66 protein-coding genes, 1 riboswitch and 1 other annotated feature (1 of these 68 running past the window's edge) are annotated in these 57,671 nt (G+C 28.6%); of the genes, 54 read left to right on the forward strand and 12 right to left on the reverse strand.

Annotated elements, in window-relative coordinates; all coding sequences use genetic code 11:
* Positions 1-239 precede the first annotated feature (239 nt).
* Positions 240-1,070 (forward strand): flagellin N-terminal helical domain-containing protein, encoded by an 831-nt coding sequence (locus Tmeso_RS01760; RefSeq protein ID WP_242967819.1) that lies wholly within the window; start codon positions 240-242, stop codon positions 1,068-1,070.
* A 114-nt stretch (positions 1,071-1,184) separates the two neighbouring features.
* On the opposite strand, the gene Tmeso_RS01765 is transcribed toward Tmeso_RS01760, so the two are convergent.
* Positions 1,185-2,228, reverse strand: a complete 1,044-nt coding sequence (locus tag Tmeso_RS01765) for a DNA polymerase IV (protein WP_099187646.1) — start codon at positions 2,226-2,228, stop codon at positions 1,185-1,187.
* Positions 2,229-2,384: 156 nt separating this feature from the next.
* Between Tmeso_RS01765 and Tmeso_RS01770 the strand changes: the two genes are divergently transcribed.
* Positions 2,385-3,461 carry a M24 family metallopeptidase gene (locus Tmeso_RS01770; RefSeq protein ID WP_099187648.1) on the forward strand — a complete coding sequence of 359 codons (1,077 nt, stop codon included), beginning with the start codon at positions 2,385-2,387 and terminating at the stop codon, positions 3,459-3,461.
* A 74-nt stretch (positions 3,462-3,535) separates the two neighbouring features.
* On the opposite strand, the gene Tmeso_RS01775 is transcribed toward Tmeso_RS01770, so the two are convergent.
* The 3 genes from Tmeso_RS01775 to Tmeso_RS16900 form a co-directional block, all read right to left on the reverse strand.
* Positions 3,536-4,111, reverse strand: coding sequence for a glycoside hydrolase family 73 protein (locus Tmeso_RS01775; protein ID WP_099187650.1), 576 nt, complete (start codon positions 4,109-4,111; stop codon positions 3,536-3,538).
* Positions 4,112-4,186: 75 nt separating this feature from the next.
* Positions 4,187-5,164 (reverse strand): YbgA family protein, encoded by a 978-nt coding sequence (locus tag Tmeso_RS01780; RefSeq protein WP_099187652.1) that lies wholly within the window; start codon positions 5,162-5,164, stop codon positions 4,187-4,189.
* Positions 5,165-5,233: 69 nt separating this feature from the next.
* Entirely contained in the window at positions 5,234-5,362 is a 129-nt protein-coding gene (locus Tmeso_RS16900) for a hypothetical protein (protein WP_278281313.1), read from the reverse strand.
* A 248-nt stretch (positions 5,363-5,610) separates the two neighbouring features.
* Between Tmeso_RS16900 and Tmeso_RS01785 the strand changes: the two genes are divergently transcribed.
* The 3 genes from Tmeso_RS01785 to Tmeso_RS01795 all read left to right on the forward strand — a co-directional run bounded on the left by Tmeso_RS01785 (position 5,611) and on the right by Tmeso_RS01795 (position 10,031).
* Positions 5,611-6,720 (forward strand): endonuclease/exonuclease/phosphatase family protein, encoded by a 1,110-nt coding sequence (locus Tmeso_RS01785; protein WP_187296184.1) that lies wholly within the window; start codon positions 5,611-5,613, stop codon positions 6,718-6,720.
* Positions 6,721-6,798: 78 nt separating this feature from the next.
* Positions 6,799-7,719 carry an alpha/beta fold hydrolase gene (locus Tmeso_RS01790; RefSeq protein ID WP_099187654.1) on the forward strand — a complete coding sequence of 307 codons (921 nt, stop codon included), beginning with the start codon at positions 6,799-6,801 and terminating at the stop codon, positions 7,717-7,719.
* Positions 7,720-7,784: 65 nt separating this feature from the next.
* Positions 7,785-10,031, forward strand: coding sequence for an ATP-dependent Clp protease ATP-binding subunit (locus tag Tmeso_RS01795; RefSeq protein ID WP_099187656.1), 2,247 nt, complete (start codon positions 7,785-7,787; stop codon positions 10,029-10,031).
* Between the two features lie 32 nt (positions 10,032-10,063).
* Here Tmeso_RS01795 and Tmeso_RS01800 read toward each other — a convergent pair whose 3' ends face one another.
* A complete protein-coding gene (locus Tmeso_RS01800) occupies positions 10,064-10,543 on the reverse strand; it encodes a hypothetical protein (protein WP_099187658.1) in 480 nt (159 codons plus the stop codon).
* Between the two features lie 352 nt (positions 10,544-10,895).
* Between Tmeso_RS01800 and Tmeso_RS01805 the strand changes: the two genes are divergently transcribed.
* Genes Tmeso_RS01805 through murI form a run of 3 tightly spaced genes read left to right on the forward strand, consistent with a single transcriptional unit; the run spans position 10,896 to position 13,272 of the window.
* Positions 10,896-11,804, forward strand: coding sequence for a DMT family transporter (locus Tmeso_RS01805; RefSeq protein WP_278281315.1), 909 nt, complete (start codon positions 10,896-10,898; stop codon positions 11,802-11,804).
* A 26-nt stretch (positions 11,805-11,830) separates the two neighbouring features.
* Positions 11,831-12,454, forward strand: coding sequence for a TrkA C-terminal domain-containing protein (locus Tmeso_RS01810; protein ID WP_099187662.1), 624 nt, complete (start codon positions 11,831-11,833; stop codon positions 12,452-12,454).
* 53 nt (positions 12,455-12,507) lie between these two features.
* Positions 12,508-13,272: a glutamate racemase gene (gene murI, locus Tmeso_RS01815; RefSeq protein ID WP_099187664.1), complete on the forward strand. Its 765-nt coding sequence runs from the start codon at positions 12,508-12,510 to the stop codon at positions 13,270-13,272.
* A 38-nt stretch (positions 13,273-13,310) separates the two neighbouring features.
* Here murI and Tmeso_RS01820 read toward each other — a convergent pair whose 3' ends face one another.
* Together Tmeso_RS01820 and Tmeso_RS01825 are read right to left on the reverse strand one after the other, a co-directional pair.
* Positions 13,311-14,735 (reverse strand): alanine/glycine:cation symporter family protein, encoded by a 1,425-nt coding sequence (locus Tmeso_RS01820; RefSeq protein ID WP_099187666.1) that lies wholly within the window; start codon positions 14,733-14,735, stop codon positions 13,311-13,313.
* 401 nt (positions 14,736-15,136) lie between these two features.
* Complete coding sequence (locus Tmeso_RS01825) at positions 15,137-15,934, reverse strand: rhomboid family intramembrane serine protease (protein WP_099187669.1); 798 nt, start codon at positions 15,932-15,934, stop codon at positions 15,137-15,139.
* 314 nt (positions 15,935-16,248) lie between these two features.
* On the opposite strand from Tmeso_RS01825, the gene Tmeso_RS01830 reads away from it, so the two are divergent.
* The 15 genes from Tmeso_RS01830 to Tmeso_RS01895 all read left to right on the forward strand — a co-directional run bounded on the left by Tmeso_RS01830 (position 16,249) and on the right by Tmeso_RS01895 (position 27,431).
* A complete protein-coding gene (locus Tmeso_RS01830) occupies positions 16,249-18,246 on the forward strand; it encodes a sigma-54-dependent Fis family transcriptional regulator (protein WP_099187671.1) in 1,998 nt (665 codons plus the stop codon).
* A gap of 292 nt (positions 18,247-18,538) precedes the next feature.
* The gene (locus Tmeso_RS16275; protein WP_187296185.1) at positions 18,539-18,685 is read left to right on the forward strand and encodes a hypothetical protein; all 147 of its coding nucleotides are present in this window, start codon (positions 18,539-18,541) and stop codon (positions 18,683-18,685) included.
* A 12-nt stretch (positions 18,686-18,697) separates the two neighbouring features.
* Entirely contained in the window at positions 18,698-19,015 is a 318-nt protein-coding gene (locus Tmeso_RS01835) for a Na+/H+ antiporter subunit E (RefSeq protein WP_187296186.1), read from the forward strand.
* A gap of 5 nt (positions 19,016-19,020) precedes the next feature.
* Positions 19,021-19,272 carry a monovalent cation/H+ antiporter complex subunit F gene (locus Tmeso_RS01840; RefSeq protein WP_099187675.1) on the forward strand — a complete coding sequence of 84 codons (252 nt, stop codon included), beginning with the start codon at positions 19,021-19,023 and terminating at the stop codon, positions 19,270-19,272.
* Positions 19,273-19,282: 10 nt separating this feature from the next.
* Positions 19,283-19,561 carry a monovalent cation/H(+) antiporter subunit G gene (mnhG, locus tag Tmeso_RS01845; RefSeq protein ID WP_099187677.1) on the forward strand — a complete coding sequence of 93 codons (279 nt, stop codon included), beginning with the start codon at positions 19,283-19,285 and terminating at the stop codon, positions 19,559-19,561.
* A gap of 19 nt (positions 19,562-19,580) precedes the next feature.
* A complete protein-coding gene (locus Tmeso_RS01850) occupies positions 19,581-19,820 on the forward strand; it encodes a hydrogenase subunit MbhD domain-containing protein (RefSeq protein ID WP_099187679.1) in 240 nt (79 codons plus the stop codon).
* The gene (mbhE, locus tag Tmeso_RS01855) at positions 19,817-20,101 is read left to right on the forward strand and encodes a hydrogen gas-evolving membrane-bound hydrogenase subunit E (RefSeq protein ID WP_099187681.1); all 285 of its coding nucleotides are present in this window, start codon (positions 19,817-19,819) and stop codon (positions 20,099-20,101) included. Before Tmeso_RS01850 ends, mbhE begins: the two co-directional genes overlap by 4 nt.
* The gene (locus Tmeso_RS01860; protein WP_187296187.1) at positions 20,094-20,513 is read left to right on the forward strand and encodes an MnhB domain-containing protein; all 420 of its coding nucleotides are present in this window, start codon (positions 20,094-20,096) and stop codon (positions 20,511-20,513) included. The genes mbhE and Tmeso_RS01860 overlap by 8 nt, the downstream gene beginning before the upstream one ends.
* 1 nt (position 20,514) lies before the next feature.
* Positions 20,515-20,877 (forward strand): sodium:proton antiporter, encoded by a 363-nt coding sequence (locus tag Tmeso_RS01865; protein ID WP_099187684.1) that lies wholly within the window; start codon positions 20,515-20,517, stop codon positions 20,875-20,877.
* A 2-nt stretch (positions 20,878-20,879) separates the two neighbouring features.
* The gene (locus tag Tmeso_RS01870) at positions 20,880-22,355 is read left to right on the forward strand and encodes a complex I subunit 5 family protein (protein WP_099187686.1); all 1,476 of its coding nucleotides are present in this window, start codon (positions 20,880-20,882) and stop codon (positions 22,353-22,355) included.
* A 74-nt stretch (positions 22,356-22,429) separates the two neighbouring features.
* The gene (locus Tmeso_RS01875; RefSeq protein WP_099187688.1) at positions 22,430-23,884 is read left to right on the forward strand and encodes a complex I subunit 5 family protein; all 1,455 of its coding nucleotides are present in this window, start codon (positions 22,430-22,432) and stop codon (positions 23,882-23,884) included.
* A gap of 12 nt (positions 23,885-23,896) precedes the next feature.
* Positions 23,897-25,816 carry a complex I subunit 5 family protein gene (locus Tmeso_RS01880; protein WP_099187690.1) on the forward strand — a complete coding sequence of 640 codons (1,920 nt, stop codon included), beginning with the start codon at positions 23,897-23,899 and terminating at the stop codon, positions 25,814-25,816.
* Positions 25,817-25,932: 116 nt separating this feature from the next.
* Entirely contained in the window at positions 25,933-26,835 is a 903-nt protein-coding gene (locus Tmeso_RS01885; RefSeq protein ID WP_099187692.1) for a chemotaxis protein, read from the forward strand.
* 117 nt (positions 26,836-26,952) lie between these two features.
* On the forward strand, positions 26,953-27,234 hold the full coding sequence (locus tag Tmeso_RS01890; protein ID WP_099187694.1) for a DUF2325 domain-containing protein: 282 nt from the start codon (positions 26,953-26,955) through the stop codon (positions 27,232-27,234).
* Positions 27,235-27,287: 53 nt separating this feature from the next.
* Positions 27,288-27,431: a FeoB-associated Cys-rich membrane protein gene (locus tag Tmeso_RS01895; RefSeq protein ID WP_099187696.1), complete on the forward strand. Its 144-nt coding sequence runs from the start codon at positions 27,288-27,290 to the stop codon at positions 27,429-27,431.
* Between the two features lie 90 nt (positions 27,432-27,521).
* On the opposite strand, the gene Tmeso_RS01900 is transcribed toward Tmeso_RS01895, so the two are convergent.
* Positions 27,522-27,788: a cysteine-rich small domain-containing protein gene (locus tag Tmeso_RS01900; RefSeq protein WP_099187698.1), complete on the reverse strand. Its 267-nt coding sequence runs from the start codon at positions 27,786-27,788 to the stop codon at positions 27,522-27,524.
* Positions 27,789-27,998: 210 nt separating this feature from the next.
* On the opposite strand from Tmeso_RS01900, the gene Tmeso_RS01905 reads away from it, so the two are divergent.
* The 12 genes from Tmeso_RS01905 to Tmeso_RS01960 all read left to right on the forward strand — a co-directional run bounded on the left by Tmeso_RS01905 (position 27,999) and on the right by Tmeso_RS01960 (position 39,635).
* Positions 27,999-28,481, forward strand: a complete 483-nt coding sequence (locus Tmeso_RS01905) for a hypothetical protein (RefSeq protein ID WP_099187700.1) — start codon at positions 27,999-28,001, stop codon at positions 28,479-28,481.
* Positions 28,482-28,652: 171 nt separating this feature from the next.
* Entirely contained in the window at positions 28,653-29,933 is a 1,281-nt protein-coding gene (gene hflX, locus Tmeso_RS01910; RefSeq protein WP_099187702.1) for a GTPase HflX, read from the forward strand.
* Between the two features lie 19 nt (positions 29,934-29,952).
* Entirely contained in the window at positions 29,953-30,606 is a 654-nt protein-coding gene (locus Tmeso_RS01915; protein WP_099187704.1) for a HEAT repeat domain-containing protein, read from the forward strand.
* Positions 30,607-30,737: 131 nt separating this feature from the next.
* Positions 30,738-31,160 carry an NUDIX hydrolase gene (locus Tmeso_RS01920; protein ID WP_099187706.1) on the forward strand — a complete coding sequence of 141 codons (423 nt, stop codon included), beginning with the start codon at positions 30,738-30,740 and terminating at the stop codon, positions 31,158-31,160.
* A 71-nt stretch (positions 31,161-31,231) separates the two neighbouring features.
* Positions 31,232-31,417, forward strand: a complete 186-nt coding sequence (locus Tmeso_RS01925) for a hypothetical protein (RefSeq protein ID WP_099187708.1) — start codon at positions 31,232-31,234, stop codon at positions 31,415-31,417.
* A gap of 210 nt (positions 31,418-31,627) precedes the next feature.
* Positions 31,628-31,828 (forward strand) — a binding site (T-box leader).
* Between the two features lie 63 nt (positions 31,829-31,891).
* Complete coding sequence (locus tag Tmeso_RS01930) at positions 31,892-32,971, forward strand: pyridoxal-phosphate-dependent aminotransferase family protein (protein WP_242967824.1); 1,080 nt, start codon at positions 31,892-31,894, stop codon at positions 32,969-32,971.
* 50 nt (positions 32,972-33,021) lie between these two features.
* Positions 33,022-34,608, forward strand: coding sequence for a phosphoglycerate dehydrogenase (gene serA / locus Tmeso_RS01935; protein ID WP_242967825.1), 1,587 nt, complete (start codon positions 33,022-33,024; stop codon positions 34,606-34,608).
* 11 nt (positions 34,609-34,619) lie between these two features.
* Positions 34,620-35,414: a sugar phosphate isomerase/epimerase family protein gene (locus tag Tmeso_RS01940; RefSeq protein WP_099187710.1), complete on the forward strand. Its 795-nt coding sequence runs from the start codon at positions 34,620-34,622 to the stop codon at positions 35,412-35,414.
* A 60-nt stretch (positions 35,415-35,474) separates the two neighbouring features.
* Positions 35,475-35,653, forward strand: a riboswitch (Lysine riboswitch).
* Between the two features lie 146 nt (positions 35,654-35,799).
* Complete coding sequence (locus tag Tmeso_RS01945) at positions 35,800-37,545, forward strand: Na+/H+ antiporter NhaC family protein (RefSeq protein ID WP_099187712.1); 1,746 nt, start codon at positions 35,800-35,802, stop codon at positions 37,543-37,545.
* A gap of 213 nt (positions 37,546-37,758) precedes the next feature.
* Complete coding sequence (locus Tmeso_RS01950) at positions 37,759-38,505, forward strand: YwaF family protein (protein WP_099187714.1); 747 nt, start codon at positions 37,759-37,761, stop codon at positions 38,503-38,505.
* A gap of 52 nt (positions 38,506-38,557) precedes the next feature.
* The gene (locus tag Tmeso_RS01955) at positions 38,558-39,205 is read left to right on the forward strand and encodes a YigZ family protein (protein WP_099188192.1); all 648 of its coding nucleotides are present in this window, start codon (positions 38,558-38,560) and stop codon (positions 39,203-39,205) included.
* Between the two features lie 40 nt (positions 39,206-39,245).
* Positions 39,246-39,635: a CoA-binding protein gene (locus tag Tmeso_RS01960; RefSeq protein ID WP_099187716.1), complete on the forward strand. Its 390-nt coding sequence runs from the start codon at positions 39,246-39,248 to the stop codon at positions 39,633-39,635.
* 52 nt (positions 39,636-39,687) lie between these two features.
* Here Tmeso_RS01960 and Tmeso_RS01965 read toward each other — a convergent pair whose 3' ends face one another.
* Entirely contained in the window at positions 39,688-40,056 is a 369-nt protein-coding gene (locus Tmeso_RS01965) for a sulfite exporter TauE/SafE family protein (RefSeq protein ID WP_099187718.1), read from the reverse strand.
* Positions 40,056-40,403, reverse strand: coding sequence for a TSUP family transporter (locus tag Tmeso_RS01970; protein ID WP_099187720.1), 348 nt, complete (start codon positions 40,401-40,403; stop codon positions 40,056-40,058). Before Tmeso_RS01970 ends, Tmeso_RS01965 begins: the two co-directional genes overlap by 1 nt.
* Before the next feature lie 130 nt (positions 40,404-40,533).
* Between Tmeso_RS01970 and nadE the strand changes: the two genes are divergently transcribed.
* The 6 genes from nadE to Tmeso_RS01995 all read left to right on the forward strand — a co-directional run bounded on the left by nadE (position 40,534) and on the right by Tmeso_RS01995 (position 45,100).
* Entirely contained in the window at positions 40,534-41,283 is a 750-nt protein-coding gene (nadE, locus tag Tmeso_RS01975; RefSeq protein ID WP_099187722.1) for an NAD(+) synthase, read from the forward strand.
* 70 nt (positions 41,284-41,353) lie between these two features.
* A complete protein-coding gene (locus Tmeso_RS01980) occupies positions 41,354-42,073 on the forward strand; it encodes a YebC/PmpR family DNA-binding transcriptional regulator (RefSeq protein WP_099187724.1) in 720 nt (239 codons plus the stop codon).
* A gap of 223 nt (positions 42,074-42,296) precedes the next feature.
* Positions 42,297-42,491 carry a hypothetical protein gene (locus Tmeso_RS01985; protein ID WP_099187726.1) on the forward strand — a complete coding sequence of 65 codons (195 nt, stop codon included), beginning with the start codon at positions 42,297-42,299 and terminating at the stop codon, positions 42,489-42,491.
* 260 nt (positions 42,492-42,751) lie between these two features.
* The gene (locus tag Tmeso_RS01990) at positions 42,752-44,077 is read left to right on the forward strand and encodes an APC family permease (protein WP_099187728.1); all 1,326 of its coding nucleotides are present in this window, start codon (positions 42,752-42,754) and stop codon (positions 44,075-44,077) included.
* Positions 44,078-44,375: 298 nt separating this feature from the next.
* Positions 44,376-44,543, forward strand: a complete 168-nt coding sequence (locus Tmeso_RS16280) for a hypothetical protein (RefSeq protein ID WP_187296189.1) — start codon at positions 44,376-44,378, stop codon at positions 44,541-44,543.
* A gap of 146 nt (positions 44,544-44,689) precedes the next feature.
* Positions 44,690-45,100, forward strand: a complete 411-nt coding sequence (locus Tmeso_RS01995; protein ID WP_099187730.1) for a hypothetical protein — start codon at positions 44,690-44,692, stop codon at positions 45,098-45,100.
* A gap of 4 nt (positions 45,101-45,104) precedes the next feature.
* Here Tmeso_RS01995 and Tmeso_RS02000 read toward each other — a convergent pair whose 3' ends face one another.
* The gene (locus Tmeso_RS02000; RefSeq protein WP_099187732.1) at positions 45,105-45,788 is read right to left on the reverse strand and encodes an SIMPL domain-containing protein; all 684 of its coding nucleotides are present in this window, start codon (positions 45,786-45,788) and stop codon (positions 45,105-45,107) included.
* A 219-nt stretch (positions 45,789-46,007) separates the two neighbouring features.
* On the opposite strand from Tmeso_RS02000, the gene Tmeso_RS02005 reads away from it, so the two are divergent.
* The 3 genes from Tmeso_RS02005 (at position 46,008) to Tmeso_RS02015 (ending at position 48,817) form a co-directional block, all read left to right on the forward strand.
* Complete coding sequence (locus Tmeso_RS02005; RefSeq protein WP_099187734.1) at positions 46,008-46,577, forward strand: RNA polymerase sigma factor; 570 nt, start codon at positions 46,008-46,010, stop codon at positions 46,575-46,577.
* A 17-nt stretch (positions 46,578-46,594) separates the two neighbouring features.
* Positions 46,595-47,551 carry an anti-sigma factor family protein gene (locus Tmeso_RS02010; protein WP_099187736.1) on the forward strand — a complete coding sequence of 319 codons (957 nt, stop codon included), beginning with the start codon at positions 46,595-46,597 and terminating at the stop codon, positions 47,549-47,551.
* A 162-nt stretch (positions 47,552-47,713) separates the two neighbouring features.
* On the forward strand, positions 47,714-48,817 hold the full coding sequence (locus Tmeso_RS02015; protein WP_099187738.1) for an S-layer homology domain-containing protein: 1,104 nt from the start codon (positions 47,714-47,716) through the stop codon (positions 48,815-48,817).
* Between the two features lie 131 nt (positions 48,818-48,948).
* Here Tmeso_RS02015 and Tmeso_RS02020 read toward each other — a convergent pair whose 3' ends face one another.
* Positions 48,949-49,434 (reverse strand): 4Fe-4S binding protein, encoded by a 486-nt coding sequence (locus tag Tmeso_RS02020; RefSeq protein ID WP_099187740.1) that lies wholly within the window; start codon positions 49,432-49,434, stop codon positions 48,949-48,951.
* A gap of 160 nt (positions 49,435-49,594) precedes the next feature.
* On the opposite strand from Tmeso_RS02020, the gene Tmeso_RS02025 reads away from it, so the two are divergent.
* The 10 genes from Tmeso_RS02025 to queA form a co-directional block, all read left to right on the forward strand.
* Positions 49,595-50,275 carry a superoxide dismutase gene (locus tag Tmeso_RS02025; protein WP_099187742.1) on the forward strand — a complete coding sequence of 227 codons (681 nt, stop codon included), beginning with the start codon at positions 49,595-49,597 and terminating at the stop codon, positions 50,273-50,275.
* A gap of 244 nt (positions 50,276-50,519) precedes the next feature.
* The gene (locus Tmeso_RS02030; protein WP_099187744.1) at positions 50,520-51,878 is read left to right on the forward strand and encodes an MATE family efflux transporter; all 1,359 of its coding nucleotides are present in this window, start codon (positions 50,520-50,522) and stop codon (positions 51,876-51,878) included.
* Between the two features lie 107 nt (positions 51,879-51,985).
* Positions 51,986-52,645 carry a nitrite/sulfite reductase domain-containing protein gene (locus Tmeso_RS02035; RefSeq protein ID WP_099187746.1) on the forward strand — a complete coding sequence of 220 codons (660 nt, stop codon included), beginning with the start codon at positions 51,986-51,988 and terminating at the stop codon, positions 52,643-52,645.
* A 46-nt stretch (positions 52,646-52,691) separates the two neighbouring features.
* A complete protein-coding gene (locus tag Tmeso_RS02040) occupies positions 52,692-52,886 on the forward strand; it encodes a DUF1858 domain-containing protein (RefSeq protein ID WP_099187748.1) in 195 nt (64 codons plus the stop codon).
* A 74-nt stretch (positions 52,887-52,960) separates the two neighbouring features.
* Positions 52,961-53,557, forward strand: coding sequence for a hypothetical protein (locus Tmeso_RS02045; protein WP_099187750.1), 597 nt, complete (start codon positions 52,961-52,963; stop codon positions 53,555-53,557).
* Between the two features lie 97 nt (positions 53,558-53,654).
* Positions 53,655-54,143 (forward strand): crossover junction endodeoxyribonuclease RuvC, encoded by a 489-nt coding sequence (gene ruvC, locus Tmeso_RS02050; protein WP_099187752.1) that lies wholly within the window; start codon positions 53,655-53,657, stop codon positions 54,141-54,143.
* A 13-nt stretch (positions 54,144-54,156) separates the two neighbouring features.
* Positions 54,157-54,750 carry a Holliday junction branch migration protein RuvA gene (gene ruvA / locus Tmeso_RS02055; RefSeq protein ID WP_099187755.1) on the forward strand — a complete coding sequence of 198 codons (594 nt, stop codon included), beginning with the start codon at positions 54,157-54,159 and terminating at the stop codon, positions 54,748-54,750.
* A 15-nt stretch (positions 54,751-54,765) separates the two neighbouring features.
* Positions 54,766-55,773, forward strand: coding sequence for a Holliday junction branch migration DNA helicase RuvB (ruvB, locus tag Tmeso_RS02060; protein WP_187296190.1), 1,008 nt, complete (start codon positions 54,766-54,768; stop codon positions 55,771-55,773).
* A 41-nt stretch (positions 55,774-55,814) separates the two neighbouring features.
* A complete protein-coding gene (locus Tmeso_RS02065; protein WP_099187759.1) occupies positions 55,815-57,389 on the forward strand; it encodes a SpoIID/LytB domain-containing protein in 1,575 nt (524 codons plus the stop codon).
* A gap of 14 nt (positions 57,390-57,403) precedes the next feature.
* Positions 57,404-57,671, forward strand: the 5' end (the start) of a protein-coding gene (gene queA, locus Tmeso_RS02070; RefSeq protein ID WP_099187761.1) for a tRNA preQ1(34) S-adenosylmethionine ribosyltransferase-isomerase QueA. It continues 755 nt past the right edge of the window; the window shows 268 of its 1,023 coding nt (coding positions 1-268); the start codon lies at positions 57,404-57,406; its stop codon lies off the right edge, out of view.

Genomic DNA, 57,671 nt, shown 5'->3' on the forward strand with positions numbered 1-57,671 from the left:
TTAGTATTTACAATGCAGCAATAAAAGGTGAACCTATCAATAAAATTTTTGATACTCTGAAAATTGCATAGGAATCCCTTTGGTTATATAACTGTAAAAAATTTCAAATAAAACTGCACTATTATAGTAAGTATAGTAACTTATAAATTTGTTCAATTTATGGTAAATATTCCTAAAAATACAAAGTGAATAGCACGATATATATAATATTAACTTATATTAAGAAAGAAGGATATATTATGGTAGGTTTTAGTTGTGTAGGAATGAGAATGATAAATCATATGAATTACTTAAATTCAAGAAATTCTGTATTAATGGAGAGATTATGTACTGGAAAAAGAATAAATAGAGCAGCTGATGATCCAGCAGGACTTGCTATTTCTGAAAAAATGAAAGCACAAATAAGAGGTCTTAGTATGGCTCAAAGGAATGTTCAGGATGGGATTTCTATGATACAAACAGCTGAAGGGGCAATGAATGAAATTCATAATATACTTCAAAGAATGAATGAACTAGCAGTTCAGGCCTCAAATGCTACATATACTGATGGAGATAGACAAAACCTAGATTTAGAATTTCAACAATTAAAAGATACGATTACAGAAATATCAGAAGGGACAGAGTTCAATAATAAAAAGTTAATTGATGGGTCACAAAAAAGTGATGGTATTACACTACAAGTAGGTCCAAATTCAGGAAATTATTTGAAAGTAAAAATGGGAGATTTATCAGAATTAGGGCTTCATATCGATGGAATTAATATATCGAACCAGCAAAATGCACAAGATGCAATAGAAAAAGTAAAAACAGCTGTTAGTAGTGTATCTAGAGAAAGGTCTTATTTAGGGGCTATGCAGAATAGACTTGAGCATACCTTGAATAATTTAGGTACATATGAAGAAAATTTAACAGCGGCATGTAGTCGTATAACTGATGCTGATATGGCTAAAACTATGATGGAATATACGAAAAATCAAATATTAATGCAAGTTTCTCAAGCTATGCTTGCCCAGCATATAAAGATGGAAAGAGAAAGGATGTTGGGATTGCTTAAGAGTTTAGGTGTTTAAATTGATGAATCTGTTAGCTTAAAAGTTATGAGAAAGTATGCCCCAAGAGACTGTCTTAAAATGATTTGAAAATCATTTTAAGACAGTCTCTTGGGTATAATAGTTTAAGCAAATTTACAAAAATGTAAGTTGTTCTATTTTGTTATCTGACAGGTTTGATACACTAAGTCCTATAAGTCTTATATCATTTTGTATGTTTATTTCTTTTAATAAGTTACACGCTATAGAGTATATTTCATCATAAGAATCTGTGTAATGATGGATTGTTTTGCTTCTTGAGTGACTGGAAAAATCAGATGCCTTTATCTTAATAGTTATAGTTTTAGATAACATATCTTGTTTTTTCAATGTATATGATATATCTTTGCTAAATAATGATAAGAAATGCATAAGATATTCTATCTCATCTGTATTTGATGAAAAAGTAGTTTCTCTTCCTAATGACTTTGTCTCCCGATTAGGTTGGACAGGTCTATTATCTATACCTAAAAGCCTATTATAAAGTTCCCAGGACTGATTTGAGAATAGATCTACAAAATAATCTTTGGGAAGATTTAATAAATCGTTTACTGTATATACGCCTATATTGTTTAGTTTGGTTATTGTCTTTTTTCCTATTCCGTATACTATTTTTATAGAAAGTGGTTTTAGTATTTCTGGAACCATTTCTTCAGTTATTACCTTAAGTCCATCTGGTTTATTCCAATCTGAACCAAGTTTTGCTAAAAATTTATTGTGAGATATACCAACTGATATAGTGAGTCCTGTTTTTTTAAAGACTTCATTTTTTATATAGTGTCCTATTTCAATTGGAGGAGTATCTATATCAGATACATCAAGATAGGCTTCATCTATTGACAAAGGTTCTACAATGTTTGTTATACTGTATAAAATATCGAATACTTCATTAGACACTTCTTTATATCTTGAATATCTAACTGGCAAAAATATTCCATTAGGACACTTTTGTGCAGCTATAAATCCTGGCATGGCAGATTTAACTCCATACTTTCTAGCTTCATAAGAGCATGTACAAACTACTCCTTTGCTAGTCCTACCACCTACTATAACGGGTTTTCCTTTAAGAGAAGGATTATCTACTTGTTCAACGCTTGCAAAGAAAGCATCCATATCAACGTGTATAATTTTACGAATCATCAAATCACCTACTTGTTACAAAATAAGAACATAAGTTCTGTTTTATTATATCATATTTAATAAAAAACTACCCTATATTAAATAAACTACACATATAATAAAATTTATGGTAATATTTAGACATACATATAATAATTTTAAGGGGAGGTAAATAATATGAATAATAAAAGACTTGAAAAAGTGTTAAAAGAAATGAAATCTAAAAATATACCTCAAATGTTAGTATCTGATCCAGCTGCTATATTTTATTTGACAGGAAAATGGTTTCATCCAGGTGAGAGGTTATTAGCTTTATACATAAATGCTAATGGAGAAAACAAACTGTTTGTAAACGAATTATTTCCTGTAAATGAGGATTTAGGGGTCGAAATAGTTTGGTATAATGATACTCAAAATGGTGTTGAGATTATATCCAAGTATGTAGATAAAGCAGATACTATGGGTATTGATAAAAATTGGCCAGCTCATTTTTTATTAACACTTATGGATCTTGAAGGTGGAAGTAAGTTTGTGAATGGTTCTATGGTTTTAGATAGAGTTAGAATGTGCAAAGATGATGAAGAAAAGAATTTAATGAGGGAAGCATCAAGACTTAATGATATAGCTGTTGAAAAGATGATAGAGTCTGTATCAACTGATTTATCTGAGAAAAAAATGGCTGATTTATTAAATGATATATATGAAGAAATAGGAGCAGATGGTTGTTCTTTTGATGCTATTATAGCTTATGGAGAAAATGCAGCTAACCCTCATCACGAACCATCTAATGCTATGGTTAAAGATGGCGATAGTATAATTATAGATATTGGATGTATTAAAGATTCGTATTGCTCAGATATGACAAGAACGGTATTCTATAAATCTGCATCGGATAAAGCTAAAGAGGTTTATAATACTGTATTAGAAGCTAATAAAAAGGCTATATCAATAGTTAAACCTGGTGTGAAATTCAGTGATATAGATTTAGCTGCTAGAAATTATATAGAGGATGCTGGTTATGGAAAGTATTTTACACATAGAACAGGACATTCAATAGGCATAGAAGTACATGATTTTGGAAACGTATCTTCTGTTAACCACGATGAAGTAGCTCCTGGAATGATATTCTCAATAGAGCCGGGTATATATATACCTGGAGAGGTTGGGGTTAGAATAGAGGATTTAGTACTTGTTACTGAAGATGGATGTGAAGTGCTTAATAAATATAGCAAGGATCTTAAAGTAATCGGATAAAACCAAAAAATTCGCTTCATGCATTGCATTGAGCGAATTTTTTATTATATCAGTTCGTAGCAACTAGAGGAATTTTAATCATACTTATACAATTCATACTTTTCTATTATTGATATAAGTTTTTGAGGGTAATTTGGGTCGGTAGAGTAGCCACATGCATAAAGTGCCATGGCCTGTTCTTTATAATCTTTACACTGTTTTAATGTTTCATACCTTTTAGCTTTTCCAAGTAAGTTAGTATAGTCTTTAATAGATTCTGAATATGAATCATAAGCTCTAAAACTTTGAACTACTTCTATTTTTTTATTATTCACAAATTCATTGGTAATAAAATCCAACTTATTTTTATAGTCTTTACCAGCCTTTATGCCAAACAAATTTTTTCCTTTTTGAGTCAAAGTAGAATCTCCCCAGTTACTCTCAAGAATTGCTTGTGCTATTGTTATACTTGGGTATATATTGTATTTTTCATAACCATAGTTAGTTTTTGAATATACAAGTTGTATAAATTCATCTTTTGTTTCGAATTTTTCGTTGTATAGATTAGGTAATGGTACCGATGATTTAAATAATAACATTATCAGCATAGAGCTTAAAAGAAAAAATAGAGTAGATGTAATAATAAAAACTATACTTATTTTATTTTTCATTTGAATCTCCCTTTTTAATTAATATATATAATTATATATTATGAAAAGGATTAATAAAATAATACAATAGTCATATTAAATGATTTTTCCAGAATCTCTAGTTTGTATTAATTCATTAGGAAATGGTTCGAATATAGTTTGATTATGTAAATACTCATTTTCAAATCTCATAACCCAAGAATTTATGATAGTTAACGGTACACAGAATGGTATTTTTTTGTCGTTGTATTTTTCCAATGTTTCTAAAAAAAAAGCTTTTTCACTATATGAAAGATGCTTTGAGAAATATCCGAATAGATGAAGTAGCATATTTATATTTCTATTTGGCTTAGATGGTATAGCTAAAGCTTTATTAAGATAAACTTTATAATCTTTTATTATATTTGAGATATCAGTTGAATCTGTATTAGCAGTTAATTTTCCCATCTTTTTTAAATATCCAGGGCTATGAGACATTAAAAGGTATTTATTTTTACTTTGGAAATCTATAAGACACTTTATAGTTTTACTATTTTCTACATTTTTAAAATCTGATATTGTAAATATTTTTGTCAAAAAATGCTCCCTTATATTAAAGTTAGTAAGTCTTCCTTCATCTTCAATAGATACATCTGGGAAGTATTCATATATTTTGCTTGCGAATAATCCACTACCTCTTTTCGGAAGGGACGGTGATTTGCCGTGACATTTATAAATTTTAACATCTTTTATACCACAAGATGGAGAACGACTTTTCAAAATAAATCCATGTATATCACTATTGGAGATACTTTTTAGAAAAGAATGAGAGAATGAATGCATTTTTTCAGTAAAATCATCTCCAGTTTTAGAGAAAACCAAATTAAAATTCTCTGTATCATTTTTTGAAACTAATCGCAACGTATCTCTTGGAGTAGAAAGACCTATACTTGTTTCAGGACACACGGTAACGAAGTTGACATGAGGTTTTAAATTTTTTATAAAATCATTGTTTATTTTAGAACCGTCATATCTGCAATTATCATGCTCTATACACTTACTGAGCACAATATTAGGAATTGTAAAATTCTTCATAAAAATTCTCCTTTCATACTAATACTTAATATCTTTATTATGATTTGTATTTTTATATAATATATTTATTTAAATTTTAAGAGTTTTGACATGTTTTTGTATAGTAACCCTATTTGGACTATTGTTGTTAAAATTTTCTATGTATCCATTTCCAGCATATCCTTGAATACAGAGTATATGATAAGATATTAGCTTCATATAAACCTCCTTTTATTATATGGAATTATATAATTTTGAATTATATACAACGTTAATGAAAGAATTGCGCTTCCAACTATTTTTAAGCAACAGAGTCGTGAGACCTGTTGGCGGCATGAGCTATGCGTTAACATAAAGCTAATTTTTTGATAATGCAAATTGCTAAATAATGTTATATAATCTTATAATAAACACGAAATTATACTTATTAAACTAATTATAATATAAAATAACTGAAGGGAGATAAAATGTTTATAAAACTTACTTTAAGGATATCTATATTGTTAATAAGTTTGTTTTTACTATTTTTATTAGCAGTTGTTATTACAGACTATAGGCCAGATGAAATTGATTCAATTGAAATTAATAATAATAAAGAAGAGATAGTAAAATTAGATAATACTATGAGTATAACTACATTTAATATAGGGTTTGGTGGTCTTGATAAAAACCAAGATTTTTTTATGGATAAAGGTAAGATGTCAAGGTCATATAGTAAGGAAAGAACTCATCAAAATATACAAGGGTTAGTAAGCTATTTGAAAAATAAAAATTCTGATTTTTGTTTTGTCCAAGAAATAGATGAAAAAGCTACTAGGACATACTATATAAATGAGTACGAAAAAATAAGTCAAAAACTTGATAAATATAGTGATTCATATGCATACAATTATAAGGTCTTATGGATACCTATACCTGTTAGAAAGCCTCATGGGTATGTACAAGCTGGTCTTTCTACTTTTTCAAAATATAATGTAAATGAGGCTGCTAGACATTCATTACCAGGTAAAGAAAAGTTTATAAGACAGTTATTTTTGTTAGATAGATGCTTTATAGAAAGTAGGCTTAAAGTATTAAATTCTGATAAAGAGTTTATATTAATAAATGCTCACTTATCGGCTTATGATAAAGGAGGGGTTATAAGAAAACAGCAATTATCCTATTTGAAACAGCATATACAAAATGAGTATGATAAAGGCAATTATGTTTTAGTGGGAGGAGACTGGAATCATAAACTTTATGATACAAATTTCAAAAGTAAGGTAGGGAATAAATGGATTCAGGACATGCCTTCTGATTTTAAGCCAGATGCTTTTAAATGGGTGGTTGATCCTCTTACTCCAACTGTAAGAAGTCTTGATGCTCCTTATGAATATGGATATAACTTTGTTGAAACTATAGATGGATTTTTAGTTTCGGATAATATAGAAGTATTAGATGTGAAGGGTGATGATTTACGCTTTGTGTACAGTGATCATAATCCTGTGACTATGAAGTTTAAATTAAAAAATTTGCTTGATGCTAACGCATCGCTCATATCGCCAACGAGTCCTCCGGGCTCTGTTGCTCAGAAATAGTTGCAAGTATAATTCTTTCATAATCAACATGTAGGAAATTATATAAATTTCTAGAAATAAAAAGTTGAGGGTGATATTATGATTGAGGAGTTTAAGGTTAAGGGTAATGATGAGGTTGATATTACTGTTCATAAGTGGGCAGATGTAAAGAATTTAACAGGATGTATTTTAATACTTCACGGTATAGCTGAACATTCGTTAAGATATGATGAGTTTAGTAGAGTATTGAACAAGAGTGGGTATATTGTATATGGGTGTGATTATAGAGGCCATGGAAAAACAGGCACAGAACACAATCAAATAGGTCATTTTGGCGAAAGTGGATGGAACGGTATAGTAAGTGATATAAAGAATATAATAGATCATATAAAAAAAGAAAATGATAAACCACTTATATTACTTGGTCATAGCATGGGATCTTTATTAGCAAGAACTTGTATTCATGAATTTCCAAATGAATTTAACGCTGTAATTCTATCTGGAACAACTATAGGAGGAAATTTTTTAAAAAGAAATATGGGATATATTATATCTAAAATATATGCAAGTATATATGGGTATAATAAAAAAGCGAAGTTTATGGATAAATTAATTTTTGGAAATTACAACAAATTTTTTTATCCTAATAAAACAGAATTTGATTGGTTATCTTCGGATGAAGACAAAGTAAATGAATATATCAAAGATAGATTATGTGGATTTATATGTAGTGCAGGAGTATATGTTGATCTCTTAAAAGCAGTTAAATTAACTATAAATAAACAAAATATAAATAAAATACCCAAAAAATTACCTATATTAATATTTTCGGGTGATAGGGATATGGTTGGATCGAATTCAAAGGATGTAGTTAGGCTATATAATATGTACAAAAAAGCAGGAATTAAAAATATAGATTTGAAGATATACAATAATGGAAGACATGAGATGTTAAATGAGTTGAATAAATATGATGTATATGAAGATATAGTTAGATGGATAAGAAATATAAGGTGTTGATGTATAAAAATATATATTATAAAATATAATTATTATTTTAGTATTAGTTATGGAGATGATTTGATATGAAATTATGTTCAAAATGCAATAAGAATATTGCTGTTGTATTTACATCTACAGTTGAAAATGGAAAATCAGACATTAAAGGATTATGTATGGAATGTGCTAAGAAAAGTGGATTGCCAATAATTGATCAACTGATGAAGCAAACAGGCATGAATGAAGAAGATATAGAAAACTTAACAGGACAGATGAACTCTGTAATAGATGGAATGGATTTAGATGATTTTGAAGAAGATAATATGTTTGCCAAGATGTTTAATAATATACCAAAAAACGAAGAAGATGTAGAAAATATAGAAGTTGATGATGAGAAGAAAACAGATAAAAAAAATAAAAAGAAAAAACATAAAAATAAATTTCTTAAAATGTATGGAACTAACTTAACTGAAAAAGCAAAAAACAATGAAGTTGATAGAATCATTGGAAGAAATAGAGAAATAGATAGAGCTATACAGATATTGAATAGAAGAAATAAAAATAATCCGATATTAATAGGAGAACCCGGTGTCGGTAAAACTGCAATAGCAGAAGGACTTGCAGTTAGGATAGTTCAAAAAGAGGTTCCAGCAAAACTATTTGATGCCCAGATATACCTTTTAGATTTAACTGCTGTTGTTGCGGGGACCCAGTTTAGAGGTCAGTTTGAGGGTAGGATGAAGAGTATAATCAAAGAAGCTCAAGAGAATGAAAATGTTATATTAGTAATAGATGAAATACATAACATTATGGGCGCGGGTGAAGTTCAAGGTGGAGCTATGAATGCTGCAAACATATTAAAGCCATCTCTTGCTAAAGGAGAAATTCAATTAATAGGAGCTACAACTCTTGAAGAATATAAAAAGCATATAGAAAAAGATGCAGCTCTTGAAAGAAGATTTCAGCCTGTATTAGTTGAAGAACCTACAGTTGAAGAAACTATAGAAATTTTAAAAGGTATTAAAGGATACTATGAGGAGTATCATAATGTTAAAATATCTGATGAAGTAATAGTTGCATCGACTAATCTATCAAAAAGATATATAACAGATAGATTTTTACCAGACAAAGCTATAGACATAATAGATGAGGTTGGCTCAAGAGCCAACTTAAAGAATCAAGGACTTATAGAGATACAAGCTTTGAAAGAAGAATTAGAAAAAGTTCAAATAGAAAGAGAAGAAGCATCAAACAGTAATAACTATGAAAAAGCGGCAGAGTGCAAGATGAAGGAATGTAAAATAGAAGAAGATATTAAGAATATACAAGCAAAATGTTCAGATGTAGAAATTACAGTAGAAGATGTGGCATTTGTTATAGAGTCTTGGACTAAGATTCCTGTTCAAAAGATTACTCAATCAGAGGCTACTAAACTTTTAAACTTAGAAAATAGACTTCATAAAAGAGTAATAGGTCAACATAATGCAATTACAAGTATATCAAAGGCTATAAGACGTAATCGTTCTGGATTTAGAAAGAAGAAAAAACCATCTTCATTTATATTTGTAGGTCCTACTGGTGTTGGTAAAACCGAGCTTGTAAAAACTTTAGCAGTTGAACTGTTTGGAAGTGAAGAAGCTCTTATTAGAATAGATATGTCAGAGTATATGGAAAAGCATACTGTTTCAAAATTAATAGGAGCGCCTCCAGGATATGTTGGATATGATCAAGGTGGACAGCTAACAGAAAAAATAAGAAGAAAGCCTTATTCAGTTATACTTTTAGATGAAATAGAAAAGGCTCATCAAGATGTATTTAATATGTTACTTCAAATACTTGAGGATGGAAGACTTACTGATAGTCAGGGTAGAACTGTATTCTTCGAAAATAGTGTTATAATAATGACTTCTAATGCTGGAACAAACTTTAAAACAAGTTCTATAGGATTCAATAATGATGGTTATGATGAGCTTGAGGAAAGAGTTAATGATGCCTTAAAGAAAACATTTAGACCAGAGTTTTTGAATAGAATAGATGAGACTATCGTATTTACTAAGCTTAATAAGGATGAACTATCCCAAATAGTAGAATTAATGATAAATGAGGTAGTAGAAGAAGCTAAAGAAAAAGATATGACTATAAGTATTTCTGATAAGGTTAAAGACTTTATACTTCAAAAAGGATATGATGATAAGTATGGAGCTAGACCGTTAAGAAGAACTATTCAAAAGTATATAGAAGATGAGATAGCAGAAAAATATCTTAAAGGTGAATTGAATGAAGGTTCTTGTATAAATATAGAATTAAAAGATGGAAAAGTATATATAAGCTAAAAAATACCGCTCATTTAAATGAGCGGTATTTTTTAGCTTATATATTTTTCGTAAAAATAATTTAATTCATTTAAGTTATTAAGTTTATTTTTTATTATTCTAGAAAGGATTTTATATGATTGAGAATTAGAATCGTTTTCTTTTTTTACTATTCTACCCTGAGCATCTATAAAAACAGCATACATGCTGTGGTTTAAATATAAATGATTTTTAAATATAGATTTGTAACAATAACAATTAGAAGTATTTATTTTGTATATGAACTTGTTTATTTGTTTGGAAATCTCATCATATGTTCCAAAATCCATTTCTTCATATATATCATTTCTGATTTCTTCTTTTAATTTATTATAATAGTTGATATCTCTTTGTAACTGTTTTAGTAAAATTAAGACTGTTAATTTAAAAGAATCATATTTTTTTGTACAACCATCAAAATTAGAGTATAAATTATTGATTTTATCAGATATCATAAGAGCTTTATTAACTATATCTACTGCTGTGTAAGCCATACTTACTGTCCTCCTATATAAAAAAAATTAAAAAAATGCCCCACAGCAAATATAAATATCTATTTGCTATGGGACACTGAAACTTAAAAACAAATTTGTTTTCAATGACTAATCCATATTTATTTAAATAAATGTATAATATTTTAAATGAATGAATAATCTTATACATTAAATATATATTATTCATCTTATATTAAATTTTATCATATATCTTTCAAATATACAATTATATTAATACTAACATACATAATCTTTACACATTAACTGGAAAGTAATATACTTAGACTTGAAGTTCTTTAAATTGACAAAGTTATAAGAAGGAGTATTTATGAAAATTAAAATTTATTCGATTATGGCAATAATTCTAACTGTCACCATGTGGGGGTTATCTTTTTTGAGTATAAAGATAACTTTAAATGTATTTGGACCTATGACGCTTGCGACACTTAGGTTTTTAATTGCATCAATTATACTGTTTGTTGTAATGAGAGTGAAGGAACCGAATACTAAGCTTAAAAGAGAAGATATAAAGTCTATGGCGATGGCTGGTGTCGTTGGGGTTGCAATGTATTATTGTTTTGAAAATTATGGAATAAAATATATAAGTTCATCTCAGGCATCTTTAATAGTAGGGACTATACCTATTTTTTCTTTAATGGCTGATAGCGTTGTATTAAAAAACAAACTGAGCTTTAATAATTTTATAGGAGTTTTGGCATCAATGATTGGAATATATTTCATAATAGGGGGCAATATAAGATTAGAAAGTAATGAATTGTTAGGATATGCACTTATGTTTGGAGCAGTTTTTTCATGGGTTTTTTACAATTATACAACTAAGAGTTTATTTGAGAAATACTCACAATTAGCGATTGTATTCTATCAAATAATATTTGGAACTATGATATTATTCCCTTTTTCATTGTTTGAAAATAATAAGTGGGAGTTGTTAGATAAAGTTGTAGTATATAATTTCTTATATCTAGCTTTATTTTGTTCAGCTATTGCATACGTTCTGTACATGTATGCTTTGGAAAATCTAGGTTCTACAGTTACAACCTTGTATTTGAACTTTGCACCTATTGTTACGGTTATAGGAGGATATTTTATATTCGATGAAGTGATAAGTAAAAATCAAATAATAGGATCAATACTGATAGTATTATCTGTTTATATAGTTAACTTAAAAATATCATATTATGATATTTTACAAATGATAAAATGTAAATCAATAGACTCTAAATCAGAAAAAGTAGATTAAAAATAATTAAGTAGGAGGAATTTATTATGAGTGAACGTATTTCCATTCCTAGATATATAAAAATAGCACTTGATGTAGCTACTCGTATTTATAAAGGGAGTATACACGAAGGAGAAAAATTAAGAGGAAGGTCTATACTAGCTTCTGAATATAATGTATCTCCTGAAACTATAAGAAAAGCTATGAAGGTTTTAGAGGATAGAGAAGTAGTTAGAGTTAGTAAAGGCAGTGGGATAATTGTATTATCAAAATATAAAGCTGGAGAAGTTATTCAAAGTTTTAGAAATAGTGAAGAAACAATAAGTGATTTAAGACAAAATCTTAAAAACTTAATGGATGAAAAAAAAGAAATTGAAAGACGAATACAAGAAACTATGGAAAAAATTATAGATTTATATAAATTTAAAAGATCGGAAATAATAGATCCCATACAAATTCAATTAAAAGAAGAGTATCATATTATAGGTAAGACTATAGGGGAATGTAAAATATGGGAAAATACAGGGGCTACTATTTTAGGGGTTTTAAGAAATGGTAAGATGATTTTATCCCCTGGACCTAATCTTGAATTTAATGTAGAGGATAGCTTGATAATAGTAGGGGATTTAGGTGTTATTGATAAGATAAACGAATACTTAAAAATTGTATAGATGAATTAAATCAAACTGTGATATAATATTTTAGTGATTTAGGGGGTGATATAATGAAAAATCTACCTATAGGTGTGTTTGATTCAGGTATGGGCGGGATTAGTGTTTTAAAGGAGATAAAAAAACTAATGCCCAATGAAGATTATATATACTACGGTGATTCTAAGAATATACCTTATGGTAAAAAAACTAAAGATGAACTAGAAAAAATATGTATAGATATCGGAGATTACTTTGTGTATAGAGGTGTTAAATCTATAGTTATAGCTTGTAATACAGCTACTAGTGCTGTTGTAGATAAATTTAGAAATAGGTACAATATACCTATTATAGGGATTGAACCTGCATTAAAGCCTGCTGTTGAGACCTATGGAAGTGGAAAAATTGTAGTTTTGGCTACGGAAGTGACTTTAAAAGAAGAGAAGTTTAATTCGCTTATGGATAAATATAAAAATGAAGCTGAGATTATTAAGGTTCCAGCTCCGAGACTTGTAACTATAGTAGAAAATGGAATTACAAAAGGTATTGAGGCAGAAGAAGCTATAAAAAATCTGTTTGAAGGTATTAATATAAATGAAATATCTTCCGTTGTGCTTGGATGTACACATTACATATTTTTAAAGGATGCTATAAAAAAGGTATTGGGAGAGAATATAAATCTTGTAGATGGCGGTTTTGGGACTGCACATAATTTAAAAAATATTTTATCTAGTATAGATATGCTATCTGATAATGATACAGATGGTTGTGTAGAGATTGTAAATTCATCAGAAGATGAATCGAAAATAGGACTATCTTATAAATTGTTAAATATATAAAAGCATAAAAAAAGAAGGATTATTAAATCCTTCTTTTTTTATGCTTTTTTAGCTTTGTTTGAAGCTTCCCAGCATTCTATATTTTTAAGACCGTCTATACTATCTGAATAAAATACTGGATTTTTGCCTTCTCTTTTTTGAGAAGCATAATCTTTTAGCGCTGCAAATGCTATCTTACCAAGCTGAGCAATGGCTATTAGATTTATTAATGCCATTAGACCCATGAATAAGTCTGCCATATCCCAAACTATTTGAACCTTAGCAACTGATCCAAATACAACCATGCCTATTACTGATAATCTATATATTAATAAATAAACCTTGTTAGCATTTATAAATTCTATATTAGTTTCACCGTAGTAGTAATTGCCTATTATAGAACTGAATGCAAATAATAAAATACAAGCAGCTATAAAAGTATTTCCCCAAGAACCTACTTGAGAACTTAAAGCAGTTTGTGTAAGTTGTATTCCAGTTAAACCTTCTGTTGTATAAGCACCAGATAAAAGGATTATAAATGCAGTAGAACTACATATTAAAAGTGTATCAGTAAATACTCCCAGTGTTTGAATTAAACCCTGTTTAACTGGGTGAGATACTTCTGCTGTTGCAGCTGCATTTGGAGCAGAACCCATACCGGCCTCATTAGAGAACAGACCTCTTTTAATCCCCTGCATTAAAGCAGCACCAATTCCACCACCTACAGCTGCTTTTGCACCAAAGGCGCTGCCTAGAATAAGAGAGAATACTGATGGTATTAAAGTGATGTTTTTTATAATTACAAATAAAGCAACGAATATATAAGCTACAGCCATCACAGGAACTATTAATTCTGCAACCTTTGCAATTCTTGTAACTCCACCAAATATTATAATAGCTGTAACTATAGCTAATGCTAAGCCAATTATAATTCTATTTAATCCAAATGCTTCTTCGAAAGCAAGTGAAATAGTATTTGACTGTACTGAGTTAAATACAAGACCAAAGCATAGAGTTATTAGTACTGAAAATAAAACACCCATCCATCTCTTATTTAAAGCTTTTTCCATATAATAAGCTGGGCCGCCACGATATCCATTTTTATCTTTAACTTTATAAATTTGAGCTAAAGTACTTTCAACAAAACTTGATCCAGCTCCTATTAAAGCTATAAGCCACATCCAAAATACAGCACCGGGTCCACCTATAGAAATAGCTAGTGCAACACCAGCTAAGTTACCAGTTCCAACCCTAGAAGCTGTACTTATACAAAATGCTTGAAATGAAGAGACGCCTTGTTTTTCGTTAGACGAATTACTAGCTCCATCTCCTAATAATTTGAACATCTCTCCTAAAAATCTAAATTGAACAAAGTTAGACTTAAATGTGAAATAAAGACCAAGTGTAATAAGCAAAAATATAAGAACGTATTGCCAAAGTATAGTGTTTCCTACAGAAACTATTTTTTCTAAAATACCTAACATTTTATCACTTCCTTTTAATAAAAATTTTAAAATAGTAATTATTGCTTAATAAAATTTAGTGTGTACTGGATTTGAGTTTAATTTATTTAGTTTATTATCAATTGAAACAATTGTACCAAAAAATAAATGATATATCAAATTTTTTTATATTCTGAATTTTATAAAAAATGAAATTTGGATTGGGAATATACTTGGAATGATTTGAAATATTGCATATGAAGTGAATTGTAAGGTGTATAATGGAATTTTCAATAAAAAAAAGGTAATGGTTTATGAATTGATAAAAAAAAATTATTCATATAAATTTTTGAAAAGTGTGATATAGAATATGAACACGAGGTGGATTGAAATTGAGAAATTTAAGATAGAACACAAATAAAGATGAAGCATTGGCTTCATCTTTATTTGTGTTCATGATTATTAAGGTGATTAATACAATATTCATAGTCTCCATTACATTTGGAACAGTATCTAAATTCTATGTTTTTATCATCCTTTTCTGTTATTCCACAAACAGTACATTTATGAAAATAATCTTTTCTATTTATATTAGTTATATTAGATTTGAACTGTTTTTTTCTATTATAAGCATTTCTTTTGTTCTTAGCATCATATAAATTACTTTTTCCAAAAAATATGAAGTAATTTATTATAGATACTATAGCTGTTAACTTGAATATTACAGGCGAGAATATAATTGTATATCCTATATATATCCAATTTAAGAAAGATAAATATTTCACCTTGACTGGAAGTATGAAAAATAGATAAAATTCGTAGTCTGGGTATATTTTAGCAAATGCTAAAAAAATAGATAAATTCAAATAAGTAGCGTTAACAGGGGAATTAAGTATAAAAGATACTATTGTAGTTCCAATCATACCTAATAAATAGTATAAATTAAATTTAAAACTACCCCATTCGTGTTCAAGTGCAGAACCTAAAGAATAATAAATATACAGTCTAAAAAATATCCAAATTGGACTAACTAGCGGTGGTATAAATATATATGTTATAAGTCTCCAGACTTGTCCTTGCATAACTAATGCTGGATCTAGTTCAAGCAAAGATATTAAGTTATAAGAATTTGTTATAAAATATATACCATATACAAGGGTTGATAAACCTATAATATAATACATTAAATTTTCGATTGCAAGATGTCTATATTTTCGTTCTAATTTATCTATCCAGTTCATGAAACAACCTCCTTTTATAAAAAAATTCGCTTTATGCTATCTCATAGCTCATGTCGCCAACGAGTCCTACGGGCTCCGTTGCTCGAAATAGTTGATGCTGCAGTGATTTAAAAAAAATATTATCTACAGCTTGAAAATTATATAGTTCCTATAGAGTAAAAAATTAAAATATGTAAAGGTACACTATATTATAACATATACATTATATGTTCACCAAAAATGAGAATGAATATATAAAATAATTACAAATAAAACGCAAATTCATATATAGTGGTATAATAAATAATAATATTAATCCGTAAGGAGTGATAAAATTGCCAACGGAAATTTTATTGGGTAAAAATGAAGATAGTATTAAGGCTTGGAATAAATTTATAAAAATTGGGGAATTAGATTATGACTTAATAAGACCAGTTATAGCTGAGTCATGGTTAAGAAGTAAACAATATAAAATAAATCCATTTGCAAATAATGAAGTTTTAAAACTTGATGAAAGAGAATTAAAAAAAAGAAAAGAAGAATCTAAGAGGTTAGTTGAGATAGCAATGCCTTTTATGAACAGTTTGTACAAAATAGTGGAAGACAATGGTCTTGTAATAAGACTTGCAGATGGAGACGGTTATATTCTTGAGTTTATGGGGAATAGTGATCTTATAGACACTTATAAAGATCTTAATGTACAGATGGGAAGTAATATAAGTGAAAAAAATATGGGAACTAATGCGCTATCGCTTGCAATAATAAATAAAGAGCCTATACAGGTACTTGGAGGTGAACACTATTGTAATTTGTATCACAATTGGAGTTCATCTGCTTGCCCTATAAAGGATGAATATGGATATGTGGTGGGTGTGTTGAGTGTAACGGGACCATATGAGAAAGTACATCCTCATACTTTAGGAATGGTAGTAGCCTCAGGTGAAGCAATAGAAAATCAATTAAAAGTTAACGATATGAATAAAAAATTGAGTATGACAAATAAGCATTTGTTTGCAATAATGGAATCTATATCTGAAGGTCTTTTAGGCATAGATAACAAGGGAATAATCAAAGATATAAACTTATTTGCTAGAAAATTACTTTCACTTGATGAAGAAGTTATCCTAGGCAAAAATATCAGCGAACTTATAAGTGAAAAAAATAATAAGATAATACTAAGTGTTATAAAAAAAGGTAAAAAGCATGAAGAGACAGAGATGTATTTTAAAAATAAAAGGGGAAAACGAATATACTGTATAGTTAGCTTAACACCCATAAAAGACTGCGATACAGATGAGGTTGAAGGTGTTGTTGTAACATTTAGAAAATCTAAGGCTGTACATAATCTCGTAAATAAAATAACAGGGGCTGAAGCTATATTTACCTTTGATGATATTATAGGTAAAAGTGAAATCATACAAGAAGCTAAGAAAATTTCAAAAAAAGCTGCAAGAGCAAATACTACTGTACTTCTTCAGGGAGAAAGTGGGACAGGAAAAGAATTGTTTGCCCAGGCAATACACAATGAAAGTCCTCGAAAAAATAAGCCATTTGTTTTTTTAAACTGTGGAGCTATTCCGAGAGAACTTGTAGCAAGTGAGTTGTTTGGATATGTAGAGGGAGCATTTACTGGAGCTAAAAGAGGTGGACATCCAGGTAAATTCGAGCTTGCAGATGAGGGAACTATATTTCTTGATGAAATAGGAGATATGCCTCTTGATACACAGGTAAATCTACTTAGAGTTTTAGAAACCAAGTCAATAGTGAGAGTTGGAGGTCATAGTGTTATACCTACAGATGTTAGAGTGATAGCTGCAACCCATAAAAATTTAAAAGAAGAAGTTGAAAAAGGGAACTTCAGAGAAGACCTCTATTATAGACTAAATGTAATGCCTATAACTACTCCATCTTTAAGAAATAGAAAAGAGGATATAAATCTTTTGGTAGAATATTTTCTTATTAAATTTAGCAAAAAAATGAATAAAGCCATAGGACCTATTAAAGAGAGTTTTTATAAGTATGTTAAGAGTTATGATTGGCCTGGAAATGTAAGAGAACTTCAGAATGTAATGCAGTTAGTTGTAAATATGGTTGAAGAAGAAGAGGTAATTGAATATAGACATTTGCCTTCTTATATAAAGCCAAGTAATTTATGTAAAAAAATAGGAATAAAAGAAGATGTATTAACTTTAGCAGAGATAGAGAAGGTAGCAATAATAAAGACTCTAGAAGATGTAAGTGGGAATATAGCACTTGCCTCAAAAACACTTGGGATAGGAAGGAGTACTCTTTATAGAAAAATGGAAAAATATAATATAGATTACATGAGATAAAGAAAAGTGTATCAAAATGGAACGAAAGTTCCATTTTGATACACTTTTTTACGTCTGAAAATTAACGAGTGGTTCAAAATGATACATAAAATGAGGAAAAAATAGTGTTTTCATAAATGAACATATTTTAGAATAAAAAAATCTAGAATAATGACCTTTACAATAATGTTGAAATAATAAGGAATTTAGCACAAAAATACTTAAAAATCTAAAAAAATGGCATGAAATTTGCTAGATATAAGAATGTATATAAAACTAATTTTAAGATAAAGGATCAAAAGGAGGATTTTTTATGAAAAAACTAATAATAGTTACGGCTATATTATTAATGTTTTGGGATATATTAGAGGGTTCAATAAATATGGAAAATTTTTTAGTTGGTATATGTATATGTTTATTCGTTTATAAGTTCAATAAAGAAAATTTTATTACAAAATAAGGTGGGATATTTTTGTGTAGAAAATTTATATATATAATTCAATATATATTTGTATTAATAGTGGAAGTTGTAAAAGCAAATATTGATGTTGCAAAGATAGTTTTAAGTCCAAAAATAGATATTAATCCAGTTGTTGTAAACTTTAGAACGAGATTAAAATCTGATTTATGTAGAGTTATATTGGCAAACTCAATTACGCTGACTCCTGGAACTATGACCATTGTTATGGAAAATGATGTATACATAGTACATTGTCTTAAAAAACAGTTTACAGATGGTTTTGTAGATTCTAAGTTTGAAAATATACTTTTGAAAATAGAGGAGATTTAAATAATATGGAAAGAATATTCATAGCTTCAAGTTTGCTTTTATCTATTACAATAGTATTTTGTATGATAAGAGCTATAAAGGGCCCACTAGCTGCTGATAGATTGATTGCTGTAAATGTTATTGGTACTAAAACTATAATTTTGATATCGTTAATATCATTTGTATTAGAGGAAACGTACTTTATAGATGTTGTACTTGTATATGCACTAATTAGTTTTATAGGATCGATAGGAATAGCTGATTTAATCGATAAATAGGAGGGGTAATATGAAATTGGTTGTAGTAACTATATTTTTATTCTCAGGCCTATTTTTCTTTTGTATAGGAACTATAGGTTTGTTTAGATTCAATGATGTTTTTACAAGAGCTCACTCTGCTGCTAAATGTGATACATTAGGTGCGGTTCTTAGTTTACTTGCTTTAATAATATACAATGGGTTTTCGTTTGTTAGTATTAAGTTGATTTTAGTAGTAGTTTTTTTATGGATTACAAATCCTACTGCAACACATTTAATAACAAGGGCAGAGTTTAATAGAAGAAAATAACTATGTGGAGTGAATTGATATGGGATTACTTAGTATTATTATGATTTTATTTTTGATATTTGCATCAGTAGCAGTAACATTTATTGAAGATTTATTAGGTGCTATAATTGTATTTATGGTTTACTCTCTTGTGATGGCAATGCTTTGGCAACAATTAAATGCTCCGGATCTTGCTATAACTGAAGCTGCTGTTGGTGCTGGAATTTCAACACTTTTATTTATATTGACTCTTAAGAGGATAAAGGGGGATTCAAAATGAGAAAAATTATAACTATTATTTTGACCACTTTATTAATAGGAATAATACTTATTGGAGTGAGTGAATTACCTGAGTTTGGTAGAGCAGATGTTCCGGCACATAATTATGTATCTAAGACTTATTTAAAAGATACTGTCAAAGAAACAGGTGCTCTTAATATAATAACTGGAATCATATTAGACTATAGAGCGTTTGATACTTTTGTTGAGGCAACTGTTTTATTTACAGGAGGAATTGCTGTATTATTGCTTTTAAGAAAAGAAGGTGATCAAAGTGAATAGTGAAATACTCAGTGTTGTTTCTAAATTTATAATACCTTTTATACAGGTATTTGGAATATATGTTATTGTAAATGGACATATATCTCCTGGTGGTGGATTTGCAGGAGGAACTATTATAGGAGCAAGTTTTATTCTTTATAGAATTGTATATGGATCTGATAAATCTAAGAATAAGTTTTCTTATAATACATTAATGAAATATATGTGTTTTTCTTTAATAGGATATGCTCTTTTAAAAGGATACAGCTTCATCGGAGGAGGATTACATATACATCTTCCTAGTATTCCAATTGGGACTCCTGGTAGAATATTTTCTGCTGGGTATTTGCTTCCACTTAATATTTTTGTAGGTTGTATAGTTGCTATTACTATGTATTTTTTATATAGCTTGTTTAGTGAAGGAGAAATATAGTATGCAAAATTTAATGAATAATTATATAGAGGTAGGCTCTATTATTTTATTTGGAATCGGCTTTATGACACTATTGCTTAATAACAATATGATAAAAAAGATAATAGGTCTTAATATAATGGATACAGCTATATTTTTGTTTTTTATAGCGAGAGGATATATATATGAAAAGGATGCACCTATAGTTGTTGGAGAGTTTAAAGGCGTTAGTGGATATATAAATCCAATTCCAACATCTCTTATGCTTACAGGTATAGTAGTTTCGGTCAGTATGACTGCATTTATGTTAGCTCTTACTATAAAACTTTATCAAAAATATAAAACTATAGACTTAAGAGAAATCTTAGATATGAAGGAGGGGTAAGTTTGTTTATAAAATGTTTCCCATTACTTATGATTTTAATATTATTTATAAGTTCATTTACTATGCCCCTTATAAAAAATAATAGGGTAATAAAAACTATAAGCTTGGTTACTAATCTTATATGTTTAGTATTGTCTATCTTTACTTTTTATTATGTACAGGTACATGGTAGTTTTAAATACAGAATGGGTCATTTTGATGCTCCATGGGGTATTGAATTTAGTATAGGCAGTATAGAAGCTACAATGGCCATTTTATTTACTGTAGTTTCTTTTTTTATTATTTGGTACTCAGTATATAGCATAGAAAAGGATATTAAAGATAAAAATGTTTGTCTTTATTATCTCCTTATAAATATATTATTATCTTCTCTTTTAGGTATAGTTTTTACAAATGATATATTTAATGCTTTTGTGTTTATTGAGGTAAGTACACTTGCTTCTTGCGGTATTATAGTAGTTAAGGACAAAAAAGAAAATATAAAAGCAACTATAAAATACATTGTATTAAGTAGTTTGGGGTCTGGTCTTGTACTTATGGGAATTGCTTTTTTATACTCTATTACTGGAAATCTGAATATGAATTTTATGCATAGTGAACTTATTAGAAATTGGATGGATTATGAAAAAGTGATATTGATTTCCATTGGCCTTTTTACAATTGGACTTGGAATTAAGGGAGCTATGTTTCCTCTTCATGTATGGCTTCCAGATGCACATTCATCAGCACCAACATCTTCAAGTGCAATGCTTTCTGCTCTTGTAGTTAAAGCATTTGTTTTACTTTTTATAAAAATAATATATAGAATTTTTGGAACATATATAATTTCAAATATATTAGTTCTCGATATTATACTATTGTTAGGAAGTGTAGGAATGATAATGGGATCTATATTTGCAATATTCCAAAGAGATTTAAAAAGAATAATTGCTTATTCTAGTGTTGCTCAGATGGGATATGTATTCTTTGGAATAGGTCTTGGAAATAAACTTGGACTTGCAATTTCAATTTTTCATATTATTGCTCATGCACTTACTAAATCAGCTCTATTTTTAAGTGTAGGGTCCATGATAGAAAAAACAGGAAAGAAGGTTTCTGATTTAAAAGGAATAGGAAAAGAAATGCCAATAACATTAGCTTTATTTACATTAGGAGCTTTATCTATGGTTGGGATACCAATACTTCCTGGTTTTTTAAGTAAGTGGAACTTTGCTCTTGCTAGTGTACAATCAGATAGACTATATTTATTAACTATAATACTTGCAAGTTCACTTTTAAATGGAGTATATTATTTTCCTATAGTCATAAATGGATATTTTGGAGATGAAAATTTAAAAGGAAAAATCTATATGTCTAAGGAAAAAAGTATAAAAGAGATTGTTCCTATTATGATGCTTATGGGTATGATGGTTTGTGTAGGAATTTTTTCTAATTATATTATAAATATTTTGCTTATGGCTTGTGAGCAAATATTTTAATCCATAAAGGAATTAGTTATATAAACTATAGATTAGCATAAAGCGAATTTAACGTTTAAGAAAGGTGAATTTAAATGAAAAGTCTATTAATACTTTTTCCAATAATTATGCCGTTTGTTTTAGCTGTACTTCTAAATGTATTAAAATTTAATAATAAAAAAAGTAGAGAGATATATATAACATGTTGTATTATATTTAATTTTATTTTGACTGTATATACTATGCATTTAGATATTGATATGAAATTGGAAATTTTAAAAATGAATGAGTTCATAAATATATGCTTGAAAATCGATAAGCTAGGTGTATTATTTTCTATACTTGCATCTACTTTATGGATATTTACTACCTTTTACTCTATAGAGTATATGGATCATGAAAAAAATGAAAAGAGATTTTTTACTTTTTTTATACTAACATTGGGAGTTACTATAGGAATTGCATTCTCGGCAAATTTAGTTACTTTGTATATATTTTACGAGATGCTGACCTTAGCAACATTTCCTTTAGTTATTCATGCTGAAAGTAAGGATTCTTTTAAAAGTGGTAAGAAGTATTTGATATATTCTTTTGGTGGTGCTACTTTTGTTCTTTTAGGGATGATACTTTTATATAATATCAATCCTGATTTGAGCTTTACTGCTGGAGGAATACTCAATGACAGTGTTAATGGAAATGAAAAGATGATTCTTATTATATATATACTTATGTTTTTAGGATTTGGAGTTAAGGCCGCTGTTGTTCCATTCCACTCTTGGCTTCCAGCTGCCATGGTAGCACCAACACCTGTAAGTTCCCTACTTCATGCAGTTGCAGTGGTTAAATCAGGAATTTTTTCTATAGTTAGGGTTTCTTATTTTATATTTGGAGCACAGGTAATGAGAAGTGTTAATGCTCATATATATGCAAGTGTATTCGTTGTAGTAACTATATTGATGGGATCTTTTCTAGCAATACACCATGATAATTTGAAGAAGAGGCTTGCATATTCAACTATAAGCCAGCTAGGATATATAATTTTAGGCGTAATAATGTTAAATGAAAATGCATTAATAGGTGGAATTTTACATTTGGTTAATCATGCACTTATTAAAATTATTTTATTCTTTTGTGCTGGAGCTATATATACTAAAAAACATATTAAGAATATATCTGATATGAAGGGAATCGGTAAAGAGATGCCTATAACTATGTGGTGTTTTTCAATAGCTTGTATTTCATTGATAGGCATACCTCCTACTAATGGATTTGTTAGCAAATGGTACTTGGCATTAGGAGGATTAAACGCAAATAAGATGATGTTTCCTATAATACTTTTGGTAAGTGCATTTCTGACTAGTATATATTTACTACCTATTATAGTAACTGCATTCTTTGAAAAGAACAATAATATAGAAATTCAAAATAATGACCCTGGAATAAAGATGCTATTTCCTATAATATCTATAACAGTTATTGTTGTGTTACTTGGAATATTTCCTAATGTTGTAGTGAATTTTGTTGAAAAAATAGTTGTAGAGTTAATATAAAGGAGGTTAAAAATGTATTTGATTATAATGATTGTACTTCCGTTAATAGGCTCTTTAATTGGATATATAGTTGGAAGAAAAAATGAAAGATTCAGAAATCTAGTTATAGATATTATAACTGGCATGGAGTTTTTATTGGTAATAATGATGTATCCTAGTGTTTCAAAACAACCTATAGAAGTATTCGTACCTCATATAATGGGAATTGGACTTTATTTAAAAATGGATATGATAAGATATATATTCGTGGTTTTAACATGCTTTATTTGGTTTTTAACTACTATATATTCTACTCAATATCTTATAAAGCATAATCATAGAAATAGGTATTATGCATTTTTTATGATTACGCTTTCGAGCACAGTAGGGATATTTGTATCTGAAAATATACTGAATCTATTTACATTTTTTGAAATTATGGCATTTACATCTTATATGTTAGTTATACACGATAATGATGTTTATTCTCATAAAGCGGGAAGAATCTATTTAGGAATGTCAATAGCTAGTGGAATGATAACATTAATGGGAATATTATTATTATTCGATTATACGAATACATTAAATATATCTGAAATATCATCGGTAATAGATTCTATTGGAAGTATAAAATATACAATAGGTTTTTCTCTTATGATAGGATTTGCTGTTAAGGCCTGCATGTTTCCGCTTCATATATGGCTTCCAAAGGTATATCCAGCAGCACCAACACCTGCAACAGCAGTACTTTCTGGAATACTTGCAAAAGCAGGGGTTTATGGAATAATGATTGTATCAATATCTATAATGGGAAACGATAAACTATTTTGTGAGATTTTACTTATATTATCGTTTATAAGTATGTTCGTAGGTGGGTTTTTAGCAATATTTCAAAGAAATATAAAAAGGATATTAGCGTATAGTAGTATGAGTCAAATTGGATATATATTAATGGGCGTTGCACTTGTTGGATTATTAGGAGAACACAAGGAAATGGCTATATATGGTAGTATGTATCATGTTGTAAACCATGGACTATTTAAGGTACTTCTTTTTATGATTTCGGGTATAATATATATGATATTAGACGAACTTAGTATAAATAAGATACAGGGCTTTGGAAAGCATAAGAATTTATTAAAAGTATTGTTTTTAGTAGGTATGCTTGGTATTATAGGTATGCCTGGTTTTAATGGATTTATAAGCAAGACTATGCTACATCATGCTTTATCAGAGAGTTTTTATGGAAGAGAAGCTATGTTCTTAGAAATATTATTTACAGTTTGTAGTAGTTTTACAGTGGCGTATCTACTTAAAATATTTATAGCTATATTTGTAGAAAAAAATGATGATTTCAAAGGTCAGTATAAAACAAAAATAAAAAAGAGAGCGTTACTTCCTATGATTATATTGAGTATAAGTATAGTATACGTGGCTATAAAACCTTCATTTTTGATACATATTATGAATAAAGAGAGTATGTTTTTCAATATTAAGTTGAGTGGACATTTTGTTATGGATTTTTATACTATAGATAATATAAAAGCATCTATAGTTACTATATTTCTAGGAATAGGTATATATGTTTTATTTATAAGAAAACATTTGTTAGTTGAAGAATTTGGATATAAAGTCTATAAAAATTTATCCCTTGAATGGTTCAACTTAGAAAATGATTTTTATAGACCAGCTTTTAAATTAGTATATAAAGTATTATCTATAGGATTTTCTACAATAGATACATTTGTTATAAATTTGGTAAAGAGCACTAATGAAAATATTAAGAATCTTGCTGATGTTGAAATGACAAATATAAAGTATAATGGGAATAACAGTTATAAAGTTTCTGACATGTCAAAGGAAATAGGAAGCCATTTAAATAGTGTAACTTACTCTGTATTCATAATAGGATTTGTATTGGTTATAATAACTATTATATTAGTAGGTCTTTAGAACTGGTTTTATAAATGCAAATTAGGGTATATAATAAAAAAAATAATAAAAAAGGAAAATAGATAATCATGTCGAAAGATAAAGGGAATGGTCGAAAAATAAAGGGGGTTTAGTTTATGAAAGATAAAGGAATATTACTAGAAACAGGAACTGGTGAAGTCGAAATATTGGAATTTACGATAAATAAAGAAAACTATGCTATTAACGTTATAAAGGTAAAAGAAATACTTGAAGTAGATTATTTAACTAAGATACCTAATAGTCATCCGGCAGTGGCAGGACTTACTTTGGTTAGAGGTGATGTTGTAACATTAATAGATATGAAGTACGTAATAGAAAAACAAAATACAGACATAAAAAAATGTAAAGTAATATTATGCGAATTCAATAACATAAAGGTAGCATTTTGCGTTGACAACATATTAGGAATTCACAGAATAGGATGGAATCAAATTAAAAAAACTGAAAATGTAAATGAATCATCTTTGGTTATTGGAAATATAATATTTAATAATAAAATAATAATGTTGTTGGATTTTGAAAAAATAGTTATGGATATAAGTCCAGCTTCGGGAATAAGTGAAAAAAGAATTAATGATATTGAGGTTAAGGATAGAAGTAAGGTAAAAATGATATTGGCCGATGATTCCCCACTTATAAGAAAGGTACTCAATGACACTCTTGTAAAGGCCGGATTTAGGAATCTGAGATTTTTTGATGATGGAGAACAGGCGTATAACTATTTGAGTTCTATATCTGATGAAAAGGGAGAAAGTTTTATAGATGATGTTCAAATCCTGATAACAGATATTGAAATGCCGCAAATGGATGGTCATACATTGACTAGAAAAATAAAAGAACATAAAGTATTAAAAAGTCTTCCAGTAATAATATTCTCATCTCTTATAACTAATGATTTAATGCACAAAGGGGAATCAGTAGGAGCGGACGCTCAAATGAGCAAGCCTGAGGTTGGGAAACTTGTAAACTTAATAGACAAATTAACAGTAGATAAATAATAAAAAATGCGATATCAAAACGATATCGTATTTTTTTATATTGACAAATAGGGGAAAATGATTTAATATATTAAGTGAGAATGATTATTAATAACAATATTTTAAGGAGTGAGTTGAATGAGTATAGTAATATATGGTGGTCATGATAGAATGGAAAGAATTTATATAGATGAAGCTAAAAAATATGGAGTAAAAGCTAAGGTGTATACATACGGCAGAAATGATATGACAAAATCTATAGGAAAGAGTGATGGAATAGTTATATTTACAGATACCATATCTCATAAAGTTGCAAGTACTGTATCAAAGGAAGCAAAGAAAAGAAATATACCAGTAGTTGTCTGTCACAATAGTAGCAAGACATCTTTTGGTAATACTATGAAAGAGATGACGTGTTAGTATATGCTTTGAATAATGAATGAAAATCAATACAACAATAAGGAGCTGATAAAATGGCTACATTTATTATAGGTGGTATAGTAATCGGTTATGGTGTATATACATTGGGTAAAACTTTAAAAAAAGAAGCTAAAGGAGAATGCATAGGTTGTAGTGGATGTACGGCTACAAGTTGTAGTTCAAGAAAAGATGATTAAATTTAATAACTACATATTTTTATACATTAAACTAACCCCTTAGAGTATATACAGGCAAAATTACCTGTAAAATACTTTAAGGGGTTAGTTTTATTCTTCTGTTTGTTTACTTCCTATACAAATTACCTCTTTCATTTTAGACATTATATGTTCATATCCACCTTTACTGTGAGGTATTGTGCAGTCAGAACAGTCTTTAATATTATTTTTATATTTAAAATTTCCACCACATGTATCTTTTAGCATATATAAAGGACAAAAACAAAATAGACAATTAAAATTTTTAGGATCCTTTACCTTATGACATGGAAAGTATTCGCATTTATTATTTTGAACAAACTTATAATTTTCACTCATATTTATATCCCCCTTTTTAATACTATATTATATAATATAGTATTAAAAAGGGGGATATAAATATGTAAGATTTGTTGAATTTGATGAAATATAGGTCTAATGTCATGTGGTTATTAATTAATTATATTGGGTATAATTAATTAGTGAGTAGGACTCTTATATTATTTAGATGTTTTAATTTATTGATGTATTAAGAAAGGAAGGTACTGATTGGCATATAATACTATAGACCTAATAGACAAAGCAATAGACATGGCAGAAAAGAGAAAAGGTATATATAAGCACATTGCAAATGATAATCCTCAAAACAAAGGAATTAGTATAGTTGTAAATACTTTAGTTAGAGGGTTAGATAAAAATATAGAATGTTATAATAGACTAAAAATATATATAGAACAAAATGAAGAAGTATCGGAGGAAATTGATTTTTTGATATATGATAAGATTTTATTTTTGGTTAATCAATTTAAAAAAAGATTAATGAATCCAAAAATTTCTGATACTAAAAGTCTTTTAAAATTCTCTTTGAATTTAGAAAAAGAAATATATGCATTATTTATAGATATACAAGGAAGACTAATTATAAAAGAAGAAGATGTAGAAACTAATACATATAGGTTTTTATCGAATATTATAAAAGAAAAAGAAGAATATCTTGAAAACCTAGAAGCATTTGCTAACAGACAAGGCTAGATACATATTTAGCCTTATTTTTTGTTTACACCAAACTAATGTTCTTGTATAATCTGAATAAGCACATATATGTATTAAAATTAACGAATTATAATAAATTAATTTATTATAATTAAAAATAACAACAAATGGTATAATAAATAATATAAGAATTTAAAAAGAGGTGATTGTATGGATAAAAAGAATGAAAAGGCATTGTTAGTTGGGCTCAACATAACTAATGTATTCAAAAAAGAAGATGATATAGATATTTATGATTCTATGGATGAATTGGAGGAATTAGCTAAGGCTGCAGGGGCCGAGGTTATAGAAAAGATAATTCAAAATAAGGAATCAAGAGATGTTGCACTATATATAGGGAAGGGAAAATTGGAAGAAATAAAAATTTATTGTGAAAGCTTAGGTGTTAATGTAGTTATATTTAATGATGAACTTTCAGGAGCACAAATGAGAAATTTAGAAGAATTATTAAATGTAAAAGTTATAGATAGAACAGCACTTATACTTGATATATTTGCTCAAAGAGCATTATCAAGAGAAGGAAAGCTTCAAGTAGAGCTTGCTCAGTTGAAATATAGGCTTCCTAGACTTTCGGGATTTGGTAAAGAAATGTCAAAAACAGGTGCAGGTATTGGAACTAGAGGGCCTGGAGAGCAAAAGTTAGAAGTAGATAAAAGACATATATTAAATAAAATATCTGATATTAGAAAAGAACTTAAAGAAGTAAAGAAAAACAGAGAAACACAAAGATCGCAAAGGCTTAAAAATAGTATACCAATAGTTGCCTTAGTAGGATACACTAATGCAGGAAAATCTACTCTCACAAATGAAATTATGAAGACTCACAAGGATTATGAAATAGAAAAAGAAGTTCTTTCAAAGGATATGCTATTTGCAACTCTTGATGTTACTTTAAGAAAAGCAGCACTTTCTAATAAAAAAGAGTTTTTAGTAGTAGATACAGTTGGATTCGTAAGTAAACTGCCTCATGATTTAGTAGATGCATTCAAAGCGACACTTGAAGAAGTTAGGTATGCAGATTTGATAATTCACGTTGTAGATGCATCTAATGATTGTTATGATATACAAATGAATACGACCCTTGATGTCTTAAAAGAGTTAAAAGCACTTGATAAGCCTGTTATAACTGTATTTAATAAGGTTGATAAGCTAGGATATGATGTAGATGCGAAGAAAGATGAGGATGTGTTATTTATATCGTGTAAAACTGGTTATAACATAGATAAACTTTTAGAAAAAATAAAAGAAAAAATAATGGGAAATCTTCACGATGTATCTTTGCTGATTCCATATAATAAAGGAGAAGTATTTAATACTATCAAAAATAAGAATAATGTTGATGAGTTTGAATATAAGGAAGATGGGATATTCGTAGCTGTAACACTTGATGATATGGACTATGGGAAGTACAAGGAGTATGAAGTGAATTGAAATCTGGAGGATAAAAGCGGTGTTGAGTTGGGATGATATAGATAGCTTAGAAGATTTTAAAATCACATATTTGTTATATCAAGAAGGAAAAAATATAAATCAGATAAGTAAAATAAGAAATATGAAAATTGATGATGTAAATAAAGATATAATAAAGTACAAGCAAATTTTGAGCCAAACTAAGCCAAATAATAAAAACATTATAGAAATACTACTTGAAGAAGATAAAAATTCAAGGATTGATATTATAAATTCACTAAATGAAAGTGAATTAAACAATGTAAAAAAATTGTTGTATAAAAGAATTATTATAGAAAAAAATGTAGATGATTTGATGATACTTCTTTGGATCTGTGGAGAACTAAAAGATTGTAGATTATTGGATAAAGTTCATATATGTTCTAAACATCCTCATGGAGGTGTAAGAAGAATGGCATATTCTGCTATGGGCAAGATAGGTTCAGATGCAAGTATAAATTATTTGCATAAGGGACTTATAGATGCAAAACCACAGGTTAGACAATATTGTGCTAAATCTTTATGCAAAATAGGAAATGAAATTACATTAAAAAAGCTAAAAAATTTGATAAACAACCCTAATGAAAAAGAATATGTAAAAAGAGCTTTCTTAGAAGCTATAGATATTATTGGAAATATGAAAAATAAAAATTGATTATTATCCTCATAAGCACTATTTAAAAAACATATATTAATAATACAAACAAAAACCCAAAAAGATGAGATCATATGGTCATATAATCTTAATTATAATTTATACAAATATAATATAAGGGGGAGTTTAAAATGCTTTTTAGAAATTGTGCAGGAGGAATAGTTTTTTATGGAAATAAAGTATTGATATTAAAAAATGAAAAAAGTGAATGGGTATTACCAAAAGGGATAATTAAAGGTAATAGTATTCCAGCTGAAGTGGCTATAGATAAGGTTAAACATGAATGTGGTGTAAATACTAAAATATTATCAACGGCAGGTCAGACTAATTATGAATTCTATTCAATAAGCAGAAAAACTCCAGTATGTAATGAAATAGTATGGTATGTTATGGAATCGAATGATGTTAAATGCAATATAAACAAAGAATTAGGATTTGTAGATGGTGGATTTTATAAAATAAAAGATGCACTAGAACTTATAACTTATAGCCAAGATAAATCTATTGTTAATTTGTCTTTTAAAAAATACAAAAATTTGAAAAAAGAAATGTAATTTCAAAAAGTATTAAAACTTAAATTTTAGGTTAAACTATATTTGACTTAAATTTAAGGAGGCATATAAGTATGGATAATTTAAATATGAGTGAATTAAAAGCAATAGCAACTAGATGCAGTCAATATAGTCCAATAGAAAGTCAGTTCACATCATCTACTGGTGAGAATGAAGACAATTGTTCAAAGTGTAATCACTATGAAAATAGTAAATGTACATTAGATTTAATTGATGAGATTAGAAGCAATATGCAATAAACTATATTTAATAAAAAAGCCTTATTTTAAAAAAATAAGGCTTTTCTATTGTATAAATTAAATAGAATACTATAATTAAATATACACATATGAAAATAATAATTAGTATTAAATAAAAAAATATATATAAAAAAATTTTAAGTGTTGACGAAATTGTATTTAGGTAATATAATCAATCTCAAATAAAAAAAGCTATAACAAAATAATAATTTAAAAGTTTAGAAGGGTAGTAGTAAATAATTTCTATTTTAAGAGAGTGGATGGTTGGTGTGAATCCATAATAAGAGTTATTGAATCCGACCTGGAACTGCATAGGGGTAAAAACTTATGCCGGAATTTCCGTTAAAGATTAAAGACTGTATATACAGTAAAACAAGGTGGTACCACGTGGATAATATCTCCGTCCTTGACTAACGTCAAGGATGGGGATTTTTTTATTATAAATAAATTATATTATTTTAGGAGAGATGAGAAATGAAAGTAGATAAAATTTTAATGACTCCAGGACCTACTAATGTTCCTAAAAGGGTTTTAAATAAAATGGCTGAGAGTATGATTCATCATAGAACTGATGAGTTCGCAAATATATTTAAAGAATTTAATGAAAGGCTTAAGTATGTATTTCAAACAGATAATACAGTACTTACCTTTCCGTCATCAGGTACAGGTGGATTAGAAGCTAGTATTGTGAATATGTTCTCTAAAAAAGACAAGGTGTTAATAGTATCTATAGGAGTTTTTGGAGATAGATTTGCAGATATAGCAAGGATATATGATATAGAAGTTGATAAATTAGATATACCTTGGGGAAAGGGAGTTGAGATTGAGGATATACAATCTAGATTAACTGATCAGCATAAAGCACTGATAGTTACTCATAATGAAACATCTACAGGTGCTAATAACAATATACAAGAAATAGGAAAGTTCATGAAAAATAAAAAACAGCTTTACATAGTGGATGCAGTCAGTTCTTTAGGAGCTATTGAAATAAAGATGGACGATTGGAATATAGATATATTAGTAAGTGGGTCACAAAAAGCTTTAATGTCACCACCTGGACTAAGTTTTATAGCAGTTAGTGAAAAAGGTTGGAAATTTAATCAAAAATCTAACATACCTAAATACTACTTTGATTTTAAAAAGGCTAAAGATAGTATAGATAAAGAATTACCACAAACTCCTTATACTCCTGCTGTAACACTTATAATTGGGGCGAATGAGGCTCTAAAAATGATACAAGAAGAAGGTATTGACAATGCTTGTAAAAGGCATGAAAGATTGGCCTATGTATTTAGAAATGGTGTAAAAAATATGGGATTAGAATTTTTTGTAGATGAAAAATATCAATCCAATACGGTCACTTCTATAAAAATGAAAAATAAAGCGGTTAATGTTAAAACAATAATGGAGAAAGAGTTTAACATAGTAATAGCAGCTGGCCAAGGAAAATTAAAGAATGAAATTATAAGAATAGGACATATGGGTTGTGTTGATGAAAAAATGATAAATAAAACACTACATGCATTAAATCAAACTTTAAAAAATTTTTAGCTAAAAAATGTGTATACTGAATACTTAATACAAAATTGGAGGAGATTATATTGAAAAATAAGGTTATAATTACAGAGATGATAGATAAAGAAGGAATAAAGATATTAGAAAAAATAGTAGATGTAGATATAAAAGTAGGTATTTCAAGAGAGGAATTATTGAATATAATACATGAATATAATGCTATTATAGTTAGAAGCAATACTATGGTTAATAAAGAATTATTAGATAAAGGTATAAATCTTAAAATAGTAGGAAGAGCTGGAAATGGTATAGATAATATAGATGTAGAAACAGCTACTAAAAGAGGTATAATTGTAGCAAATACCCCTCAAAGTAATACTATGTCTGCTTGTGAACTTACTATAGGTCTTTTACTTTCTCAATCAAGAAATATACCTCAAGCTAATGAAGATACAAAACTAGGTAATTGGGGAAGAAATTCTTTTAAAGGTGTAGAACTTTATGGAAAAACTCTTGGAATAATAGGTCTTGGAAAGATAGGATCTTTGGTTGCAACTAGAATGAAGGCTTTTGGAATGAATATAATAGCGTATGATCCGTATATAAAAGATGAAAGATTTGAAAAATTCGAGGCGACTAAAAAGGATGTATTAAAGGATTTATTACAAGAGTCAGACTTTATTACTGTACATACTCCTAAAACAGAAGAAACTATAAATATAATAGATTACGATGAAATAGAATGTATGAAAATGGGAGTTAGACTGGTCAATGCAGCTAGGGGTGGAATTGTAAATGAGGATGCATTATTAAAAGGAATACAGGATGGTAAAATAGCAAGTGCAGCTCTTGATGTTCATAAAATAGAGCCTTGCGTTAATAGTAAGTTATTTGATCATCCAAATATAGTAGTTACTCCTCATATAGGAGCAGGAACCATAGAAGCACAAGAAAATGTTGGAAAGACAATTGCTAATCAGATTATAAATGGACTAAATGGCGATATTGTCACTAATGCAGTTAATCTTCCAACTATTCATAGAGAAGAGCTTAAGGTAATTAAGCCTTATATTGAACTTGCAGAAAAACTAGGAAAAATATATTATCAGATTCATAATGAGGCAATTGAATTTGTAGATATTCAATATCATGGAAATATAGCTTCTCAAGATGTTCAAATGGTTACTATAGCTTTTATAAAAGGTCTTTTAGAACCCGTTATGAAGGAGAATGTAAACTATATAAATGCTCATTTATGTGCTAAAAATAGAGGGATAATTGTAAATGAAGAAAAGAAAAAAGAGAATTATAAAAATTATGTAGACTCAATGTCTATAAAAATAAAAAATAAAAATGGTGAATTTACTTTGCTTGGGAGCTTATCTTCAAAAAAGGAAGGAAAGCTTGTTGAAATTCATGGATATGAAGTAGATGTAAACCCAACTAGACACATGTTGTTTATACAAAACTGGGATGTTCCAGGGGTAATAGGTGATATAGGAATGGTCCTAGGAAAGAACCATGTAAATGTTGCAACTATGCAAGTTGGTAGAAATATAAAAGGGGAAAAAGCTTTAATGATATTAAATATAGATGAAGGAGTATCAAAAGAGTCTATTGAAGATGTATCAAATGTTAAAAATGTATTATGGGCTAAAGGTATAAAGTTATAGGGAGTGATTTTATGAAAATAGGATATGCAGCATCTGTTGGAGAAGAAAGCATACTTGATTGTATGGAATTTGCTAAAATCAATGGATTCAATGCAGTTGAAATAAATATGAATATGAAGTGTTTTTTTCCTGAAAATTATGATGAGAAAGATATAGAAAATATAAAAAAATATAAAAAAGAAAATAATATAGAGATTACTATGCATGCACCTGAGGACATATCTCTTTTAACTCTTCACGAAAATGTTAGAAATGCTGGTATTGATAGATTGAAAGCAATTATAGAATTTGGAAAAAATATAGATGCAAGTAGAATAACAATACACATAGGAGTGACTCCTTATTTTACATTAACAGATAAACAGTATTATTTAGATGATATATATTATGAAGAATATAGAAGTATTTTAAAACATTCTTTAATGGATTTGAGCGATTGTTGTAAAGATAAGATTAAACTTTGTGTTGAAAATTCAGGACGATTTACTAAAAGACTATATCAAGAGGTTTTATCAGACATTATATATAAAAAAAATATATTCTTAACTTGGGATATAGGTCATTCTTATTTAGAAACATACGATGAAATAAAATTTTTTAAAAATAATATAAATAAAATTAAAACTATTCATGTTCATGATGTAAATGATATAAGTGACCATCAAGTGGTAGGAGATGGAAAACTTGATTTTTCAAAGTATATAGAAGATATAGGATGTGAAGATAAGATTTATATATTAGAGGTAAGACCTAGAGAAAAAGCTTTGAAATCATTAAAAAATTTCAGAAAGTTTATAGAAAACTAAAATTTTATTATTGACGAAACTAAAAGTGTATTGTATTATTATGAAATAACAAGTGAACGAAAAAAAGATAGAGGTTGCATTGTTTAATAGTACTGCTTTGGAGTTAAGCACTATGAAGAAGCATGAAAGGAAATAATGCCGAAGTTTTACAACTGATGCTTTAAGGTTGTAGAGTTGGGGTTGCATATAATATGTGCAACACTGTCACAAATATTTATTTGTGGAGAGCTATCATTCAAATGGAAGTAGGCAATTAATCCTATTCATAAGGTATTAATTTAAATATGCTTATTTAACCTTGAGTGAAGACTCAAGGTTTTTTTGTTTTGATGGACTTTTCTCCAAAAAATTTCGCTTGTACCAATAAATTTGAGGAGGAGTAAAAATGAGAAAAAGAGGATTTATTTTAATTTTAACTTTTATGATGTTTGCTTTATGTATGAATCTGGGTTTTGCGGAGGAATTAGACCCAGCTCAAGTTAATGCAGATAAGTTTGGGTTATTGACTTTATTGCCACCGTTAGTTGCTATAGTATTAGCATTTATAACTAAGAATGTCGTATTATCATTGTTTTTAGGTGTATTTTCGGGAACCTTTTTAGTTAGTTTAAGTGGTTCTAATATCTTTATGGCTTTATTTAATGGATTTTTATCTATAATAGACAAGGTTTTAGCGTCGTTAGCAGACCCTTGGGATGCAGGTATTATTCTTCAGTGTTTAACTATAGGTGGACTTATTGCACTTATAACTAGAATGGGTGGAGCTAAAGCTATAGCTGAGAGTCTTGCTAAAAGAGCCAAGTCTGCTAGAAGTGCTCAAATATTTACTTGGATTTTAGGATTAATAGTATTCTTTGATGATTATGCAAATGCACTTATAGTAGGACCTATAATGAGACCTGTAACAGATAAAATGAAAATATCAAGAGAAAAATTATCGTTTATAATAGATGCAACTGCAGCTCCTATAGCTGGTATTGCTATTATATCTACTTGGATTGGTTATGAAATAAGCTTAATAAAGGATGCTTATGCAAGTATAGGTCAGCAGGTGAATGCTTATTCTGTATTTATATCTACTATTCCTTATAGATTTTACAATATATTAATTCTTGTATTCATAGTTTGTACTGCTCTATTCTTAAGAGAATTTGGACCAATGCTTAAGTCTGAGAGAAGAGCTAGAACTAGTGGGAAGGTTTTAGCTGATGAAATAGACTCGAGATTTGAAGAAGAAAGTAAAGAAATTCAACCTAAAGAGGGAATTAAGCTTAGTGTATGGAATGCAATAATTCCTATAGGTGTTTTAATATTTGCATCTTTACTTGGTTTTTACTACAATGGATACAATACTATAATGGGTGGAGAAGATACTGTTTTAATAGAATTATTAAAGAATTCTCCTGTTTCATTTGCAGCTGTTAGAGAAACTTTTGGAGCATCTGATGCTAGTATCGTATTATTTCAGGGTGCACTATTTGCAAGTATAGTAGCTATTGTAATGGGTACTAGTCAAAAAATATTTAAGGTATCAGAAGCTATTGATACGTGGGTAAAAGGAATGAATTCGTTAGTTATAACAGGTGTTATATTATTACTTGCATGGTCTTTAAGTAGTGTTATAAAAGAACTTGGAACTGCTAAGTTTTTAGTATCTGTATTATCTGGTGCTATACCAAAGTTCTTACTTCCATCTATAATATTTGCACTTGCAGCTGTTATATCTTTTGCAACAGGTACATCTTATGGAACGATGGGTATACTTATGCCTCTTACTATACCTCTTGCACATGCTATATCGCCAGAGTCTTCATATATTATAATGAGTGCTGGAGCTGTTTTAACTGGAGCTACTTTTGGGGATCATTGTTCACCTATTTCAGATACAACTATATTATCTTCAATGGGAGCAGGATGTAACCATATAGATCATGTTAATACTCAAATTGTATATGCTTTAACAGTAGGTGCTATATCTATATTATTTGGATATTTACCAGCAGGTTTAGGAGTTTCTGTATATTTGACGCTTCCAATAGCTATTTTAGCAATAATTGGTACTGTGTATTTTGTAGGAACTCCAGTAGAGGATGCAGAAAGTGCATCTTTAAAGGATGTAGCTGATTTATAATCATCATTATGTAATCGCAAAAATGACGTTTATTGAAATGTATTTCAATGAACGTCATTTTTAGTTTACTAAATATAAATAAGGTATATATGGATATGAGGCCTGTAAAAAAATAGGAATGTATAATCGTTTTTTATTGTATATACATGTGTTATAATATATAGGTTATTATATAAACTTGTAAGATATAGACAAAAAGGAGAGAAAATATATATGGATGCATTTTGGAAAGCTACATATGACTCAAAAAGTTTTAATCTTTATTCAAAAAGTCATATAACAACTTTGATAATAATAGGGGCTATTATCTTAGGAATGTTTTTAATGAGAGAATATATACATAAAAATAGAAGAAAAGTGGGGCTTAGTATAGGGATAATGCTTATTGTTCAACAATTTTTTATGTATTCTTGGTATGTAACTTCTGGAAATTTTACGTTGCAAGAATCTCTACCTTTATATATATGTAGGGTAACGACTATTTTGTGTATTGTAATGATTTTAAAAGAGAGTTATGGTTTTTTTGAAGTAGCTTATTTTTGGGGAATGTCAGGTAGTGTTGTTGCTTTAATAACTCCTGATCCTGGGTTTGAATTTCCTCATGTTATGTTTGTACAATTTTTTATGGGCCATGGCGGGATGCTAATATCTGTATTATTTATGATGTGTTTTTACAAATTTGAACCAAAACTATCATCGCTTAAAAAAACTATAAACTGGACAATAGTATACTTTGCAGGAGTAGAGGTAGTAAACTATGCTATAGGAGCTAATTATTCATATTTAAGAAGCAAGCCACTGAGTAAAAGTCCACTTGACTATTTACCACCTTATCCATATTATGTTCCTATACTTGCCATTATAGCAGTAGGTATATTTTCACTATGGTATATACCTTTTTATATAAGAGATAAAAAAAATGAAATAATAAAAGAAAAAGAAGAAGTGACTAGTTATTAATAAGAGTCTGTTGATTATTTAATCAACAGACTTTTTGGGAGGTATGTATATGATAAAACAATATAAAACTATACATGAATACGGACAAGATGAAGTTATAATAGAAAAGTCTAGATTTATAGGCTATGCAAAACCTGTTGAGACTGAAGAAGAAGCTATGGAATTTATCAATGAAATCAAAAAAAAGCACAAGGATGCAACTCATAACGTATGGGCATATACATTAGGTATGAATATGGATATTCAAAGATACAGTGATGATGGAGAACCATCAGGAACGGCTGGCATACCTAGCCTTGAAGTTATAAAAAAAGAAGATTTGAGAAATGTAGCAGTAGTTGTTACAAGATATTTTGGAGGAATAAAATTAGGAGCAGGTGGACTTGTTAGAGCGTATACAAAAGGAGCTAAGATAGGGCTTAATTCATCAAAAATAATAGATAAAATTTTATATACTGATATAAGATTTAAAATGGATTATACTCTTTTAGGAAAAGTTCAAAATGAACTTATGAATTTGGGATACATAATAAAAGAAATATTATATGAAGATATGGTTACAATAGTAGTATACTCAAAATCAGATGAAGTAGAAGTAGTAAAGAATAAAATAATAGATATAACAAGTTCTAATGTTGAAGTTGAACAAAAGGAAGATTTTTATCTATCAAAATATAATGATGAAATACTTTTAGATTAAGTTATAATGGGTATAAATCCTTATGACAGGAGGGTATAGTATGACAATTGAAAAACTAAAACAAGAAATGATAGAAATGAAAAAATGGGTAGTTGTAGGAGTTACAGAAGATAAGAGTAAATATGGGTATAAAATATTCAAAAAACTAAATGATAAGGGTTATATAACACACGGAGTTAACCCTAAGTACAACGAGATAGAAGGGTATCAAATATATGAATCTATAAAAGATATACCAGAAAAAGTTGATTGTGTAAGTGTAGTAGTTAATCCTAAAATATCAAACAAACTACTTGATGATATATCAGAGCTTGGATTAAAAAATGTATGGTTTCAACCTGGAAGTTTTGATGAAGAGACGATAGATAAGGCTAACAAACTTGGACTTAATATAGTTTACTATGATTGCTTATATGTAGAACTAGGATAAAAAAATGAAGATAAAGTGAGGTCACTGAAAAACAATAAGTTTTTCAGTGACCTCACTTTGGAGTAGTGTCTTTTCTCTGTAAACCTTTTTTTATTTCGTAAACTCCCATTATAAATAAAAATACTCCGAATATCTTTCTTAAAAAATCGGAGTTTAAATTTGATGATATTTTGGATCCTAACAAAGCACCTATTACTCCAAATGAAACTATAGGTAGTATAACTTTATACTCCACACTCTTATTTTTTATGTGAAAAATAAGTGCAAATATAGTCATTGGAATAGATGCCAATAAATTAACACTTTGAGCCATTTTTTGATCTATAGAAGTTAAAAATAATAGAGAAGGTATAAGAATTGTTCCTCCACCTATACCCATACCACCTATAATACCTGATAAAATCCCTATTAATATAAGCATTAAAACACCATCCTTAAGGAAGCTATTATCATAAAAAATCCAAATATTAATCTAAGTTTTGGACCTGAAAATTTGTTCAAAAGTCTAGCTCCTATAATTCCTCCGATAGTGGCTCCAATAGCAACTTTATAGGTAACACCTAAATTAAATATACCATTTTTTATGTATATAAATGAACTGGTAAGTGTAAAAAATATTATTATGCTAAGAGCAGTTGCATGAGATTTATGTTCCTCTATTTCTAAAATGTTATTAAGAGCAGGAACGAGTATACTTCCACCACCAGAACCGAATATACCATTTATAAACCCTGTTATAAAACCTATCAATATAGTTTTTATATTCATATTTTATCACCAGTATTATTTTTATCATAAACTACGAAATATATTTATGATATAATTAAATTTATGTAAAATAAATTAATAAATTTGACTTATAATAAATAGAGATATATATATAGAAAGGGGTTATGGAATGTTGACTATAGAACAAAAAATAGAAAAAACTGTACAGTGGTTGAGAGAACAAGTTAGAATATCTGGTACTAATGGATTGGTAGTAGGAATTTCTGGAGGTATAGACTCAGCTCTTGTTGCTTGTTTGATTAAAAAGGCATTTCCTGATAATTCATTAGGAGTAATTATGCCAATAAAAAGTAATCCTAAGGATAGAGAAGATGCTTTAAAGGTTGTTAAGGCTTGTAACATAAAGTACTTGGATTTAGATTTAACTGAAGTTCAATCTAAATTGTTCGATATAGTAATTGATAACATGAAAGATAAGGGTATATATAATGAAGATAACGCTAGAATATCAGATGCCAATCTAAGAGCTAGAGTGAGAATGAGCACTCTTTATACAGTAGCGAATAATTTAAACTATATGGTAGTTGGAACTGATAATGCAGCTGAAGTACATACTGGATATTTTACTAAATACGGTGATGGAGGGGTAGATATACTTCCTATATCTAACTTAACAAAGAGAGAAGTTTATGAATGGTCAGAGGTTTTAGGTGTTCCTGAATCTGTCTTAAATAGAGCGCCATCTGCAGGTCTTTGGGAAGGACAAACTGATGAGAATGAAATGGGAACAACTTATGACATGATAGATAAAGTAGTTAAAGGAGAAGATGTGCCTCAAAAGGACAAGGAGATAATAGATAGATTACATAAAAGATCAGAGCACAAAAGAATTATGCCTCCAAAGCCTCCAATTTTCTAGTTTGTTTACTAAAATGAAAATTTATGTTAAAATTACAATGTTTAATGTTGATATTAAGGAGTGAGAGATTGTGGGACGTATAGGAAATATAATTAATAGAAAAGGTAAGCAAGATGCAAAAAGAGCTCAAGTTTTTACTAAGTACGCAAGACTTATAACTGTTGCAGCAAGACAAGGTGGAGCAGATCCTGAATATAATGCAACACTTAAAACAGCTATAGATAAGGCTAAGGCTAATAATATGCCTAATGATAATATAGATAGAGCTGTTAAAAAAGGAGCTGGCGGGCTTGATGGAGACAACTATGAGGCTGTTGTATATGAAGGATATGGACCTGGTGGAGTAGCAGTTATAGTAGAAGCATTAACTGATAACAAGAACAGAACTGCTGGAAATGTAAGATATTATTTCGATAAAAACGGCGGAAATCTAGGAACTTCAGGGTGTGTTGGATTCATGTTTGATAGAAAAGGTCAAATAATGATAAGTAATGAAGGTATAGATGAAGAAGAGTTAATGGATATAGCTTTAGAAGCTGGTGCTGAAGATTTCATAGTTGAAGAAGATGGATTTGAAGTTTTAACAGCTCCAGAAGATTTTAGTGCTGTAAGTGATGCATTAAAAGAAAAAGGATATGAGTTTATAGCAGCAGATGTAAAAATGCTTCCTCAAACTACTGCAAAGCTTGATACTGAAGACTTAGTTAAGTCTATGAATAAGATGATAGATATGATGGAAGATGATGATGATATACAAGAAGTTTACCATAACTGGGAACTGGAAGAGTAATCATTGAAATTTGAACGTTTATCAAGGTTTTTACGTGGGTTTGAATTAAGAATATACACAATGTATATCGCCTTTCTATATGGACATGTATCAAAATGTCTATGTAGGAGGGTGATTTTTTTGTATTTTTAAGTTTTTATGGATATCTAGATGTATATAATAATGTAGGGTTTAAAAGACCGTATCTATGGAGAAGCTTCCATAGAGAGGAGGCTATTAAATTATGCATGACGATAAAAAATTAAACATATTTATTCAAGGAATGGACTGTGCTATAGAGAGTATACAGATGTGCTTAGAGAAATACGATGAAGAGCTATCTGTAGAGGAAAAAATAGCATATAAGAAGTTGGTAGAAGGATATCAAGATACAAAATCGAATGTTGAGTCTAAAATATGTAATAAGGAAATCCAATAAATGAGGATAGTATTAACAGATAAGTCTATTTTTTATTTTAAATATTTCTAGACTGCTTGTCGAATTTATTTGACAAGCAGTTTTTATTTTGAAAATATTTATGATGTAAACTATCTGAATAAATATTATGATGAAATATAAAAAATTACAAAAAATTGTCGTAAAATATAGAATTTTCTTAAATGTTGTTATATAATATATTAAATTAAAATTTATATATAATTTTAAAATAGGATTAAGATTTAAAGGAGGTAAATACTATGATGGAAAAGAAATATGGCCTTTGGACCACTGTTGCTATGGTTATTGGTATAGTAATAGGGTCAGGAGTATTTTTTAAGGCAGATAATATTCTTATGGCTTCTGGAGGGAATGTAAAAACAGCTTTAATGGCTTGGTTAGTTGGAGCAATTTCTATGATTTTTGGAGCTTTGGTTTTTGCAGAGTGTTCTAATAGGTTTGAAAGATCTAACGGAATAGTTGACTATGCTGAGAGTATAGTTTCAGAAAAGTTTGCTTATTTAATAGGTTGGTTTAATGCAATTATTTATTATCCAGCATTAGCTGCCGTACTAGCATGGGTAGCTGCTAATTATACTGCTATTTTATTTAATAAAGAGGGTAACTTTGTATGGATTGTGTCTGCTATATATATGATAGGGATATATGCTATGAACTATTTATCGCCTATATTATCAGGTAAGTTCCAAGTCGCGTCAACGGCAATCAAAGTAGTTCCTTTAATTGTTATAGCAATGGTTGGTATATTTCAGGGAGTTAATAATGGAATCTTGCTTGAAAACTTTACTAAAGCTACAGGTGCTGTGGGTGGAGGAAATGGATTTGCAGCTGCTGTACTTGGAACTGCGTTTGCATATGAAGGATGGATTATTGCAACAACAATCAATGGAGAGATAAAGGATTCTAAAAAGACTCTTCCTAAAGCTCTTATATTCGGAAGTTCAGCTATAGTGGTTATATATATTTCATATTTCCTTGGTATAGTTGGAATTATTCCAGCTGAGACTATTTTACAACAAGGAGACAATGCTGTTAATCTTGCTGCTAGTGTTGTATTTGGAAGTTTAGGAGCATCTGTTCTTACTACATTTATAATAGTATCTTGTTTAGGTACTCTTAATGGACTTATACTTGGAGGTTCCCGTTCTTTTTATTCATTAGCCATTCGAGGGCAAGGTATAAAGCCTGAAATTTTTTCTAAAGTAGATAGTAAAACTAATATGCCTACTAATTCAGCTATGGCAAGTTTTGGCTTGATTTGTGTATATTTAGTAGTTTGGTATATGAATTTTGCAGGATTATTCCCTGGTGAAATGTTCATAGATGTTTCGGAATTACCGATAGCTTTAATTTATGCATTTTATATTGTTATTTATGTTGCATTTATGATTAAAATGAATGACTTATCCACTATTAAAAGGATTATTATTCCTATACTTGCACTTATGGGGGCTTTGATAGTTGTTTATGGTGGGATTTCTAAGCCTTCTGTAAAAGTTGATTTAGGTATTTCTGCTATTGTATTTCTTTCAGGTTTATTATTTTATAGAAAAGAAGTAAAATAAAGATTACATTAATCTTTAAAGGAGTATATTTTATAAAATTATAGATGTTAAATATGATGATTTCTGTATTAAACAGAGATCATTTTTTTTATAGTTATATGCATAGATAGCAATATAGAAATTAAAAATAATTGTAAAAAAATGAAAAATATTATACAATATTTAGTGATGATTAGGGTGTTTTGATGGTGTAGTAAAGCTTAATTATGGCATTAAGTTTTATGTAATAGCTAATATATAAAATAGAGATAGTTTACTTGAAATTTGAGGTAAAAATATATAAATAGGGAAGTGTAAGATGAAATTAAATAAAAGAGAATTAGATTTAATATCACTTAGTCTATTTAGATTAACAATAGAGAAGAAAGCATTACTAGGTGATAGAAATGATAAAGATATAATTGAAACTATAGAAGAATTAAAGAAATTAAGTTCTAAAATTGATGCTGAAAGATTTTTAAAATAATGTTTATTTTAAAAACTAATATAAATATTGAGTACGAGAATAAAATTTAACTAAATTAAAAATAATATAAAAATAAGAGTTTGAATTCAAACTCTTATTTTTATATATAGAATAGTAGAAACTAAATTTTGTTTGGAGGAAAACCTATGAATATTATAGCCGTGTGGGGTGAAGTTATTAAGAATAGTAATAAATTAAGAGCAAGTATAAAAAATATAGATATAAAACAATATGATTTGAATAATCTATCAAGATATTGCCAAGCGTATTTTGATAATACTAAAAAATTTAGAAGTTTAATATCAGATAAAAACCATAGTACGACTCATAAAATATATAATGCATATCTAGAAGCTAATTTTGGAATTGTAGCTACTGAATTTATGAACCTTAAAGAGAAAGATATCGATGTATATAATGATTTAATAAATACCATGGATTATCTTGATATAAAAGAATTAGTATATTACAATGAAAAACTTATAGAAGATTATACACCATATGATATTCATATATTAAAAGGTAAAAAAGATGAAGAATATAATGGGTGGTACTAGATTTTTAGATTATTTCAAATGTAGCATTTACTTGTGCAGAAATTTCAATAAGTCCACTTTGAATAGGTGGGGCATTATTTTTATATGCATAATTTGTAGGATATACTTGAGATTGACCAAATGATGTTTCTTTTATACTTAAAGGAATATTATTAACCTTTGTACTTAAGGAACTTGCTACATTATTTGCTTTTCTTACAGAGTCTTTAACCGCTAAATCTAAGGTTTTATCATAATAGTATTTTTCATTAGACAAGCTAAAGGTTACTCCACCTTCTATGTTAGCTCCGTTTCTAATTGATACATCGTAAACCTCTCCTACTTGATTTATATCTTTTATTGTTACTTGAAGAATATGTTTTACTTCATAGTTTCTAAATTTTTGTTTCCCATTTATATAATCGTAGTTTATATTTACTGAATAATTTATAGTCTGTATATCCTCATTTTCTATTCCTATGTTGTTTAAAGCCTTGATTACGTTGTTTGACTGTTTTGTATTTTCAGCTTGTGCTCTTTGTAGGTCCTTATCTTGGGTTACAACTCCTATTATTACTGTTGCTACATCTGGGGGCACTTGTATAGATCCGGTTCCTACAACTGATATTGTTTTATGATTTTTAGTTTGATTCTCATCATTTCTATTCACTGAGGGTCTTTTATTGTATGAAGGGGGATATGGAATCATCAGAAACCTCCTTTTAAAAATTTTAATCTGAATACTTCTATGGTATGAATAAGAGTTAAAAATTGTGAATGGAATTTATTTCAATACATAGAATTTATATTCATATCATATTTTATGATTTTGTTATAGAATATATTTATTACATATTAAAATGAAACTTTTTCGATTAAAAGTCGTCTAATAAATACAAGGGGCTTTTAAGTTTAAGGAGGGTAGGACTTGGGTTTGAATGAAAATGAATTAATTAAAAGATGCATAGATGGGGATGTTGATGCGTTTGAAACACTTATAGATGAATATAAGCAGACTTCTTATAATATAGCCTTAGGAATCGTAAAAGATCCTGATGATGCTATGGATATATCACAAGAAGCCCTGATTAAGGTATACAGGTATATGAAAAATTTTAATCAGAAATCCTCTTTTTCAACGTGGCTATATAGAATAGTTATGAATACTTGCCTAGATTATATTAAGAAGAATGATAAGAACAAGGTGATACCGATAAATGAAGATATTATAAATAAACAAGATACTCATATAGAGAGTAACCCAGAAAGAATACTAGATAAAAAAATAGAAACTCAACAAATACGGGATGCAATAGATAAATTATCATCTATTCAAAAAACAGCAATCATACTAAGAGATATACAAGGTTTTAGTTATGAAGAAATAGCTAATATAACAGATTCTTCTCTTGGAACTGTTAAATCTAGGATTAGACGAGGTCGGGAAAATCTAAAAGAGATATTAAAAGAAAGTATGAAGGAAGAAAGCTTTATATAAATGAAAGGAGAAATCGCATGAACTGTGATAAATTCAGAGAAAATATTTCTTATTACATAGATGATATTTTAGATGGTAATGATAAACTTGAATTTGAAAATCATATGAATAGTTGCAAACAGTGCAAATGTGAGTATAAACAAATGATTGTTTTAATAGATAGCTTAAATAATATTGAGCAGGTTGCTTTGCCTGAGAATTATGATGAAGCATTAAGAAAAAGGTTAAATAATGAGGGGTTGAAAATAAAAAGAAAATGGAGCAAATATATGTATATTGCTGCATCTTTGGCTATAGTATTTTTTAGTGTACAAAATATTAATAAATTAAATATGATGGATATTGAACAAAATACTAACATACAAATTAATGAAACTGTTAATAATGAAGAGGTTCAGCAAACTTCTACTGAAAATATTGACTCCAAAAATTCTGGTAAAAATAATGATATAGATAAACCAAAGGAAGTATCTAAGATTTCTGATAATGAAAAAGTTAATAAAATTTCACCTAAGAAAAAAGAAATTACATCTAATTATAGTATGGATATAAAACCTTCTATACAAAACGAAGAAAGTACTCGAAATATTCAAACTGTTAAAACAGAAGAAAAGGATAATAATATAATGAGTATTCAAATGAATTCAGATGAACCTTTAAAACAAAAAACTAGAAGTATAGCTCAATTTAATCTAAACAATGAATATCAAAAAAATGTTAAGGTAGGAGATGATTTTGATATTATATTACAAAATCCAAAGGAAACCAGTTATTCTATGGTATGTGATGATGAGGATGCTTTAATTGAAATAGTATCTCAGAGTGTTTCTGAAGATGAAGAAACTTATTCGTATGAATGGAAGTTTAAAGCTATCAAAGAAGGTACGATTAATATAAGATATATACTTCATGATAAGACTGATAAAAATAATGTTTATAATGAAGTTGTTTATGAGATAAATATACAGGAATAAACGGATTTGAACTATGGTCTTGATTTGCTAATTATTAAATAGAAGGGTCTGTCTCAAAATAGAAAAACAACATGGCAGGCTCGTTTTAATAAAAATGATTTTGATGAAACTTATGGTGGGGGGAAAATAATAATAGATGCGCTTACTAAAGAGGTTATATATTTGGATTTATATGATTTTGAACAAGGTAAAAATATTAATCCAAAATTAACTTGGGAAGAAGGATATGATAAAGCAGTAAATATAATAAAGAATTATTACCCTAATAAAATAATGGATATATATACAAAACAAAATTATGTAGAAACTTATTTTTATGATGAAAGTGGAAATAAAGTATACCCTTTAGACTATGAATATAAATTTTATAGATTAGTAAATGGAATAAAATATGAAGATAATGGGATAAGTGTGAATATAAATGTTAAAACTGGAGAAATAAATAGCATAGAATATAATTGGAATGAAGATATTGATTTTTCAAGTAATGGCAGAATAATAGATAAAGATAAAGCTAAGGATATATATTTTGATAATCATAATATTAAACTTAAGTATGAAAGAATTAGATATGATAAAAAAATAGGAAGTAAAGGAAACGTAACTTTATTATATGATTTAGAGCCATTAAAAGGAAAATATGATTTTTATAGTTTAGATGCAATTAGTGGAAAATTTATAGATTATGATGGAAACGAAATGATTAAAGAAGAGAATAATTGCAAGGATAAAATAGAAGGACACTGGGCAGAGAAAGAACTTAGTATACTTAATGACAGTGGTATAATAAATCTTAATAAGTTTGAGGATAATAAAGAAATTATAAAAATGGATGCAGTAAAAATGCTTGTAAATTCAAGAGGATATTATCCAAATTATTCAGATGAAAATATTGAACTTAAATTTAAAGATATACCAAAGGACAGTAAGGACTATTATTATATACAATTAGCTGTAGAATATAATTTGATAGAGAACAAAGAAGAAAACTTCAACCCAAATGATAAAGTAACTAGAGAAGAAATGGCTAAAATGATTGTAAAGCTTATAGATAAAGATAAAATGGCAAATATGAAAGGTATATACTCACTTGGATTCAAAGATGAGCAAAATATAGGAGGAAATTATACAGGATATGTAGCTACATGCAAAGGCCTTGGAATAATTAGTGGAAATGATGGGAACTTTAGACCAAAAGATAATGCAACTATGATTGAAATGGCTATATCTATTTATAAAGCTCTTTCAAATACAAATATAAGATAAGTTTTTAGTCTCAATATTGTTATTATACAATACTGGGACTTTTGTTTTGCATATAAATAATAGAGTCTAGTGAAAAAGAACTGCCTTTTCCAATGATTTATTAAATCATTTTGAGACAGCCCTTTTTAGGATTATTTTTTTATTTGTTTATCTATTAATCCAGTAGCATGACCCATAGGACATACTTGGCACCAACTTCTTGGTTTAAACACTACACCCATTATAATACCCACTAAAAGAGAGGCCATCATAAATCTGAAGATTGAAAAACCTATTTTTCTTATATCAAGACCTGCATGTATTAATGATATAGTAAGCATTATAAACATTAAGCTAAGTAACGTATTTTTTATAGTTTTACTTTTGAATGATTTAGGTAAATTATTTTTAAGGCTTATACTGTTTAAAAATTTACCTAACAATGAGCCACGAGGGCAGTAGTGAGAACAATGAACCTTACCTCTTCCTTTAATAGCATGATACATTGGGACTGTCATGCAAATAAATCCTAAAATTCCGAACCTGATATCCAAAATTGATAATGTAATAAATAAAATCATAAAAATCCATGACCAATTCATATGTGATTTTTTATTTTTTTTAATAGTTTTTTTCATTATACAAACCTCCTTAAAACTTATAAAATGTTATATCTATATATTACGATATATAGATGGTATTGTCAATAGCTATTCTAGAATATTTATAAAGAAAGCACGCATTTTAAATGGAGGATATATACTATATAAGAGCAATTTAATTATAAGAGGTGATGGTATGGAGTATATACAAGCTAAAAAGTATGATTTTGAAGATATAAATGGAATAACTTTGAATCAACTAAATCAGCATTATAAATTATATGAAGGTTATGTTAGTAAGGTAAATGAAATATGGACTATATTAGATGAAAACAAATTATATGAAAATCCTAATACTACTTATAGCAAGACAAGAAGTTTGATGCTTGGGCAAAGCTACGCTGTTGATGGAGTTAAGCTACATGAACTGTATTTTTCTAATTTAGGCGGAGGAAACAATATGCCTTATGGAGATATACTTAATAAAATACAAAAAAAATATGGAACATATGAATTTTTTAAAAAAAGATTTAAAAATATAGGTTTATCTATGAGGGGATGGGTAGTATTATCTATTGATTCGTTAGATGATAGTCTGCATATATATGGGCTTGATGCACATGATGTAGGAACGGTACTGATGTCTTATCCGCTTCTTGTCATGGATGTATATGAACATGCTTATATGATTGATTTTGGTATAGATAGAAATAAATATATAGATGTTTTTATTGATAATATAAATTGGGATATAGTAAATGAAAGATTTATAAATTATAAAAATATGAATAAAGATTTTTCTAGAAAATATAGGTCTGCTTGTGATGAAATTAATATAGATAAAATGTATTGTTGGGCTGATTATTGTAAAGACTAAAAAAACTATGATTTTTAATCATAGTTTTTTACTTTATAGGAATTGTATGATTATTAAGTTGTGGATAATATTGATGAAAGAGTTGAACTTGCAACTATTTTTGAACAACGGAGCCCGTAGGATTGTTGGCGACATGAGTCAGTGCGTAGCGACTAGACGAATTTTTTTATTTTTAACAAATTATATGAAGTTTATTAAAAATATATACATTTTACAAAAAATAAGATAAAGAGGAGATAATAATATGGATAAAAGACATAATATTATGGGAAACTATCCTATGAATAAACTTTTATTAAAATTTTCTATACCAGCAATAATAGGTATGCTTGTAAATGCTTTATATAATATAGCTGATGGTATATTTATAGGTAAAGGAGTGGGAGCTTTAGCCTTAGGTGGAGTTACTATTGCTATGCCTATTATGATGGTTATGATGGCTATAGCCTTAATGGTTGGAGTGGGAGCGGCATCATCTATTTCAAGAAGACTAGGAGAAGGAAATGTAGTCAGTGCAGAAAAAGTTCTTGGAGAGGCTGTATCACTTAATTTAATAGTAAATTTTATATTAACTATTATTATATTTGCTTATATGGATAAAATCCTTATAATATGTGGTGCTACACCTAATATAATGCCATATGCTAAAGAGTATATGAATGTAATAGCATTTGGTATATTGGTTAATAGTTTTGCTATGTCTACAAATCATACTATAAGAGCACAGGGTAATGCTAAAACTGCTATGATAAGTATGGTTATTGGTGCAGTTGTGAATATAGTACTTGACTATGTATTTATATTTATATTCAAAATGGGAGTTACTGGAGCTGCTGTTGCTACTATAGTAGCTCAATCATCTAGTGCTATTTGGATTATCATATATTATTTAAAAGGAAATAATATACTTAAGATAAGAATTTCAAATATGAAGTTTACGATAAAAAATGTGAAAGAAATTATAAGTGTAGGTATGGCTACATTTTTTAGACAAATATCAGGAAGTCTACTGATGGTTATTGTAAATAATATGTTAGTGATTTATGGAAATGATTATTATATTGTTTCGTTAGGCATAATAAATAGAGTTATGATGTTTATGTTCATGCCTATATATGGTATAGTTCAAGGATTCCAGCCTATAGCAGGATTTAATTATGGAGCTAAAAAGTTTAAACGAGTTCAAGAAAGTTTAAAGTATGCCAATATATATGCAACTATATTAAGTGTTATTGGATTTTTAATAGTACTTATATTTCCAACTCAAGTCATGAAAATGTTTACTCATAATCAAATTACTATAGATATAGGTGTGGATGCACTCTCTATGATGATTTGGGGACTTCCTATAGTTGGAATACAAGCTATAGGGGCTAGTTGGTTTCAAGCTATAGGCAAGGGAATTGAGTCTGTTATTCTTACCATATCAAGACAAATACTTATTTTAATACCTTTAGTTATTATACTTCCTAATTTTATTGGAGTTGATGGAGTTTTTTATTCGTATCCTGTATCTGATATTGGTTCATTTTTAATAACAATTATGTTAGTTACTAAAGAAAATGCAGCATTAAAAAATCATAGAATACAACAAGAATTTTAAAAAATATATAAAAGTAACATGTGTTACGGAAAAAGTAATTTAAAAAAGCTATAATATGGGTATAATATAAAGTATATAATTGAGTTACATAAATAGAGGTGAGGATAATGGGAGCACATTTTGGAAATTTACAAAAGATAAAAGATGGAAAGAGGATGTTTGCTATAACGCCTCATATACCAGGAGGCTTTATAACTGCAGATACAATGATAAAAATAGCAGATACTGCTAAGAAATATAATGGAATACTTAAGATAACATCAGGACAAAGAATAATGATAACTAATTTAAAAGAAGAAGATTTAAGTAGTATATGGAATGATTTAGATATGGAACCAGCGGTTAAAAACCAGTATTCAATTAAGAATGTAGAGATGTGCCCAGCAGGTTTTTGTAAAAGATCTAAGGAAAATACTATAAGAATAGGTATGAAAATAAGCAGAAATTTTCATGGAAAAGAAATGCCAAATAGAACTAAAATAGGTGTTGCAGGATGTAGAAATGCATGTACTAGTGTATATGCAAAAGACGTAGGTGTAATAGCAACTAAAGAAGGTTTTATTATAACGGCAGGTGGAAGTGCAGGTTTTCATCAGAGGATGTCAGATATAATAGCTGAAAATCTGAGTGAAGAAGATGCATATAAATTAGTAGAAATCATACTTGATTACTATAATGAAAATGCTTTAGTGGGTGAAAAATTAGGATTTTTTATAGATAGGATAAGTATAGAAAAATTTAAAAATGATGTAGTTGAAAAATTATAAATATATGGTAATATTATAATTAGATAAAATAAGGAGGTAATTTATTATGAAAATAACTAAAGATATGTTAATAGCAGAGGTTTTAAGACACAATCCTAATGCAGGACCAATACTTATGGGATTTGGAATGGGATGCATAGGATGCCCATCTGCTCAAATGGAAAGCTTAGAAGAAGCTGCTGCAGTTCATGGAATAAACTTAGATGAATTAATCAAAAAGTTAAATGAAGGAATAGAGTAAATATTAAATTTAAATGAAAATTGTATAAATTGATACTTAATGGATAAAATAACCTCTAAAAGGAGGTTATTTTTATGTTTGAGAAAAAAAGATCTTCCAAAATTCCTATTTTGCTTATAGCTATATTAACTCTTGTTGGAGGGTTTTATATGGGAAAGATACTTGAAAAAGAAGATAGAGGTACACCTGTTACCAAAACTGTACAGGCTGAAGAAGAAAAGAAAATTGAAGTTAAAGCTATCAACAAAAAAGACGAGGTATTAGTAGACAAAGGTGCTGTCATTAAAATAACTACTAAATATAATAAGTGTGAGCATGTAGAAACTACAGAAAATCCTGTTTCAAAAGACGTTATTGGATTGAGTGAGTTAGAATTTAAAGAGTATATGAAAAAAAAATATTCTAAATTCAAATTGTTAAGTTTTAATTCTAAAGAAATCAACTTATTAAAGGAGATAGATAGTTATTGTGATAAGCATTATGAAATAGGTGAGGACAATGGATACATAGTCATATATAAGTATGATGAAAAAGGAAATAAAAATGTAGTTGAAAAAACAGAATTTTCAATATCTGCACTTCCCTCTATAGATCAAGAACAGATAAAATCTGGTCTTATATTAAATTCTCTAGAGGAGTTAAATGAAAGGCTTGAAGATTTTGGAAGTTAAAATAAAACCTATGATATTCTTTAAAGAATATCATAGGTTTTATTATTTTAAAAAATATTATATAATTATGTAGAATATATGTTTGGGAGATGAAAAAATGATTGTATTGGGAATTGATCCAGGGATTGCTATACTGGGATATGGTATTATAGAGTATAAAGGAAATAATTTTAAAGTTATAGATTATGGGTGTATACAAACATCTTCTAAATTAGATGTATTTAAAAGACTTGAAAAGATATATGAAGGATTGGATTTACTTATAAAAAAATACAATGTAGACGAGATTGGAATAGAGGAACTATTTTTTAATAAAAATGTAAAGACTGCTATAACGGTAGCACAGGCTAGAGGGGTTGCTATGCTTGCGTGTGCTCATAACAATATAAAAACGTATGAATATACTCCTTTGCAGGTAAAACAAGGGGTAGTAGGTTATGGTAGGGCACAAAAGGCTCAAGTTCAAATTATGGTTAAGTCACTTCTTAATTTAAGAGAAGTTCCAAAGCCGGATGATGTTGCAGATGCATTAGCTGTGGCTATATGTCATTGCCATTCTAACAGACTTGAAAAAATAATAGGATAATAAGGAGGAAATTATGTATCAGTATATAAAAGGTATAGTGGAAGAAATTAATATTGATTTTATAGTTGTGGAGTGCAATGGAATAGGTTATAGAATAAATGCATCTCAAAATACCATATGTCAAGTTAAAAAAAATGATGAAGTAAAGATATATACAAAACTTATAGTTAGAGAAGATGATATGAGTATGTGCGGTTTTAAAACTCAGGAAGAGCTTAAAATGTTTGAACTGTTAAATTCAGTTTCAAAAATAGGTCCTAAGGTAGCTCTTTCAATATTGTCATTTGCAGAACCTAAGAGGCTAGGAGCGTTTATATTGAGTGAAGATATAGGGGCTTTATCTAAAGCGCCTGGTGTTGGTAAGAAGACTGCTGAGAGAATGATACTTGAGCTTAAGGATAAGATAGATAAACACAATGTTGAATTTGAGCAAACATTACTTACTTCATCTAATAAAAACATACTTGAAGCAGATGAGGCTGTACAAGCTTTAGTATCACTAGGTTATTCTCTAGCTGAGGCAAAAGAAGCTGCTAGTAAGTTGAAGAAAGAATGCACTGATACTGAAGAACTTATAAAGAAGAGTCTTATGTATCTGATGAAATAGACAAGGAGGATTGGTATGTTTAGTGAAGAGGATAGAATTATAACTTCTGGTATGAAAAACGAGGATGTTGATATAGAGAGTAGTTTAAGACCTAAAAATCTTAATGACTATTTAGGCCAAGAAAAGGCCAAAGAAAAACTTAAGATATTTATAGAGGCAGCAAAGAATAGAGGTGAGCAGTTAGACCATGTTTTATTATATGGGCCACCAGGGCTTGGGAAAACTACTCTTTCGACTATAATATCTAATGAAATGGGTGTTAATATAAGGATAACATCTGGGCCTGCAATTGAGAGGGCTGGTGATTTGGCTGCAATACTTACTAATTTGAATGAAAATGATGTTTTGTTCATAGATGAAATACATAGAATAAATAGGAATGTTGAGGAAGTTTTGTATCCTGCAATGGAGGATTTTTGTCTTGATATAATAATTGGAAAGGGACCGTCTGCAAGGTCTATAAGACTAGATTTGCCGAAGTTCACATTGATAGGAGCAACTACAAGGGCGGGTATGCTTACATCACCTTTAAGAGATAGATTTGGAGTTATATGTAAGCTTGATTTATATAATATAGATGAACTTGCCAGTATAGTTAAAAGATCAGCGGGAATACTTGGATGTGATATAGATGAAAGAGCTACTATTGAGATTGGTAAAAGATCAAGAGGAACACCTAGGATTGCAAATAGATTATTAAAAAGGGTTAGAGATTATGCTCAAGTCAAAGGAGATGGAATGATAAATGAGGAAATAGCAAATCTTGCTCTTGAGATGCTAGAAATCGATTCTTTAGGTCTTGACTATGTAGATAAAAAGCTTATGATGAATATAATCCAAAAGTTTTCAGGCGGACCTGTGGGTCTTGATACACTTGCAGCATCAATAGGTGAGGATAGAAATACTATAGAAGATGTTTATGAACCTTACTTAATACAGTTAGGATTTATAGATAGAAAACCTAGAGGTAGAGTTGCTACTTCTAATGCTTATAAGCATTTTAATATTCCGTATGAGAAGTAAATTTTTAAAAATATAAATTTATATATTATGAGGTGCATATAATGTGGAAATATAGATCTAAATTTGTTAATATAGTTATTGTGTGTTTTATATTCAATTTATTTGCCATTGATTCTTTTGCAAGTGTTAATGTACCAGAATATTTAAAAATAGGACTTGAGTACGGTAGTTCTGCGTTACCGAGGGTTGATTTGAGTTCTGATAATGGATTTGAAATAGGTATTTTAAAAGATGGTAGTATGGAGAATCTTATGGAAATTAATCAAACTAAATTGGTTGTAAAAAATGAAGAATCTATATATTATATAAAAATAGCACAAAGTTACAACAATATACAAGAGGCTTTAAGTGTTAAGCAGAGTTTAGAAAGCAAAAACATAAAGTCTTTTATATTCTATGATGGAAACTTTAAAGTATATATAGGTAGTCATTTAGATCAAAATAGTGCACAAAATTATAAAAATGAAATATCAGGCAATCTATCAGATTTTAGTCTTGAGGTAGTTAGTTCTGACTACAACTTTGTTCAAATTATGAATAATGATGATATAGCTTTTATGTATGATTCTTCTGATAAAGATATATATATATATCCTAAAGCTGGTATAATGGGAATCAGCGGCAAAAAGTACAGAGGAAGTGCTTTATTTAAGAGAAGCGATAATAACAATATGACTGTTATAAACAGAGTTGGTCTTAATGAATATTTATATGGAGTGGTACCTAGAGAAATGTCTGGAAGTTGGCCAATAGAAGCTCTTAAAGCTCAAGCTATAGCTGCTAGGAACTATGCTATAATGAATATGGGAAAATATAAAAAGTATGGATTTGATTTAACTGATGATACATTTTCACAGGTATATGGTGGATATAGCTCGGAACATCCAAATAGTAATAAAGCAGTAGATGAAACTAGAGGTCAGATTATGGTATGTGATAATAGAGTTGTAAGTGCTCTTTATCATTCTAATAGTGGTGGTAAAACGGAAGATTCTGAAAATGTATGGGGCAATAAAGTTTCTTACTTAAGAGGAGTGGAAGATAGTTATTCTTTAGGGTACCCTAATGATAATTGGTCTGTTGCTATGACTAAGGAGGATATTCAAAATAAATTATTACAAAATAAAGTAGATATAGGCACAATAACTGATGTGAAAATAGAAGAATTATCTAAAAATGATAGAGTTATAAAGATTAAGTTTATAGGAACAAAAGGTGAAAAAGAATATACTAGAGATTCTACAAGAACTATTCTTGGCCTTAAAAGTAATTATTATGATATAGCAAAGGCACAAGGGGATGGTGGAACTGAGTTGTTTTATATTTATTCAACTGATGGGAATAAAGAAAGAAACAATTTAAATAACACACATGTTATTACAAGTGATGGAGTTAAAGATATAAGTAATAATACTAATATTTATTTAATAGGCAATAATGAAACTGTACAATTAAATTTAGGAAGTATTGTTTCGGATAAATATACAGTTAATGGACACGGGTGGGGCCATGGCCTCGGAATGAGTCAGTGGGGAGCAAAAAATATGGCTGAACAAGGACTTTCATATGAAGATATATTAAAGCACTACTACACGGGAATAGAAATACAAAGATAGAAAGGACGTTTAATTTGAAAACTAGTGATTTTAATTTTGATTTACCGGAAGAGTTGATAGCTCAGATTCCTCTTCAAAAAAGAGATGAATCAAAACTTATGCTATTGAATAAAGAAACAGGAAAAATAGAGCATAAGGTTTTTAAAAATATAATAGATTACTTGAACGAAGGGGACTGCTTAGTACTCAATAATACAAGAGTTCTTCCAGCTAGACTTATAGGAGAAAAATTAGAAACTAAGGGTAAAATTGAATTTTTACTTTTAAAGAGAATAGAATTAG

Origin of the sequence: Tepidibacter mesophilus (assembly GCF_002724055.1) — a bacterium.
Lineage (GTDB): Bacteria > Bacillota > Clostridia > Peptostreptococcales > Peptostreptococcaceae > Tepidibacter_A > Tepidibacter_A mesophilus.

Excerpts from the sequence above, each read along its gene's own strand:
- Tmeso_RS01760 (WP_242967819.1), top strand. The coding sequence starts at position 240 with ATGGTAGGTTTTAGTTGTGTAGGAATGAGAATGATAAATCATATGAAT.
- Tmeso_RS01765 (WP_099187646.1), bottom strand. The coding sequence starts at position 2,228 with ATGATTCGTAAAATTATACACGTTGATATGGATGCTTTCTTTGCAAGC.
- Tmeso_RS01770 (WP_099187648.1), top strand. The coding sequence starts at position 2,385 with ATGAATAATAAAAGACTTGAAAAAGTGTTAAAAGAAATGAAATCTAAA.
- Tmeso_RS01775 (WP_099187650.1), bottom strand. The coding sequence starts at position 4,111 with ATGAAAAATAAAATAAGTATAGTTTTTATTATTACATCTACTCTATTT.
- Tmeso_RS01780 (WP_099187652.1), bottom strand. The coding sequence starts at position 5,164 with ATGAAGAATTTTACAATTCCTAATATTGTGCTCAGTAAGTGTATAGAG.
- Tmeso_RS16900 (WP_278281313.1), bottom strand. The coding sequence starts at position 5,362 with ATGAAGCTAATATCTTATCATATACTCTGTATTCAAGGATATGCTGGA.
- Tmeso_RS01785 (WP_187296184.1), top strand. The coding sequence starts at position 5,611 with ATGTTTATAAAACTTACTTTAAGGATATCTATATTGTTAATAAGTTTG.
- Tmeso_RS01790 (WP_099187654.1), top strand. The coding sequence starts at position 6,799 with ATGATTGAGGAGTTTAAGGTTAAGGGTAATGATGAGGTTGATATTACT.
- Tmeso_RS01795 (WP_099187656.1), top strand. The coding sequence starts at position 7,785 with ATGAAATTATGTTCAAAATGCAATAAGAATATTGCTGTTGTATTTACA.
- Tmeso_RS01800 (WP_099187658.1), bottom strand. The coding sequence starts at position 10,543 with ATGGCTTACACAGCAGTAGATATAGTTAATAAAGCTCTTATGATATCT.
- Tmeso_RS01805 (WP_278281315.1), top strand. The coding sequence starts at position 10,896 with ATGGCAATAATTCTAACTGTCACCATGTGGGGGTTATCTTTTTTGAGT.
- Tmeso_RS01810 (WP_099187662.1), top strand. The coding sequence starts at position 11,831 with ATGAGTGAACGTATTTCCATTCCTAGATATATAAAAATAGCACTTGAT.
- murI (WP_099187664.1), top strand. The coding sequence starts at position 12,508 with ATGAAAAATCTACCTATAGGTGTGTTTGATTCAGGTATGGGCGGGATT.
- Tmeso_RS01820 (WP_099187666.1), bottom strand. The coding sequence starts at position 14,735 with ATGTTAGGTATTTTAGAAAAAATAGTTTCTGTAGGAAACACTATACTT.
- Tmeso_RS01825 (WP_099187669.1), bottom strand. The coding sequence starts at position 15,934 with ATGAACTGGATAGATAAATTAGAACGAAAATATAGACATCTTGCAATC.
- Tmeso_RS16275 (WP_187296185.1), top strand. The coding sequence starts at position 18,539 with ATGAAAAAACTAATAATAGTTACGGCTATATTATTAATGTTTTGGGAT.
- Tmeso_RS01840 (WP_099187675.1), top strand. The coding sequence starts at position 19,021 with ATGGAAAGAATATTCATAGCTTCAAGTTTGCTTTTATCTATTACAATA.
- mnhG (WP_099187677.1), top strand. The coding sequence starts at position 19,283 with ATGAAATTGGTTGTAGTAACTATATTTTTATTCTCAGGCCTATTTTTC.
- Tmeso_RS01850 (WP_099187679.1), top strand. The coding sequence starts at position 19,581 with ATGGGATTACTTAGTATTATTATGATTTTATTTTTGATATTTGCATCA.
- mbhE (WP_099187681.1), top strand. The coding sequence starts at position 19,817 with ATGAGAAAAATTATAACTATTATTTTGACCACTTTATTAATAGGAATA.
- Tmeso_RS01865 (WP_099187684.1), top strand. The coding sequence starts at position 20,515 with ATGCAAAATTTAATGAATAATTATATAGAGGTAGGCTCTATTATTTTA.
- Tmeso_RS01875 (WP_099187688.1), top strand. The coding sequence starts at position 22,430 with ATGAAAAGTCTATTAATACTTTTTCCAATAATTATGCCGTTTGTTTTA.
- Tmeso_RS01880 (WP_099187690.1), top strand. The coding sequence starts at position 23,897 with ATGTATTTGATTATAATGATTGTACTTCCGTTAATAGGCTCTTTAATT.
- Tmeso_RS01885 (WP_099187692.1), top strand. The coding sequence starts at position 25,933 with ATGAAAGATAAAGGAATATTACTAGAAACAGGAACTGGTGAAGTCGAA.
- Tmeso_RS01890 (WP_099187694.1), top strand. The coding sequence starts at position 26,953 with ATGAGTATAGTAATATATGGTGGTCATGATAGAATGGAAAGAATTTAT.
- Tmeso_RS01895 (WP_099187696.1), top strand. The coding sequence starts at position 27,288 with ATGGCTACATTTATTATAGGTGGTATAGTAATCGGTTATGGTGTATAT.
- Tmeso_RS01900 (WP_099187698.1), bottom strand. The coding sequence starts at position 27,788 with ATGAGTGAAAATTATAAGTTTGTTCAAAATAATAAATGCGAATACTTT.
- hflX (WP_099187702.1), top strand. The coding sequence starts at position 28,653 with ATGGATAAAAAGAATGAAAAGGCATTGTTAGTTGGGCTCAACATAACT.
- Tmeso_RS01920 (WP_099187706.1), top strand. The coding sequence starts at position 30,738 with ATGCTTTTTAGAAATTGTGCAGGAGGAATAGTTTTTTATGGAAATAAA.
- Tmeso_RS01925 (WP_099187708.1), top strand. The coding sequence starts at position 31,232 with ATGGATAATTTAAATATGAGTGAATTAAAAGCAATAGCAACTAGATGC.
- Tmeso_RS01930 (WP_242967824.1), top strand. The coding sequence starts at position 31,892 with ATGAAAGTAGATAAAATTTTAATGACTCCAGGACCTACTAATGTTCCT.
- Tmeso_RS01940 (WP_099187710.1), top strand. The coding sequence starts at position 34,620 with ATGAAAATAGGATATGCAGCATCTGTTGGAGAAGAAAGCATACTTGAT.
- Tmeso_RS01945 (WP_099187712.1), top strand. The coding sequence starts at position 35,800 with ATGAGAAAAAGAGGATTTATTTTAATTTTAACTTTTATGATGTTTGCT.
- Tmeso_RS01950 (WP_099187714.1), top strand. The coding sequence starts at position 37,759 with ATGGATGCATTTTGGAAAGCTACATATGACTCAAAAAGTTTTAATCTT.
- Tmeso_RS01960 (WP_099187716.1), top strand. The coding sequence starts at position 39,246 with ATGACAATTGAAAAACTAAAACAAGAAATGATAGAAATGAAAAAATGG.
- Tmeso_RS01965 (WP_099187718.1), bottom strand. The coding sequence starts at position 40,056 with ATGCTTATATTAATAGGGATTTTATCAGGTATTATAGGTGGTATGGGT.
- Tmeso_RS01970 (WP_099187720.1), bottom strand. The coding sequence starts at position 40,403 with ATGAATATAAAAACTATATTGATAGGTTTTATAACAGGGTTTATAAAT.
- nadE (WP_099187722.1), top strand. The coding sequence starts at position 40,534 with ATGTTGACTATAGAACAAAAAATAGAAAAAACTGTACAGTGGTTGAGA.
- Tmeso_RS01985 (WP_099187726.1), top strand. The coding sequence starts at position 42,297 with ATGCATGACGATAAAAAATTAAACATATTTATTCAAGGAATGGACTGT.
- Tmeso_RS01990 (WP_099187728.1), top strand. The coding sequence starts at position 42,752 with ATGATGGAAAAGAAATATGGCCTTTGGACCACTGTTGCTATGGTTATT.
- Tmeso_RS16280 (WP_187296189.1), top strand. The coding sequence starts at position 44,376 with ATGAAATTAAATAAAAGAGAATTAGATTTAATATCACTTAGTCTATTT.
- Tmeso_RS01995 (WP_099187730.1), top strand. The coding sequence starts at position 44,690 with ATGAATATTATAGCCGTGTGGGGTGAAGTTATTAAGAATAGTAATAAA.
- Tmeso_RS02000 (WP_099187732.1), bottom strand. The coding sequence starts at position 45,788 with ATGATTCCATATCCCCCTTCATACAATAAAAGACCCTCAGTGAATAGA.
- Tmeso_RS02010 (WP_099187736.1), top strand. The coding sequence starts at position 46,595 with ATGAACTGTGATAAATTCAGAGAAAATATTTCTTATTACATAGATGAT.
- Tmeso_RS02020 (WP_099187740.1), bottom strand. The coding sequence starts at position 49,434 with ATGAAAAAAACTATTAAAAAAAATAAAAAATCACATATGAATTGGTCA.
- Tmeso_RS02025 (WP_099187742.1), top strand. The coding sequence starts at position 49,595 with ATGGAGTATATACAAGCTAAAAAGTATGATTTTGAAGATATAAATGGA.
- Tmeso_RS02030 (WP_099187744.1), top strand. The coding sequence starts at position 50,520 with ATGGATAAAAGACATAATATTATGGGAAACTATCCTATGAATAAACTT.
- Tmeso_RS02035 (WP_099187746.1), top strand. The coding sequence starts at position 51,986 with ATGGGAGCACATTTTGGAAATTTACAAAAGATAAAAGATGGAAAGAGG.
- Tmeso_RS02040 (WP_099187748.1), top strand. The coding sequence starts at position 52,692 with ATGAAAATAACTAAAGATATGTTAATAGCAGAGGTTTTAAGACACAAT.
- Tmeso_RS02045 (WP_099187750.1), top strand. The coding sequence starts at position 52,961 with ATGTTTGAGAAAAAAAGATCTTCCAAAATTCCTATTTTGCTTATAGCT.
- ruvC (WP_099187752.1), top strand. The coding sequence starts at position 53,655 with ATGATTGTATTGGGAATTGATCCAGGGATTGCTATACTGGGATATGGT.
- ruvA (WP_099187755.1), top strand. The coding sequence starts at position 54,157 with ATGTATCAGTATATAAAAGGTATAGTGGAAGAAATTAATATTGATTTT.
- ruvB (WP_187296190.1), top strand. The coding sequence starts at position 54,766 with ATGTTTAGTGAAGAGGATAGAATTATAACTTCTGGTATGAAAAACGAG.
- Tmeso_RS02065 (WP_099187759.1), top strand. The coding sequence starts at position 55,815 with ATGTGGAAATATAGATCTAAATTTGTTAATATAGTTATTGTGTGTTTT.